Genomic DNA, 54,147 nt, shown 5'->3' with positions numbered 1-54,147 from the left:
GTCTGCAACGACCGGGCCTGGCCGCGCATTCCCACCCGTGGGGGCCGGGCGGTGGGCCGTGGTCCTGCGATCGTCAGGGTATGTAACGACCCCCGGCCGGCCACGATTCCGCCGCACCGGTGCGACCGGTCACAGCCCAGACACCGTTCTGACCGGATAAATCGCCCAGGAAACCCGCGCGGGTGAGCCGGGCCGGTCCCCCACTCGGCATGACCCACACGGCATCGCCGATATGGGGGTATCCGGGACGCCGGGATACCCCCATATCGGCGATGTGGTGTGGGTCATGAGTCGGTAACCACGCCCGATCCCCTTGAAACCGACAAAACGCCCGGTCGTGAGTCGGAGGCATTCGCCGCGGAGGCAACCAGGCCGGGTGGACAGCCGAAACCGGCACAGAGGCCGAGCCGTGACGCGCGACGCACCCAACCGGCGAGCGATGCCGTCCGCGAGCCCACGGGCGGCGGACCGCGAACGGCGGACCGGCGGGCAGCGGACCGCGGGCGGAGCCGGCAAGCCCGCGCAGGCGGGGCCGTCGGGGGGCCGGCGACAGTCCGGCGCAAACGTCCTGAGCGACACCTGGACTGCTGGGCGTTACCCTGACACCATGCAGGCCGTCTCCCCCACCGCGACCGGCGTGGCCTTCCTGGCCCGCCCGGGTCGCCCCGCCGTGGTGGCGCGGACGCTCGCCGAGCTGGCCGGTCCCACTCGGGGTGTGGTGGAGTTGCCGGTGCGGTTGATGTGGAACGCGGAACGCACCTTCGACCTCGCCGACCCCGACCAGCTGCTGTGGATGTACGAGAACGTGCTGCGGGAGACCACCCGCGCCGAGGACCTGCGCGTCCTGATCAACGGGCGGACGCTGCGGCGGGTGTGGCGGCTGCTCAACCTGCCCCGGGGCGTACGCCTGGCGTGGGAGAGCCGCCACCGGGGCCTGCGGGCGGCGTGATCGCGCCCCATCTGCACGAGTTCTACCGGGAGGTGGCCCGGGTGGCGTTGGCCGCCGCCGGCCCGTACCGCTTCGTGTTGGGCGGCGGGGTGGCGTGGGCCGCGCACGGCCTCGTCGCCCGCCCGACGGAGGACGTCGACCTCTTCGCCGACGTCGAAGGTGCCGCCGCCGCGGCCTCCGCCGGCGTGCGGGTGGCGTTGGAGCGCGCCGGGTTCACCGTCACGGACGCCGACCCGGACAGCGACCTCGCCGAGCTGTTCGACGGGTACGACCGGGACATGAAGGACTTCGTGGTGAGCCGTGACGGGCGGCAGATCCGGCTCAGCCTGGCCCGGCTGGACCGGCAGCAGAGCCCAGTGGTGATGGACCTCGGCCCGGTCATGGACGTCCGCGACCTGGTGGCCAACAAGATCGCGGCGCTGGTCAACCGTCGGGAGGTCCGCGACTTCATCGACGTGGCGGCGGCCCTGGAACACTACGACGTGACCGAGTTGCTGGTGCTGGCCCGGCAGGTCGACCCGGCGCTGGACCCGGACGACGTGCGGGCCGCCGGCCGTTACCTGGACCGGCTGTCCGAGCAGCGCTTCGGCCGGTACGGCCTGGGGGCCACCGACGTCGCCCGGGTCCGGGAGCGTTTCGCCACCTGGCCGCGCTGACCGTGCGACCGGGCGGGCGGCCCGGGGGCCGCCCGCCCGCCTGCGGGTTCACTTGGTCGGTCGACCGCCCGTGACGCCGAGGATCTCACCGGTGACGTAGCTGGACTCCTGCGAGGCGAAGAAGACGTACGCGGGAGCCACCTCCGCCGGCTGACCGGGGCGGCCCTGCGGGGTGTCGGTGCCGAACTGCTCCACCTTCTCCTTCGGCATGGTCGCCGGGATCAACGGCGTCCAGACCGGGCCGGGCGCCACCGCGTTGACCCGGATGCCCTGCTCGGCGAGGTCGGCGGCGAGGGCCTTGGTGAAGTTGGCGATCCCCGCCTTGGTGGTGGCGTAGTCGAGCAGCTGCGGCGACGGGTCGAACGCCTGGATCGACGCCGTGTTGATGATCGCCGAGCCCTCGGGCAGGTGGGGAATGGCGGCCTTGCACAGCCAGAACATCGCGTACAGGTTGGTCTTGAGCACCCGGTCGAACTGTTCGGTGCTGATCCCGAGGATCCCCTTGTCCTGCGACATCTGGTAGGCCGCGTTGTTGACAAGGATGTCAATGCCGCCCAGGTCACGCACCGTACGGTCGACGAGTTCCTGGCAGTGCGCCTCGTCGGTGATGTCGCCGCGCACCGCGACGCCCCGCCGGCCGGCGTCCTCGACCAGCCGGATGGTCTCCCGGGCGTCGGCGTCCTCCTCCTCGCTCAGATAGGAGATGACCACGTCGGCGCCCTCCCGGGCGTACGCGATCGCGACCGCCCGGCCGATCCCCGAGTCACCGCCGGTGATCAGCGCCCGTTTGCCGTCGAGCTTGCCGCTGCCCCGGTACGTGTCCTCCCCGTGGTCCGGCTTCGGCGTCATCTCCCCGGTCGAGCCGGGCGGCGACTGCTGCTGGCCGGGCTGGCCGGACTGCTGGCCGTACTGGCTGGTCGGGTCCTGCTGGGTGTGCTGGTCCTCACTCACCGACGTCTCCTCGCACCGCGCGGGTCAGCTCCCGCGACAACCGTTCTCCACCGCGCTACCCGACGGCGGGCTGCGGAAACCGGGGCTGACGTGGCAGGAGTGACAGACGGTGGTTATGGTGCGCGAGGCGCCCACGAGGTGCCTCCACCCCCATGGAAAGGCATGTCATGACCTCTCCCTCCGGCCCGTCGCGTCGCCAGGTGCTCGCCGTCGCGGCCGCGGCGGCGACCGCCCCGCTGATCGCCGCCGCGCCCGCGCAGGCGGCCGGCGCGGCCCGGCCGCGCACCTGGGACCTCACCCTCCTGGGCACGTCGGACACCCACGGCAACGTCTACAACTGGGACTACTACCGCGACGCCGAGTACGACGACAGCAAGCACAACGACATCGGCGTCGCGAAGCTCGCCACCCTGATCAAGCAGATCCGCGCCGAGCGGCGCGGCAGGGCGACGCTGGTGCTCGACGCCGGCGACACGATCCAGGGCACCCCGCTGGCCACGTTCTACGCCAAGCAGGAGCCGATCACCGCCACCGGCGAGAAGCACCCGATGGCCCGCGCCATGAACGTCATCGACTACGACGCGGTGACGCTGGGCAACCACGAGTTCAACTACGGCCTGCCGTTGCTGGACCTGTGGATCCGCCAGCTCGGCTTCCCGGCGCTCGCCGCCAACGCGGTGAACGCGAAGACCGGCAAGCCGGCCTTCCAGCCGTACGTCATCAAGAAGGTCTCCCTCGGCTTCGCCGCGCCGACCCTGCGGGTCGGCATCCTCGGCCTGACCAACCCCGGGGTGGCCATCTGGGACAAGGGCAACGTCGAGGGCAGGCTGCGGTTCGACGACATGGTCGCCACTGCGGCGAAGTACGTGCCGATCATGCGGGCGCGGGGCGCGGACCTCGTGCTGATCTCCGCGCACGGTGGTGACAGCGGCACCTCCAGCTACGGCCCGGACCTGCCGAACGAGAACCCGGTGGCGCTGATCGCGCAGCAGGTGCCGGGCATCGACGCGATCCTGTTCGGGCACGCACACAACGAGGTGGTCGAGCGGTTCGTCACCAACGAGCGCACCGGCGCGCAGGTGCTGCTCTCCGAGCCGTCGAAGTGGGGCCAGCGGCTCACCCGGATGGACTTCACCCTCGCCCGCGAGCGGGGGCGGTGGACGATCACCAAGAAGACCGCCACCATGCTGAACACCAACACGGTGGTCGAGGACCCGAAGGTGCTCGCCGCCGTACGGGCCCAGCACCAGAAGACCATCACGTACGTCAACCAGGTGGTCGCCCAGGCCACCGTGGGGATGTCCACCGTGGAGTCGCGGTTCAAGGACAGCCCCATCCTGGACTTCATCAACCACGTCCAGGCCGAGACCGTCACGAAGGCGCTGGCCGGCACGCAGTACGCCGACCTGCCGGTGCTGTCGCAGGCCTCGCCGTTCAGCCGCACCGCGGTCTTCCCCGCCGGCGACGTCAAGATCCGCGACGTGGCCGGGCTCTACGTGTTCGACAACACCCTCGAGGCGGTCGTGCTCAGCGGCGCCGAGGTGCGCGCGTACCTGGAGTACTCGGCGAAGTACTTCCGCACCGTCGCCCCAGGCGCCCCGGTTGACACGGAGCAGATCAGCGACCCGGCGGTGCCGGACTACAACTACGACGCGATCTCCGGCCTGGACTACGACATCGACATCTCCAAGCCGATCGGCCAGCGGATCACCCGCCTGGTGCTGCCCGGCACCGACACCCCGGTCGCGGACAACGCGCAGTTCGTGATGGCGGTGAACAACTACCGGCGCAGCGGCGGCGGCAACTTCCCCGGCATCGTCAAGACCCAGGTCTACAACGCGCAGCAGGAGATCCGCCAGCTGCTCATCGACTGGGCGCAGGCCAGGGGGACGATCGACCCGGCCGACTTCTTCCAGCCCAACTGGCGCCTCGTGCGCGAGGGCGTGCCGGTCTTCTGACCGGAGCGACACGTCGGGGCGGGCCGTGGGTGGTGATCACCCGCGGCCCGTCGCGTGTTCTCAGCCCTGCACGTTCCAGCGGATCGGGTCCTCGGCCCTGTCCGGCCCGTCACGCCCCGGGTCCGTCTCGGTCAACGCGACCCGGTCGTCCGGGCGGACGGCGGGCGGCAGCTCCCCGAACCGCACATGGCGCAGAAACGCGTACTCGTCATCGGTGAACGGTTGCTCGGCCATCGCCACCTCCCTGCTCCCCCGCCATTGTCCGGTGACCGGCGGGTCGGTGGAAGGTTCCGCTGTGCTGTCCGGCGCACACCCCGTAGACCGTCCTAGGATCCTGGGTGAATAGGGGACGGCCGCCGGCTGGGCAGCCGGTCCAGCATCGCGAGCGCCGCCCGGATCGGCCGGCGCCCCAGCATCTCGGCGAAGCTCGCCCGCCCCTGACAGAACTGGACGAACATCCGCCATCCCGGCGGGGTCGCCAACAGCGCGTGGAACACCCCCGGGCGGTGGATGAACACGTCGAGCAGCCGGAACCCCGCCCGCATCTCCGGCACCAGACGCTCGGCCACCGCCCGCTCGTACCCGGCCAGCTCGCCGGCGGCGACCGCCATGCCCGCCAACTCCCCGGACCGCAACGCGAAACTGATGCCCTCGCGGCTCCACGGCTCCAACAGCCCCGCCGCGTCCCCGGCCACCAACACCCGACCGGCACGCAACGGGGAACCCTCCTCGCGGCAGCGCGTCAGGTGACCGGAGTCGTGCTCCGCCGGCAGCCCGGTCAAGCCCAACCGGTCGACGAACCGCCGCAGATACTCCCGCGTCCCCTCCCCCGCGCCCCGGGCCGCGATCACCCCGACCGTCAAGCGCTCCCCCTTGGGAAAGACCCACGCGTAGGAGCCGGGCATCGCCCCCCAGTCCAGCAGCAGACGCCCCCGCCACCGCTCCTGCTCCGCCGGCGGCACCGGCACCTCCAGCTCCAGACCGAGATCCACCTGCCGGTACCGCACCCCCACGTGCCGGGCAGTCACCCCGGACGACCCGTCCGCGCCGATCACCGCCCGCGCCGTGAGCGTCGTACCGTCGGCCAGCCGCAGGCGTACCCGCTCAGGGTCCTGCTCGATCGCGCGGACCGCCACGTGCTCGCGGATCTGCGCGCCGGCGGCGACAGCCGCGGCGCGTAACCGGTCGTCGAACTCATCCCGGCGCACCATTGTCACCACCGGGCTGGCGTGCCGGCGGGTGAACTCCCGGCGGCCGTCCCGGGTGAACGTCACCCGATCCACCCGGTCGCGCGCCGGCACCTCGATCCGGTCCCGGACGGCGGCCAGTGAGGTACCGATCAGCCCTCCACCACACGTCTTGTACCTCGGGTGCGCGGCCCGCTCGACGACCAGGGTGCGAACGCCCGCCCGGGCGGCGGCGTGGGCCGCGGAGAGCCCGGCGGGACCGGCGCCGACGACGATGAGATCCCAGATGATCACCGTTGCAGCCTAGGGCACCGCCCGCCGCGCGGACCGGCCACGGCACGTCGCCTCGACCGCCCGATCGGGTGGGCATCTTCGCTGCCCCAGGGGGTACCCGACGCCGTGCGAACGTCCGCGCCGAGCGGACGGACAAAGGAGGAGATCATGCAGCAGGTGCAGCTGTCGGAGGTCGAACAACTGGTGTACCAGGCGGTCACCACCCTCGAACAGCGCGGGCACGTGCCGTACCCGGACCTCATCAGCGAGGAGGCCGGACTGACCGAGGAGCAGGTGCACGCCCCGCTGCACCTGCTCACCGAGAAGGGTCTGCTGCACCGCGAGGACTCCCCGATAGCCGGCCTCGACTTCGGCCCCCGGTTCTGCGCCCGCCAGATGGCGTGACCCGAGGGACCGCCCGCGGCGATTCGGCCCCCGATGACCGGGGTAGCGAGCAGGAATGGACGATCACCCGTCGGCGGGCGGCCCGATGAGCACGGCGCAGGCGCCGCAGCCACTCGACGCCGCCGAGAACCGCAGACGCTGGCAGGCCCTCGGCGTCGGGTTGGTCGCCGCGTTCATGACGCTGCTCGACGTGAGCATCGTCAACGTCGCGGTGCCGTCCATCGACCGGGCGTTGCACGCCTCACCGAGTGACCTCCAGTGGGTCCTGTCCGGGTACGCGCTCACCTTCGGCCTGGTCCTCGTGCCCGCCGGTCGCTTCGGCGACGCCCGTGGACGGCGCAACGCGTTCGTCTTCGGCATCTCCCTGTTCACGCTGACCAGCGCGCTCGCCGGCCTGGCCACCTCACCGACGTGGCTGGTCGCCGCCCGGCTGCTCCAGGGCGCCGCGGCCGGCGTGGTCAACCCGCAGGTGACCGGGCTGATCCAGCAACTGTTCCGCGGGTCGGAACGAGCCCGCCCGTTCGGGCTGCTCGGCGCCACCATCGGTATCTCCACAGCCGTCGGACCCCTTCTCGGCGGACTGCTCATCGCCGTCGGCGGCGAGGCGCACGGCTGGCGGTGGGTCTTCTTCGTCAACGTGCCCGTCGGCATCCTCGCGGTGATCCTCGGTTGGCGACTGCTGCCCACCCGCCCCGAGGGCACGCCGGAGCGGCGACGGCTCGACCCCGTCGGCGTGCTGCTGCTCGGCGTGGGCGTGGTCCTGCTCCTGCTGCCCCTGGTGCAGGACCAGCAGTGGGAGACCCCGTGGAAGTGGGCGCTCATCCCGGCCGGCCTCGCGGTGCTTGTCGTGTTCGGGCTCTGGGAGCGCTCGTACGCACGCCACCACGAGCCCCTGTTCGACCTGAAGCTGTTCACCTTCCAGTCGTACACGCTGGGGTCACTCATCGCGCTGATCTACTTCGGCGGCTTCACCGCGATCTTCTTCGTCTTCACCCTGTACCTGCAGAACGGCCTCGGCTACAGCGCCCTCGTCGCCGGCCTGGCCATCACGCCGTTCGCCCTCGGGTCGGCCGCCGCGTCCGCGCTGGGCGGACGCGTCGTCAACCGCTTCGGTCGACCGCTGGTCGGCATCGGACTGCTCGCCGTGGTCATCGGCCTGACCGCGACGGTCGTCGTGCTCCGCCTGGCGCCGGACGCCCCGGCGCCCTGGGTCACCGCCGCTCCCCTGCTCGTCGCCGGCATCGGCAGCGGACTGGTGATCGCACCCAACCAGACGCTCACCCTCGCCCAGGTCCCCGTGGATCAGGCGGGCAGCGGGGCGGGCATGCTCCAGACCGGTCAGCGGATCGGCGCCGCGGCGGGCATCGCCGCCGTCGGCTCGATGTTCTTCTCCACCCTGGCCGACAGCCGCGGCAACTGGACCACTGCCTTCGAGACGTCACTCGTGCTGGCCACCGGGATCATCGCGCTCGCGCTGGTCGCCGCGCTGATCGACATCCTCCGCAAGGGCTGACAAACCCTGGGGTACGCCGATGGCCGGCACCCCGGATCGGGGTGCCGGCCATGTGCGGGTCAGCTGTTCCAGTACTGTGCGACCAGGTCAGCGGCCTGCTGCTCCCACTGCGCGTACGCGTCCGGGTAGGCCGAGACCTGCACCGTCTGCGCGGCGTCGGTCAGCGGCATGTCCTGCCACCCGTCGACCTGCTTCAGACCCTTGAGGAACGCCGTCGTCGAGTACTCCGGGTCGGTGATCTGCTCCGGCGTGCCCCAACCACTGGACGGGCGCTGCTGGAACAGGCCCAACGAGTCGTGGTCGTTGCGGTCGCCGAGGTGGCCGAGGTTCTCCAGCTTCGACTCCTGCAGGCTCGTCGCGATCGAGATGACCGCCGCCCGCTCCGGCAGGCCGGCCTTCTTCGTCGCGGCGATGATCGCCTTGACGTTCGCGGTCTGCTCGTCGTTCAGGTCGATGTGCGACTGCTCGCCCTGGGTGCCGTGCGGGATCAGCGTACCGATGTCCGGCTTGTCGGCCTGGACGACCGCCACCGGTCGGGCATCGCTGACGGGGTTGTTGACGGCGTGGGCGACCGGACCGGCGAACACGCCACCGACGAACGCCATACCAGCAACGGACAGCACACCCTTGCGCATGATCGTGTTCATGGGGCTTAGCTCCTTCGGGGGTAGGAAACACCCGCACACCGATCGGGGGATGGTGACGCGGGTGTGAGCACCTCGTCCGGCGCTGCGCGTACACGGGGAAAGTCTTCGGTCGGCTGCCGCAAGCGGCGGCTCGTGGCGCCGGACCGGGTGTAACGACCGGCGGCCGGGGGTCATTCCCGGGGGCGGACCGTCGGGCCGGCGGCCCGTGGTCCTGCGATCGTCGGGGTGTGTAACGGCCCCCGGCCCGCGGCCATTCCGCCGCACGGGTGCGGCCGGTCACGGTCCAGACCGGGACAAAACACTCACACGTGCGGCGAGCCGGGTGATGCCGGACACCCCGGACGCAGGACGGGCTGGTGCCCGCCGGACAAATCCGGCGGGCACCAGCCTCAGGTGAGATCCGGGCACTGCCCGGTGGTGGTGCCGATCAGTGCGCAGCCCCGCCGAAGCGCTGACGACGACGCCAGGCCAGGGTCAGCAGCAACATGAGCGCGCCGGCGCCGACCAGGCCACCGCCGAGCTTCATGGGCGTACCGATGCTGTCACCGGTGACGGGCAGCGGCTGCTTCTTGTGCAACACCCGCAGCTCGGTGCTGGCGGTCCGGCCGGACTCCCGACCGGTGGCGGCGTGAGTCAGCAGACCCGTCACCGACGGCCGGTAGCTCTTGGTGAAGCGGCCCTGGGCGTCGGTGAACGCCGTGAAGTTCAGCGGCGCGCTCGCCTGGTACGCCACCGGCGCCATGGCGACGGTGGTGCCGTCGCTGCGACGCGCCGGCGCCTGACCGGCTGCCGGAGCGGCCAACGGGGTTACCGTCACCGAGATGTCGACGATCTCGTTCGGACCGAAGCCGGTGCCGGTCAGCACGACGGTCTCGCCCAGGAAGATCGTCGGCCGGTTGACGGTCAACGACGGGGGTGCGGGCACGTACGGTGGCGGCTGGGGCGGGTCTGTGGTCGCGCTGGGCGTCGGCTGCGGCTGTGCCGCCCCCGCTGCCGTCGGCACGGCCACCACGGCCAGGCCGACCGTGAGCGCCATGATGATGCGGGATAGCCGCATGATTGGTTCCCTCCTACTGGTCACAGCTTGGTGCGGAATGAACTTGGGTGGTCCAAGGGCTGGCGGTGGGGGTCAGCCACAGCTCGGCCTGTCCGACGCCGGTCTTGGCCGTCAGCACGGTGACCTCCAGCGCCCTCTCGGCGCCGGGGCCGACGTCGACGTTGGCCGTCGCCACCTGCCGGCGGCGTTCCGTGCCGCTGCCAAGTGCCGTCTCGACCCCGTCGAGCCGGGCCTCGAGCACCGCGCCGCCGGCCGGGCTGAAGATCGACACCAGGGTGCGTGCGGTGTACGGATCGCCGGCCAGGCCGAGGCCGAGGACGGACTCGCTGAGTCCGGACTTAGGTGCCGTCGAGCGCAGGGTCACCCGCAGCCGGAGCTCGCGACGACCGTCGGGGCGGCATTCGCCCACCGTCAGGTTCGCCGTCGGCCGCAGGTAGTAGCCGAGCTTCGCGCCGCTGCCGTCGTTGAGGAACACGCCGACTGTCGGCACGGTGTCCTGTTCCGGAAGCGTCCCGGCCATCCGGCTGTCGCCGAACGTCCGCTGTTCCTCAGGTCGGGCACTCCAGAACAATATCCGGCGTTCGGTGATAGCACGGTCGAATGCGGACAACAACACCCGTGGGTTGACATTCTTCTTTAAAAAGGCGTCGAACACCGCGGCGGCCGAGGCCGCGAAGAAGGTGTCCTGCTGCCGGACATCCAGCCGTTGGTAGCTGTCGTTGAGCAGGGTCTGCACGACCTTCTCGCTGGCCAGCGGAACGCCACCGGGCACCAGCACCGGACCGGTCGCCTTCAGCAGATAGGACAGCACCACCGGGTCGACGGCGAGCACGCCATCGACTGTCGTCCCGGTCTTGCGCCGAAACATCTCCCGGTACAGCGCCGCGGCGGTCGGGAAGTGCGGGCTCAGGTTGACGTCGGCGGGATAGATGCCGGGCAGGTCGGTCCAGAGCGCCCGGGTCTCGGCCGGCAGCTTCAACGCCGGCGTGAACCGGCCCAGGGACGCGCTGCTGCCCTGCAACCCCATCTTGACCTTGCCGTTGTCGGTCTCGATCATCGCGTACGCGCCGAACATGCCGCCGGTCGCGCGCAGCTCGGCGAGGTTCTGCGAGACCAGCAGGTACCGTCGCGAGCCGTTCGCGCCGAGCAGCGGCGGCAGCAGCCGGGCGCCCTGGTCGGCGGCGGTCGTGAGGCTGGCCAGGCGGTCGATCTCGCCGCGCAGGTCGGTCAGCGCCTGGCGGATCTGGTTGACCAGCCGGTCGGCGGGCACCACGGCCAGGTCGCGCCGGGTGCGCTGCACCGCCTCGTTCACCCCTGACAGCTCGGTCGAGACCGAGGTCAGCCGGGCCAGATCCAGCCGACCGCTGGTCGGTACCAGGCTGGTCAGGTCCGTCCGGAGCAGGGTCGGGAAAGCCTGCCGGGCCAACTCGTCGATGGCGACCGCGATCTGCCGCACGGCGTCGAGATCGTCGCCCGCGATCGGCGTACGCCGGCCGAGCGCCCAGCCCGGGTCGTCGGTCGCGGCTCGGGCCGCGCCGGCCTGCTCCTGGAGGGCGGCGAGTGTCCGCAGGGCGCGGTCGGTGTCCCCGCCGATCACCTGGGCGCTCAACTCCCGCGCCAGACCGGCGGCGTTGAGCAGGTGCGAGCGCGCCTGCCAACCACGAAAGCCGACCCAGCCTCCCGCCGTCAGCAGCAGCGACGCGACCACCAGGGCGCCGAGCACCGCCCGTCGCAGTCGCGCCCGTCGGCGACGCCGGGACCGGCTACGCCGCCGGCGCGGCCGTTCGCTCTCCGTCACACCACACTCCCCATTCCGGAACCGGACACAAAGTCCGATTTCCCCTGACGTTCTTAGCACGCATCGCGCATTCTCGTACCGTTATGGCTTGTCTCGCGGCTTATGCGAGGTTCATTCGCGGGGCTGGGAGCTCCTCGACGCGGCCGGCCGCCTCGTACAGCAGCCGCTCGATCCGGTCGACCCCGGCCGGCAACGACATCTCCCGCAGGTACGCCGCACGCCCCCGGCGACCCATCTCGACCCGCTCCGGACCGGGGATCGTCGCGGCCAGCCAGAACCGGTCGGCCAGCGCGGCCCAGTCCTCGGGCGGGCAGGACAACCCCGCCCGGGCCCGTTCGACCAGCTCGGCGGTATCGCCGCCGGCCGAGGCCACCACCGGCGCGGCGCAGGAGAGCGCGGCCTGCAGCTTGCCGGGCACCATGCCCCGCAGCTCCGGCAGATCCCGCAACATGACCAGCTGGTAGTCGGCGGCGGCGTACAACTGCGGCATGTCGACAGGCGAGCGCCGCTCCACGAAGCGGATGTTCTCCGCGCCCAGTTCGGCGGCGAGCCCCCGCACCCGCCGCTCCTCGCCACCCGAGCCCACCAGGACCAGATCCATCGTGCGGTCCAGCGCCGCCGCCGCCCGTACCGCCGTCTCCAGCCCCTGCCGGGCGCCGATCGTGCCGGCGTGCATCACCACGCACCGACCGTCGCGGCGGACCAGCTGACGGGCCGCGGCGTCCGGCGTCGCCGGGTGGAAGATCCGCTCGTCGGTCCAGTTCAGCACCACCTGGACCCGGGCCGGGTCGGCGCCGGCGGCGACCACCAGGTCCCGCATGGACGGCGCGGCGACCGCCACCCGCGCGGCCGACCGGTAGATCCTGGTCATCGCGGCGGACATCCGTGTCGCCCACCGTCCGTCACCCGCCTCGGCGACTCCGTCGCGTGCCCAGACGTCCTGGACGTGCAGCACCGTCGGCACCCGTCCGAGCAGCCGCAGCACCCCGGCCGCGGCGAACGTGGTGGCCGGCAGCTGGAAGACGTACAGCGCGTCGACATCGCCCAGGACCCGGCGCGCGGCCATCGTGGCGCTGCCGGCGAAGGACAGGTAGCTGGCCATCCGGGCGCCGGTGGACGCGCCCGCGCCGGTGTACCTCGGCACGCGCCGGACGGTCAGCCGTTCACTGTGTGTCTCGTGGTGCCAGCGCTGCCGCCAGCCCGGGTAGACGTGCCCCCCGGGGTAGTCCGGGAAGCCGGTGAGCACCCGTACCTCGTGCCCCCGCGCGGCCAGCGCCTCGGCGAGGCTCCCCGGGATGAACGCCGGTTCGGGCGGGAAGTGGTACGACAAGATGCCGATCTTCACCGGGGCACCGCCGTCCACAGCGGATCGGCGCCGGTCGGCGCGGCACCGCAGCCGAGCGGCACCCGGCCCGCGTACGATGCCGACAACCCCTCCCCGCGCGGCCACCGGCGTCGACGCACCGCGCTCGCGGTGCGGTCAGCCGGGTCCGCACCGACGGAAGGGACACCGATGGCCGACCGCGTGCTGTTCGTCTGCCACGCCAACCTGTGCCGATCACCGATGGCCGAGTACCTGGCCCGCCGACTGCTCGCCGACCAGCCGGTCACGGTGGCCAGCGCCGGCACCGACGCGATGGACGGGATGACAATGCATCCGTACGCCATGGAGGTCGCGGCCGAGAGCGGCGCGGCCCCGGCGGACTTCCGGAGCAGGACGCTGCGGGCCGAGTACCTGGCCGACGCGACGCTGGTGCTGACCGCGACCCGGCGCCAGCGCTCGGTCTGCACCTCGCTGGCGCCGGCGGCGCTGCACCGGACGTTCACGATGCTCCAGTTCGGCCGGTTGGCCGCGGCGGCCGAGCCGGCCACCGAGCCGGCCGACGACCCGCTGGGAGCCGCGATCGCCGCCGCCGCCCGCGCCCGGGGGCGGCTGCAACCCGCCGCCCCCGACGCGGATGACCTCCGGGACCCGATCGGCGGCACCGCCGCCGACTTCCGACGCTGCGCCGAGGAGATCGAACGGTCGCTGCGACCCCTCGCCGTGCTCATCGGGGCAGCCGGGTGAGCTCCTGGGTGCGGTCGCTGACGCCGTTGACCCCGTTGCTCTCGCTGTGCTTGGCCGCGGTGGCCCGGTCGGTCGGCACCGACGGCGTGGCCGTCGACGCGACCACCCGGTAGGCCTCGTACTGGTACGCCTCGGCCTTGGCCACCTTGGCCATGTTCAGCACACAGCCCAGCAGCCGCACCGAGACCGAGTGCAGCGAACGGGCCGCGGCGGCCACCTGGGTCCGCGAGGCGCGACCCTGCTGGCTCACCAGCAACGCGCCGTCGGCCTGCACGGCCACCACCACACCGTCGGTCACCGCGAGCAGCGGCGCGGTGTCGATGATCACGATGTCCGCCGACTCCCGCAGCGCCAGCAGCAGATCGGCCATCGCCTTGGAGCCGAGCAGCTCGCTCGGGTTCGGCGGGGCCGAGCCGCTGGGCAGCACCAGCAGGGACTTGTCGCCCCAGCGCTGCACCACGTCGCCGACCTGTACGTCGCCGACCAGCACGTCGGTCAGGCCGACGCCGGCGTCCAGGCCCAGGTATTCGTCGACCTTGGGTCGGCGCAGGTCGGCGTCGACGAGCAGCACCCGCCAGCCGGCCTCGGCGAGGGCGATGGCCAGGTTGCACGAGAGCGTGGTCTTGCCCTCGCCCTGCAGGGCGCTGGTGACGGCGATGACCCGGGCCGGCTCGTGCACGTCCACGAAGCGCAGGTTGGTCCGCAGCTTGCGGACCGCCTCGGCGCGCGCCGAGGTCGCGGCGTCGCCGACGATCAGCGGCGAGGTACGGGCGCTGCTCTCGAACGGGATCTCACCGAGCAGCGGACTGCCGGTGGCCCGTTGCAGGCCGGCGGCGTCGCGCAGCCGGATGTCGGCCACTCCGCGCAGGATCGCCAGACCGACGCCGAGCACCAGGCCGATCAGCCCCCCGAGGGTGAGGTTCCGTACCGGCTGGGGCGAGACGGGGCTGGCGCTGACCCGTGGACCGCTGACCACCTCGATCTTGATCGGGGCCTTGCCCTCGGGCGGCGTCTCCACCTTCTGGACGAGGTCGACGAACTTCGCGGCGAGGGTCTCGGTCACCCGCAGGGCGCGGGTCTGGTCGGTGTCGGTGATCGACGCCCGCAGCAGGACGGTGCCGGCCTCGGTGGTGGTGCTCACCCGGCGCTGCACCTCGTCCGCGGTGAGCCCGACCGGAGTCTCGGCCACCACGCTCTGCGCCAGCCGGTCGCTGGTGAGCAGGTCGGCGTACGACTTGACGCGCTGCTGCAGGAAGAGCCCGCCCTGGTAGGCGTCGGTGACGCCCTGGTTGGGGGTGGTGACGAAGAACGTCACCGAGGCGACGTACCGGGGCTGGGCCCGTACGGTCAGGAACGCCGAGAGACCCAGAGCGACCATGACCGTGACAAGTACGAGCCACCAGTGCCGACGTACGTGCCGCAATTGGCGGAGCAGGTCCATCAGGTGCGCCTCCGTGCTGGTCCGGTTACGCCAAAGAACTTCACGAAAACCCCCAAGGTCGTCTTAAACTCGTGAAACCATTAAAGCCGCTCATACGGCTTATGTCCGGAGTTATGTATTTTCGGCAACGAGATGTGCGCCCGCATGACCAACCCGACAGAAGGCCAATCGGCAGCGGCGACATCGGGGAAAAGTCGCCAACCGATCAGGCGGTGTCCGTTCGGCCCGCGGTCGCCGCGGCGCGCGCACCCGGATAGGGTCGACAGCGGTGTGCCGGGAAGTCTGGTCGGCGAAGGGATCCCTGCCGTCCCGACACCCGAGGTGAGCCCCGCACGTGGCCGACCGCACCCCGCCCGCCGACCGGTTCCGGCTGTTCTCCCGATCGTCCTGACCCGAGGCGCGGCACCTGGCCGACGTACTGCGCACCGAGACGGTCGGCGGCGCCCTGCTCCTGCTCGGCGCCATCATCGCGCTGATCTGGGCGAACTCCCCCTGGGCCGACTCGTACGTCCGGCTCGGCGACTGGGTGCCCTGGCCCGGCGGGGAACGCTGGCACCTCGACCTGGCCCTGGCCACCTGGGCCGCGGACGGCCTGCTCGCCATCTTCTTCTTCGTGGTGGGGCTCGAACTCAAGCGGGAATTCGTCGTCGGCGAACTACGCGACCCGCGACGGGCCGCCCTGCCGGTGGTGGCCTCCCTCGGCGGAATGCTGCTGCCCGCGCTGATCTACGTGTCGGCCGGAGGCGGAGAGGGACTAGGTGGCTGGGCCATCCCCACCGCCACCGACATCGCCTTCGCGCTGGCCGTGCTCGCGGTGGTCAACTCCCACCTGCCCCAGGGCCTGCGCGCCTTCCTGCTCACCCTCGCCGTGGTCGACGACCTGTTCGCGATCACCATCATCGCGGTCTTCCACACCGCCGACTTCCATCCCGTACCACTGCTCGCCGCGCTGGCGCCGATCGGGCTCTTCGCGCTGCTGGTACGTCGCGGGCGTACCTGGTGGTGGGCGCTGATCCCCCTCGCGGTGGCCGCCTGGGCGCTGGTGCACGCCTCCGGTGTGCACGCCACCGTGGCCGGCGTCCTGCGCGGCTTCACCGTGCCGGTCCTGGCCCGCCGCCCGGCCGGCGAGCCGTCGAAGGCCGCGCGCCCGGCGGACACCGGTGGCCTCGCCGCGCACCGACGGCCGGGTGAAGACCGCAGTGCTGGCCGGCTCGGTGATCTCCGCCGGGATGGCCGCCGTCGTGCTGCTGCGGCGCAACACCGCGTACCGCCGGGTGGCCGAACGGGAACGGTTGGACGCCGACGGCGACGGCGTGCCCGACGTCTACCAGCGCCCGGGCGGCCGATGACCGAGAGCGCGGACCGACCTCGACCCGCGCTCCCTGGACGTACCCGTCCGTGCCGGTCAGCGTCCCCGGTCGGCGGGGCGGTGCTCCTCGGTCTCCTCGGACAGCGCCTCGGCCGCCGGGCCGGTGAGGTCGTCACCGGGCACCGCCACCTCCTCGGCCACGTCCCGCTCGTCGGGCTTCCCGCCGGGCTGCGGCTCGGGAGCGGTGGCACCGCCGGCGAAGCCGTACTCGTTCGGTTCGTCGTGCCTGCTCATGTGGTTGTCCTCCCGCTTTCGCCGGTTCCGCCTCTCACCGCCAACGGTAGGTGGTGATCGTCCCCGCCGCAGGGCGGCCGGGATTGTCGACGCGGCCACGCCGGCGCGGTGCCCAGCGCCGCCCAGAGCAGCTGGCGAAGCGCGACGATCGCCGCGGCGCCGGCCAGTCCGTTCCAGTCGGGCTGGCCGACAAGCCGGAGCAGACCGGCCGCGACCAGCAGGTCCAGCAGCACCCGGATGGCGGTCCGGGGAGCCCCGGTGCTCAACACGACCACCACACCGGTGACGAGGGCCAGCGCGGTGACCGCCAGGGCCGGCGCGCCGGTCACGACCGGCGCCCGCCCTCGGCCACCTGCCGCTGCTCCTGACGGATCTCCCGGCCGAGGAAGTAGTTGAGCGCCGTCCGGATCGTGGCGATGGCGGCCAACTGGCCGATCTGGGTGAACGACGGAGACACCGCGGTCCGCAGCACGTCGGCCGCCAACTGGAACTCCAGACCCAGGGTCAGGAAGCGACCCAGGGTGAGCCGGATCGGAGTGAAGACGGCGGCGGTGCGGTGCCGCAGCCCCTCGACCACGAACCGCACCGCCGCCCAGACGGCACCCACGAAGATCACCACAGCTCCGGCGACCTCCACCACGGCGACCAGCACCTCGTCGCCGTGGCGCAGCAACTCCGCCGGCTCCACCCCGGGCCGTTACCCGCCCTCGGGGCGCCTAGTCGGCGCTCACGTCAGCTCCTTCACCGCCTCCAGGATCAGCCAGAGGCCGGAGATGGCGAAGAGGATCGCGGCGCCGTACCTGATGGTCTTCTCCGGGAGGCGACGGCCGAGCATCCGGCCGACCATGATCGCGAGGGCGTCCGCCGCCACCATGCCGATGGTGGAGCCCAGCCAGGTGCCGAACCAGCCGTATTTGGTGGCGAGGGTGATCGTGGCGAGCATCGTCTTGTCGCCCAACTCGGCCAGGAAGAACGCCACCGACACGGCCACCAGCGCCGTCTTGTTGGTCTTCTCCGCTTTGCTCTTCTCCTCCTCGGTGAGCTTGTCCCCCCGCAGGGTCCACGCGCCGAAGCCGAGGAACGCCACACCGGCCACCAGAGAGATCCAGTCGGTGGGCAGCACCGCCCCGAGACCCACACCGATGGCGACCGACGCCAGGTGCACCACCGCCGTCGCGACCGTGATACCGATCAACACCGGGATGGGCTTGAACCGCGTGGCGAAGGTCAGCGCCATCAACTGGGACTTGTCCCCCAGTTCGGCGACGAAGATGACGCCGAAGCTGACCACCAGCGCGGCGAGAAATCCCTCCATGACATCCTTCCCGTCTTCACACCGGGAGGAGGTACAGGGGCGCCCTCGACCCGGCTGCTACAGCCTGAGTCGAAGGTCTCGCCCGCCCCGGAAAACCGGGGCCGCGTGGCCGGATGCGGAACGCACCAGTATGTCGACCACGACATTGGGGGCTACTCCCCTTCGCGCGACCAGCCTATCGGATCACTCCCATGACCGGCCGGGCGGGTGGGCCGACTCACCGGGCCCGCGCCAGCGTCACCCCGAACAACCCGTCCGGGTCGGTCCAGAACTCCGTCGCGGTGAAGCCCGCCGTGTCCAGCTCCGCGGCGATCCCCGCCGGACGGAACTTCGCCGACACCTCGGTCCGCAACTCCTCCCCCGCCGCGAACTCGACAGTCAGGTCCAGCACCCGCACGGTCATCGGCCGCGTGGCGCGCAACCGCATCTCGATCCACTCGTGCTCGGAGTCCCAGCGAGCGACGTGCGCGAACGCCTCCGGGTCGAAGTCGGCCCCCAACTCCCGGTTGATCACGCGCAGCACGTTGCGGTTGAACTCGGCCGTCACCCCGGCCGCGTCGTCGTACGCGGGCACGACCACCGACGGATCCTTCACCAGGTCGGTGCCGAGCAGTAGCCAGTCCCCGACCTCCAGCGCGGCGCGCATGGCGGCCAGGAACTCGGCCCGCTCGGCCGGCAACAGGTTGCCGATCGTGCCGCCGAGGAACACCACCAAGCGACGGCCGCCGGTCGGCAACCGGTCGAGCTGCCGGGTGAAGTCCCCGACGATGCCCCGCACCCGCAGGCCCGGGTAGTCGGCCGCGATCCGCGCGGTGGACCCCAGCAGCGCGCTCACCGACACGTCGAGCGGGACGAACGTGCCCAGCCCGCCCCGGCGGGTGAACGCGTCCAACAACAGACGGGTCTTCTCCGACGAGCCGGAACCCAACTCGATAAGGGTCTTGGCGCCGGTCAACGCCGCGATGTCGGGGGCGTGTCGCGCCAGCACCGCCCGCTCGGCCCGGGTCGGGTAGTACTCGGGCAGACGGGTGATCTCCTCGAACAGCTCACTGCCCCGAGAGTCGTAGAACCACTTCGGCGGCAGCCACTTCGGCTCGGCGGTCAACCCGGTCCGGACGTCCTGACGCAGGCCACGCTCCACGTCCTGCTGCTCAAGGTAGATCTCCAACGGTTCCGCCGTCATCGGCCCTGCCTCTCTGTTCAGTCAACACTCGCGTGCCCGACCGGTATCACCTCACCGGATCGGCAGTGGGCGTACCCGCACCTCGTCCGCCGTGGCGGTGACCAGCTGCCCCTCGGGCACCGGTCGCCACCCCGGGGCGTCGTCGTGTGGCTCGGAGGCGAGCAGCACCGAGCCGCGCGCCGCGCGCACCGACAACGCGTGCCCGGCCACGCTGGCCACCACCGACCGCCCGTCGGTGAGCAGCAGGTTCAACCGGGACCCCGGCGCGGCCGCGGCCACGTCGGCCACCGTCTCGGCGACCGCCCGCGCCGCGTCCTCGCCGGCCCGCAGCCGATGCCGCACCAGCGCCCACAGCAGGGCCGAGTCGGTGGCGGCGTCCAGGGTCAGCAGGTCGCGTACGGGCAGCGTGGCGGCGAGCGGCACCACCGCGTCCGGCCAGCCACGGATCACACCGTTGTGGCTGAACAGCCACCGGCCCTCAGCGAACGGCGCGGCGGCTCCGTCGAGCACCGCCATCCCGACGGTGGCCGACCGCACCGCGGCGAGAACCGCGCCGGAGCGGGTCACCGCCGCGAGGTCCGCGATCGTCGGATCGCTCCAGATCGGCTGGGCCCGCCGGTAGCGCACCGGCTCGCCGTCACCCGGATACCAGCCCACACCGAAACCGTCGGCGTTGATCGTGCCGCCGCCGCGCATGTCACGTGGCGCCCAGGACTGGCGCACCAGCGAGTACGCGGGCTCGAACAGCAGCTCGGCCAGGGTGACCGGTGGCCCCAGATAGGCCAGGTGGCGGCACATCAGCGCCACCCGCCCGCCGCGCGTCGCGTCACCGGCGCGACTCGTCCGGGCCGGCGTCCCGGGCACACCGGAAACCGCTGAAGATCTGCCGGCGGATCGGATAGTCCCAGTTGCGGAAGGTGCCCCGGCAGGCCGACCGGTCCGTGCCGAACGAGCCGCCACGCAGCACCCGGTAGTCGTCGCCGAAGAAGACCTCCGAATACTCCCGGTAGGGGAAGGCGGTGAAGCCGGGATGCCCCCGAAAGGCCGTCGACGTCCACTCCCAGACGTCGCCGATCAGCTGGTGCACGCCCAGCGGCGAGGCGCCCGCCGGGTACGCGCCCACGGGAGCCGGCCGCAGGTGGCGTTGGTCGAGGTTGGCGTGCGCGGCGGTCGGGTCGTCGTCGCCCCACGGGTAGCGGCGGGACCGCCCCGTCGCCGGATCCCACCGGGCCGCCTTCTCCCACTCCGCCTCCGTCGGCAGTCGCTTGCCGGCCCACGCCGCGTACGCCTGCGCCTCGTAGAAGCACACGTGCACCACCGGCTCGTCCGCGCGGACCCGGTCCCACCGGCCGAACCGCCGGTACGACCAGCCGTCGCCGTCGCGCTGCCAGTGCATCGGCGCGTCGAGCCGCTCCCGGACCCGGTGCGCCCAGCCGGCCGGGCTCCACCAGCGCGGGTCGGTGTAGCCGCCGTCGGCGATGAACGCCTCGTACTGCCCGTTGGTGACCGGGGCCGCGTCGATGACGTACGCGGGCAGGTCGACGCGGTGCGCGGGACGTTCGTTGTCCAGGGCCCACGGGTCGGTGTCGGTGCCCATGGTGAACTCGCCGGCCGGCACCAGCACCTCCCCGCCGGCGGAGGCGGACGGCTCCGGTGGCGCCGGGGCGTGCAGCACCGCCGGCCCGACGCGCAGCTGGTGGGTGGCGAGCATCGTCTCGTCGTGCTGCTGCTCGTGCTGGACGATCATGCCGAAGGCGAACCCGTCGGCCACCAACGGACGCTCGGTGAACCGCACCGTGTCGAGCAGGTCATGCACCTTGTCCCGAACGGTGCCCAGATAGGCGCGGGCCTCCGCGGGCGGCAGCAGGGGCAGTGCGGGTCGGTCGCGGCGGGGCTGTTTGAACGCGTCGTACAACTCGTCGATGTCGCACCGGACCGGCTCGCGGCCCCCGACGTCCCGCACCAACCACAGCTCCTCCTGGTTGCCGACGTGCGCCAGGTCCCAGACCAGCGGCGACATCAGCGGCGAGTGCTGGCGCATCAGGTCGGCGTCGTCGACCACCTCGGTCAGCAGCGTGCTGCGGGATCGGGCCCGTGCCAGCTCCGCCGCGATCCGGTCGCGCAGCCGCTCCCCGTCGGTGTGTCCCGTCGTCGTGCTCGCGGTCACCGGTCTCCCCTCTCCGCGGCGGTCAGCCGCCGCCGAACGCCTCGTGCGATGTCGTCGTGGATGTCGGTAGGCAGGTCCAGCAGCGACAGCCTGGTCAGGGCCAGGTCGAGCAGCGCCGAGGCGGCGGCGGCCAGCGCCCCGTCGGCGAGCCCGTGCCGGGCGGCCGCTGACCAGCGGTGCGCCACCGGAGCGGCGATCGTGTACGCGTCACGCACCGTGCCCGGGTCGGCGAACAGGGCGGTCAGCACCGCCAGCGGAAGCCGCCAGTCCCGGCCCGGCTGGGCGTCCAGGTACCGCAATTCGAGGTAGCCGCGGGGACGCACCGGCGGGAACAGCGTGCTGACGTGGTAGTCGAGGTCGTCGGTGGTGGGTGGGTGGGGCAACGCCCCGTCGAGCCAGTCGGCGAAGGTCACGCCGGGCGGGGCGGCCCAGTCCGGGCCGTGCCGGCGCAGGCAGAGCAGCGGCGCCGCGAGCGCGTACCGCACCCAGGTGTCGGTCGGGTCCTCGTGGGCGTTCGCGGCCGTCCAGACCGGTCGGGTGCGCGACGGGTCGATGGCCAGCCACGCCGCCATCCGGGCCGAGGCCCACCCGGTGCGCCGTCCGGCGTGCCGGGTGGCGGACGCGAAGGCCGCGAGCAGCGGTGGGCCGACCGCGTGGGCCGCTGCCCACCGCGCGGCGACCTGGTCCGGTTCGCCGGCGTCGAGGCAGACCTGAAGACCGGCGGTGCTGTACATCATGGTCCGGCCGGCCGGACCACGCCTGTCGAAGGCGCCCCGCATGGCGCGGTAGCGGGGAGTTTCCAGCACCGGGCGGGGCCGTCGGTGCGGGTCGATGCCGCTGCGGCCGAGGATCAGACCAGCAGCGGCCAGCAGGTCGGTGACCTGGGCGATGTCGGCTTCGGTGGCCTCGATCAGCGCGGCGGTCGAGGAACGCGGCGGGGTGGAGATCTCCAGTTGGCCACCCGGCTCCAGCGTCACCGTGCCGCCGTGTCGCAGCGGCTCGGCCGAGCTGGTCGCGTCCAGGGTGACGGGGCTGTGCCGCCCGAGCGCCGCCCTCAGCCGCGTCGGAGCGACAGGTCTGGCGGGATCGGCGGCGTCATGCACGGTCCATTCCAGTTCGACGCCGGTGTGAGTGGGTGGGCCGGTCTTGAAGCAGATCCGGGCGAGATGCCGCACTGCGGCGGCGGACTCACGCAGAATCGCGCTGCGGTCCAGCTCGGGTGACGTCACCAACGGTAGTGCCCCCTCTCCGTGTGCCGACTTCGGGACACGGTGCCACCGTAAACCCGACCACCGACAGTGTCGGGGCGTCCGCGGCGTCACCAACCTCTGTCTAACAGACGAATTTCCGGCCGCAGGGCGGAACAACCGCGATCGTCAGTCCCGGACGGGGTGCTCCGTCGGTGGGTCCGACGGCCTGGCCTTCGCCGACTCTGACTGCTTCGACTTCGGCTTCGCCGGCGTCGGGGGCGGCACCGGCGTGGCGGTCGGGGTCGGCGTCGCCTCGGGCACCAGCTCCTGGCAGTACGGCCCGACCTGGGCCGCCCCACCGGCGGCGGTCACCAGCTCCTGGAAGCCGGGCGTGCGCAGCGCCTTCTCCCGCTGGTCGGGCTTCTTGGCCTGCCAGGCACGACACAGCCCGTGCAGTTGACCGGCGGGTACCGCCTCGGACGGGGTGGCGCCGGTGGTCGACGGTGTGCCGGAGGTTGCCCGACCGGGCTCGGCGCCGCGGTCGCCGGAAGGGCTCGCCCCGGCGTCGGTGGGGCTGGGCCGCGGGCTGCTCGGCGCCGGCGGCGACGGGTCGGGTGGCTGGTCGAGGGTGACGGCGGCGAAGGCGACGCCCGCCGTGGCCGTGGCCGCAAGCGCGCCGATCCAGGCCACCGCGCCGGTGGTCAGCCGGTGCCGCCGTGACCGGCGGGACACGGCGGGCTGCGGGTTGGCCCGTGCGGCCCGGAACGCGGCCAGTGCCTCCTGCTCACCGGCCAGCTCCCCGGGCCGGGCCGGGGCGGCAGCGGCGGCGAGGCGGCGGGCCAGCGGTTCGGGGGTGGCCGGGAGCGCGTGCTCCGGCGTCGGCGGCTCGGCGGGCGCGGCGGCGCGGGCCGCGTCGAGCAGCCGTTCGGTCTCGGCACGGTCGGCCCGCCGGTCCGGCCGGTTCGGGTTCATCCGGAATCCCCTCACGTCAGCCATCCGCCGACTCGGCGTGTGTCCGACCTGACAGACCGCGCGGACGGGGCGGCCGCGCGATCGTCCCGTCGTCGACCGCCGACACCGCGTCATCGACACCGGCGGGCGATCCGACACCGGCGACGGCCGGATCCGGGCGTTCCAGGAGGGCCGCGAGACGGCGCAGGCCCCGGTGGGCGGCGGTCCGCACGGCGCCGGCGCGGCGACCGAGCACCTGACCGGCGGATTCCGCGTCCAGGCCGATCACCGCCCGAAGCAGGACGGCCTCCGCCTCCCGGGGCGGCAGGGTGGCGATCAACGCCAACGCCGCCTCGGTGCCGATCGTCTCCCCGGCCCGCTCGGCGGTGTCCGCGTCGCTGGCCAGGTCGGCGAGCGCCTGCACGGGCACCGGCAGCGACGGTCGACGGCGCAGCTTGCGCAGGTGGTCCATCGCCCGGTTACGGGCGATCGTGACGGTCCAGGCCCGGAACTCGCCGCCGGTGAAGCTGGGCAGGTCACGGGAGATCTGCAACCAGGTCTCCGACGCGACGTCCTCGGCGTCCCCACCCACCAGGGCGGTCAGATAGCGCAGCAGCCCGGGCTGAAGGCTGCGGTAGAGGAAGCGGAACGCGTCCTCGTCTCCAGCCTGCGCCGCGGTCACCGCGTCGGTCAGTTCGGCGGTCATCGGTGGCCCGCGGATCGCCACGCCGCGGCCGGTGAGGCGCGACGTGCTGGCCCGACCAGCATCCGCACCCGTACCGCCCTTCACCGATTCTGGTCATGCCACGACCGAGGTCGTCTCGGCCGGGGTCTGGGGCCAGCGCGACGACGGTCGGCTCCCGACGGGTGACCCGCCGTGGCCGCCGGGCGGAGCCCGAGCCGCGCTAACGCTAGGAGCGGACCCACCGGGCGACAAGTCGGCACCGCGTCACGGAAGAGTGACAATTATCCAACCGCCGGATCGGCGCGTCGCCGTAACAGCCGGCGGCCGGCGGACGCTCCCCGTGCGCGCGGTCGAGCATGAGCATTCCTCGACAAGAGACCAGCGGACATCCGTCGACCTTCGTGACGCCGGGCGACCGGCCCCTCACGGAGCGGCGATTGCCCCGCAGGTCACACCAGCGGAACCGGCGGGACGGGCCGTCCGGCCAGACGCCCACAGCGCGCCGTTCCGCGCCACTCTAGGTACGGTAATGCTGTGTTGTCATCGGAGGTCGTGCTCAGCGGGCGATACCGCCTGGACGAACGTGTCGCCACCGGCGGCATGGGCGACGTCTGGCGCGCCTCGGACCTGGTCCTGGGCCGGCAGGTCGCGGTCAAGGTCCTGCTGCCGGCGCTGGTCTCCGACCCCGACTTCATCGCCCGCTTCCGGGCCGAGGCGCGGATCATGGCGGCGCTGCGGCACCCGGGCATCGTGCAGGTGTACGACTGCGGCGAGGACGACCTGCCCGACGGCGGTCGGGCCGACTACCTGGTCATGGAGTTCGTCGACGGCGAGCCGCTGTCCAAGCGGATCGAGGCGGCCGGCCGGCTCGACGTCTCCGAGACGATGTCGATCGTGGCGCAGGCGGCCCACGCGCTGAACGCGGCGCACCGCGGCGGCATCGTGCACCGCGACGTCAAGCCGAGCAACCTGCTGGTGCAGGAGGACGGCACTGTCGTCCTGGTCGACTTCGGCGTGGCCCGTTCCACAAATGTCACGAGCATCACCAGCACCAACGCGGTGCCCGGCACGGCCCTCTACATGGCGCCGGAGCAGGCCGCCGGCCGACCGGTCAGCGGCGCCACCGACATCTACGCCCTGGGCGCCGTCGCCTACTGCTGCCTCACCGGCGGTCCACCGTTCACCGGCGACAACCCGCTCCAGGTCGCCGTACGCCACCTGGACGACGAGCCGCCGGAGCTGCCGCACGAGATCCCGGAGGCGGTCCGCGCCCTGGTCTCGCGGGCGCTGGCCAAGGATCCCCTCGACCGTTTCAGCAGTGGCGCGGCGATGGCCGAGGCGGCCCGTACCGCGGTGACCGGCGGCGAACCGCCCACCGCTATGGCGTCGTCCGTTCCGTTGCGGGACGCCGGGCCGGGCACCCGCACCGACGTGCCGGTCGGCGCGGCCGTGGCCCCGGCGGGTCGTCGACGCGGCCGGCGGGGCGCGTTGGTCGGCGCGGCGGCGACAGTGCTCGTGGCGGTCACCGCGCTGGTGGCCGCGCTGGGCGCGACGAAGAACGCGGACGCCCCGGCGGTCAAGTTGCCCACCACCTCCCCGACCGTGGCACCGACCGGTCAGGTGGACGTGCCGGCCGGGAACGAGCAGGTCACCGAGGACTCGGCCCGCCCGAACCGGCCGAACGCCCCCTCGACCAGTCCGTCGGCCTCGGGCAGCGCGACGCCGAGCATCCAGCCGAGCCAGACGACCACCGCGCCGACACCGACGGCGACGGCCACCACCTCGGCTCCGACCGGCGGTCCGACGACCGCCACCCCGAGCGACCCGACGACTGGCCCGTCGACCCCGACCACACCGCCGGTGACCGACCCGGAGGGCCCGACGAACGGCTGAACGGGCGATCCGAACGGCCCCACCAGCACCGATATCACCAAAACGGACTTACGTCGCCGAAGCCCACTCTAGGCTCGCAGCAGGTCATTTCCACCATCTGCCACGGGAGCCCGGGTGAGCGCTGAGAAGCTGGTCGTGATCGGCCAGGGGTACGTCGGACTGCCGCTGGCCATGCGCGCCGTCGAGGCAGGTCTGGACGTGATCGGCCTCGACGTCGACACCGACCGGGTCAAGCGGCTCGCCTCGGGCGAGTCGTTCGTCGAGGACATCCCCACCGACCGGCTGGGCCGGGCGTTGGGCAGCGGCCGGTACCGTCCCAGCTCCGACTACGCCGACGCCGAGGGCTTCGACGTTTGCGTCATCACCGTTCCGACGCCGCTGCGCGACGGCACCCCAGACCTGAGCTTCGTCGAGCAGGCAGGCGTGGGCATCGGCCCGTACGTGCGGCCGGGCTGCACGGTGATCCTGGAGTCCACCACCTACCCGGGCACCACCGAGGAGCTGCTGCGTCCGCTGCTGGAGTCGGCCAGCGGGCTGCACAGCCCCGGCGACTTCCACCTCGGCTACAGCCCGGAGCGGATCGACCCGGGCAACCCGACCTGGCGGCTGGAGAACACGCCGAAGGTGGTGTCCGGCGTGGACCCGACGTCGCTGGCCCGGGTGGACGGCTTCTACAGGCGTCTGGTGGAGCGCACCGTGCCGGTGGATTCCACCCAGGTCGCCGAGCTGACCAAGCTGATCGAGAACACCTTCCGACAGGTCAACATCGCGCTGATCAACGAGCTGACGATGCTCTCGCACCCGTTGGACATCGACGTCTGGCAGGCGATCGAGGCCGCCGAGACGAAGCCGTTCGGTTTCCTGCCGTTCAAGCCCGGCCCGGGCGTCGGCGGGCACTGCCTGCCGATCGACCCGTGCTACCTGTCCTGGCAGGTCAAGCGCCGCCTCGGCCGGCAGTTCCGGTTCATCGAGCTGGCCAACGACGTCAACCACGAGATGCCCGAGCACGTCACCCAACGGATCATGGCCGGGCTGAACCGGACCGGACGCGCCGTCAGTGGCGCCCGACTGCTGCTGCTCGGTCTGGCGTACAAGAAGAACACAGGTGACATGCGGGACTCCCCCGCGGTCGACGTGGCCCGCCGGCTCCAGGACCTCGGCGCCGAGGTCCACGCCGTCGAGCCGTACGCCGAGGCGCACCACATTCCCGCCGGGGTCACCGTGGTCGGCTTGACCGAGCGGGAGGTGCGGGCCGCCGACGCGGTGGTGGTCGTCACCGACCACGACAGTTTCGACTACGACCTGGTGGTCGAGCACGCCCGCTACGTCTTCGACACCCGCAACCGGTGCTCCGGCCCGGTGGTCGAGCGCCTGTAGACCCGGCACCGCTGGCCGGTCCCGCCGCCGGGGAAGACGGCGGGGCCGGCCGGCGGATGTCCGCCCTCCCGGTGGGACGCGGCGCGCCGGCGCGACGCAGGGGGCCCGGTCCCCGACGCGGCACGCCTGCCGGCTCACTGGTCGGCGAGCGCCTCGACGACGGGCCGGGACAGGGCCCGACGGGCCGGCAGCACCGAGGCGAGCAGGGCGGCCAGCACCGACACGCCGAGGATCAGCCCGAGCTGGCCGAACGGCAGCACCACGTGGAAGTCCCCGCCGAGCCGGTCCAGCAGGGCCATCGCGGCGGCGCTGACCCCGGTGCCCAGCCCGACCCCGAGCACCGCGCCGACAAGCGCCATCAGCACGGCCTCCGCCGCGAGCATGGCCCGCATCCGCGCCCGGGTCATGCCGACCGCCCGCAGCACCGCGTTCTCCCGGGTCCGTTCGACCACCGACAGGCTCAGCGTGTTCGCCACGCCCACCAGGGCGATCACCACGGCCAGGCCGAGCAGCGCGGTGACGAACGCCAGCAGCATGTCGACAGTGCCGGTGAGCATCTTCTTGTACGCGCCCTGGTCCATCAGGTTGACCGTCGGGTAGCCGGCCAGCACCTGTGCGATCGCGTCCCGCGCCCGGTCGGCGTCGACGCCGGCGGCGGGGTCGATCTCGGCCAGGAAGCCACGCCGGTCGGGGAAGAGCGCGACGAAGTCCGCGTCGGCCATGTCGATGACGTGCCCGGCCGGCGCGTCGCTGGCGACCATGGTCGGTCTGTCGTCGGTCACCACGGCGGCCACCTGGAACCCCCGCCCCTTGACCGTGACCGGTGAGCCGACCGTCCAGCCGTTGGCCCGCGCCAACTCCCGGTGTACCAGCACCCGCCCCGGTCCGAGCCGGGTCGCGTCGCCGGAGAGCACGCCGGTGATGCTCCGGCCGACAAGCGCCGGGTGGGCGGCGCGGACCTCGATGCCGGCGGTGACCGCGCTGCGCTGTTCGTGCACCACACCCAACTCGGGGCGGGCGGCCAGCTCGCCGGTGAGCGCGGCGGGGAGATCCTGTCCGATCCCGGTGACCACGAAGTCGGTGCCGATCTCGGCGTCCACGCTGCGTTCGATGCCGTCCTTGGTGCTGCGGGCGCCCACCACGAACGCCGACACCAGTCCGATTCCGATCACCAGGGCGGTGGCCGTCGCGGCGATCCGGCGCGGGTTGCGGACCGCGTTGGCCACCGCGAGGGTGGCGGTCGTCCCGACCAGCCGCCGCAGCGGCCAGCCGAACACCCGGACCATCGCCGGGACGAGCACCGGTCCGAACAGGACGATCCCGAAGAAGGCCAGTACTCCGCCGGCGGCCACCAGCACCAGTTGGCCGGCGCTGGCGGCACCGGCCAGCGCGGCGACGCCGGCGCCCAGCACGACCGCGCCGAGCGCCAGCCGGAGCCGACCCGCTCCCTGGCCGGGCTGCACGGCGGCGTCGGTCAACGCGGCCACCGGCGGGACCCGCGTCCCCCGCCACGCCGGGAGCAGGGCGGCGCCCACGGTGAGGACGGTGCCCAGCAGCAGAGCGGTCACCACTGTCGACCCGGTCACCCGCAGCCCACCGGAGACCGGCACGTCCAGGCGGATCAGCAGCAGTCGCATCCCGCCGGCGAGGGCCACCCCGAACAGCACCCCGAGCACCGAGGCGACCACCCCGAGCACCGCCGACTCCAGCAGCGCCGACCGGAAGACCTGGCCGCGGGTGGCACCGACCAGACGCAGCAGGGCGGTCCGTCGGGTGCGCTGCGCCAGCACGATGGCGAAGGTGTTGGCGATCACGAAACCGGCCACCACCACGGCGACCGCCACGAAGATCATCAGCAGCATGGTGAACTGGGTCAGGTCACGGACCGCCTCGTCGACGGCGTCGTCGAGGATCTGCTGGCGATCCTTCACCGTGGTGTCGACGCCGGCCACGGCACGGACCCGTTCGGCGAGCGCGCCCGCCGGGACACCCGGTCGCGCCGCCACCATGATCCGTCCGTAGCCGGACTCCCCGGTCACGGCGAGGGCCTCCGGCCCGACCAGACCGATGAACGGCCCGCCGATGTCGCGCGCCGTGCCGGCCACGTCGACGGTGCCGACCAGGGTGTACGGGCGGGCCGGACCACCGGTGCCGCCGACCCGCACCGGAGCGCCGAGGGTGAAACCCTCCTCGGCCACCGTGTCGGCGTCCAGCACCACCTCGCCGGCGCGGTCGGGCAGCCGTCCGGAAACCACGTCGTACGAGCGCAGCGCGGCCTCGGTCGGGATGGCGGCGAGCACGGCGTAGCCGAGCACCGGCCGGCCGTCGGCGCCCACGACACCGCCGGTGCCGGTCAGCTCACCCGCGGCGGCCGCCACCCCGTCGACCCCCCGGACCCGGTCCAGCGAAGCGGTGGGCAGCGGCCGTGTGCCAGTGGCGTACACGGCCAGGTCGGTGTGCCTGTCGAAGGCGCCGGCCCGCTCGTACGCCCCCGCGCGCATCCCGTCCACGAGGATCAGGGTGCCCGCGATGAACGCGACACCGAGCACGACGGCCAGCGCGGAGAGCAACATGCGCAGCGCCTCGGCACGCAGCGAGCGCAGGGTCAGGCGGATCATGCGGGGCTCCCGGGAGGCGGTGCGGATCGGACCCCTCCGACGCTATGGCCGGCACCGGTCAGTCGATCTCCACCTGCGCGCTCTACCTCTGTGCGTCCCGGGTCGCGGTACGCGCGCCGACCGGTACGACCCAGGTCGTACGCGGGCTCATCCGCCGGGGGTGACCAGCCCGCTCTCGTACGCCAGCACCACCGCCTGGACCCGGTCGCGCAGCTGGAGCTTGGCCAGGATGCGGCCGACGTGGGTCTTCACGGTCGCCTCGGCCACGTGCACCCGGGCGGCGATCTCGGCGTTGGACAGCCCCTGCGCGACGAGCAGCAGCACCTCGCGTTCCCGCTCGGTGAGCTGCGCCAGCCGGGGGTCGACGGTCGGGCCGGCGCCGAGCTGCCCGGCGAACCGGTCCAGCAGCGCCCGGGTGATCGACGGCGCCACCACCGAGTCGCCCTGGGCGACGACCCGGATCGCGGCCAGCAGCTCCTCCGGTGGGACGTTCTTGAGCAGGAAACCGCTCGCCCCGGCCTGGAGGGCGGCGAACGCGTCCGCCTCGGTGTCGAAGGTGGTGAGCACCAGCACCCGGGGCGGACCGGCGGGCCGGTCGGCGCAGAGCCGTCGGGTGGCCTCCACCCCGTCCATGGTCGGCATCCGGATGTCCATCACCACCACGTCGGCCTCGGTACGGGCCAGCACCCGCAGGGCGTCCGCGCCGTCGATGGCCTCCCCGACCACCTCCAGGTCGGCCTGCGAGTCCAGCACCATCCGGAACCCGGCGCGCACCAGCGCCTGGTCGTCCACGATCACCACGCGGATCGTCATGCCGCGATCACCTCCGTTGCGGGACCCGACGGTAGCGGTAGCCGTGCCTCGAGTTGCCAGCCCCCGCCCGTCCGGGGGCCGGCGGTGAGGCTGCCGTCGTACACCGTCACCCGCTCGCGCATGCCGAGCAGACCGTGACCGCCGGACGGTGCCGGGCTGACCACGGGGCGGCCGCGGCCGTCGTCGGCGGCCCGGACCACGACGGCGTCGGCGGTGTACGCGAGGGCCAGGTCGACGTGGGCGCCGACGCCGGCGTGCTTGAGCGCGTTGGTCAGCGCCTCCTGCACCACCCGGTAGACGGTCAGCTCCAGCCCCGGCGGCAGAGCCGGCGCGTCGCCGGTGACGGTGTGCCGGATGCTCAGCCCGGCGTCGCGGAACCGGGCCAGCAGGTCGGCCAGGTCGACCAGGGTCAGCCTGCGGTGCTCCGGCTCGGCGGGTACCGCCGAGTCCCCGGCGCCGGTCGGGCCCGCGTCGCGCAGGACACCGACCAGCCGGCGCATCTCCTCCAGGGCCTGCCGGCCGGTGTCGGCGACCACCTTCACCGCCGTGCGGGCCTGCTCCGGGTCGCGGTCCAGCATGAACCGCGCCCCGTCAGCCTGCACGATCATCACGGCCATGCTGTGCGCCACCACGTCGTGCAGCTCCCGGGCGATGCGGGTGCGTTCCTCGGCGACCGCGGCGCGGGACTCGGCCTCCCGCTCGCGTTCCAGGGTGGTGGCCCGCTCCTCCAGGCTGAGCACGTAGAGCCGACGGGTGCGCACGTTCAGCGCGACCAACCAGACCGCGCCGGTGACCAGCCCGTACCACAGCGCGGTCACCCACCACTGGACGACGCCGGGGGTCTGTGCGGCGGCGAGCAGCACGCCCACGGCGGCGACGCCACCGGCGAGCACGCCGTCGCGCAGCCGCCGACCGTACTTCACCACGCTGTAGAGGGTGATCAGGACGGCGACGTCGTAGACGAGCGGACCCCACCGGGCGACCACCTGGACCAGGGCCAGCGCCGCGACGGCCACTGTCACCGCGCCCGGGTGGGTACGCCGGAACAGCAGCGCCACCGCCATCGCCACACCGACCAGCGTGGCCGCCCAGCCGCCCGGCTGGTTCACCGCCGCGGTCAGGCTGACGAGCGCCACCAGGGCGGAGACGGCCACGTCGAAGGCGACGCCGCGCAGCGGGCGACCGAACATGGTGCGTCTCACGATCAGCCAGCGTACGTGCCGGGCGGCCCGTGGCCCGGCGTGCCCGGTCCGGTCGGGTGGCTTCGCGCCGGCGGCGGGTTCGACGCGGCGCGCCGGTGGGGCCGGTCACCCGCGCGGGGGCGGCGACACCGACCACCGCGAGGCTGTGCCAACGTGGGCAGACGTGAAGACCGCTGCCCCGCCCGAGCCCACCGTGCGCTGGCGTCCGCACCCGCTCGACCTGGTGGCGGTCGCCCTCGCGGTGGTCGGGGCCGCCTGTGCGCTGAGCGGGCTGCTGCCCCGCGCGGAGACCACCGCCACCCTGCACCGGATCCTGCCGCTGCTGCTCTTCCTCGGCACCGTGATCGTGCTCGCCGAGCTGACCGCCGCGGCCGGTGTCTTCGACGTGCTCGCCAGCCGGCTGGCCATCGCGTCGCGGGGCAGCTGGGTGGCGCTGTTCCTGCTGTGCGGCGGGCTGGCCACGGTGACCACCCTCGTGCTCAACCTCGACACCACCGCCGTGCTGCTCACCCCGGTGCTGCTCGCACTGGCCCGCACCCTGCGCGTCCCGGCGGCCCCCCTGGCGGTCACCACGGTCTGGCTGGCCAACACCGCCAGCCTGCTGCTGCCGGTGTCCAACCTGACCAACCTGCTCGCCGCGGACCGGGTCGGCCTGGCGCCCCTGGCGTACGCGCAGCGGATGGCGCTGCCGCAGCTCGCCGCCGTGGTGGTCACCATGGCGTTGCTCTGGTACGGCTGGTGGCGGCGCGACCGGCCGGCCGGGGGTCGTTTCGTCCCGCCGGCCCGGCATGTCCCGGCCGACCCGGTGCTGCACCGCACCGCGCTCTGCGGCTGCCTGCTCTTCGTCGCCGGCATCCTCGCCGGGGTGGAGATCGGGCTGGCCTCCAGCGTGGCGCTCGCGGTGGTGCTGCTCGGCTTCGTGGTCCGCTCCCCTGGCACGCTGCGTCCCGGCTTGGTGCCGGTACGGCTGCTGCTCTTCGTCGTCGGCCTGTTCCTGGTGGTGCAGACCCTCGGCCGGCACGGGCTGGACGACCTGGTGGGTGGCCTGCTCGGCGCCGACGGTGGAGCGTTGGGCGCGTTGCGGGCCGGCGGCACCGGCGCGCTGCTCGCGAACGCGGTGAACAACCTGCCCGCCTACCTGGCCGGCGAGTCGGTGCTGCCGGTGGCCGACCACACCCGCCTGCTGGCCCTGCTGATCGGCACCAACGTCGGCCCGCTGGCCGCCCCCTGGGCGTCGCTGGCCACCCTGCTGTGGTTCGAGCGGTGCCGGGCGGGCGGGGTAACGGTGCCGGTGACCCGGTTCGTGCTGACCAGCACGCTGCTCGCGGTCACCGGCGCGCTGGCGGCGGTCGGGGCGCTGCTGCTGGTGAGCTGAGCGCCGACCTCAGTCGGCGGGTCGGCGCACGACGAACATGAAGCACCCGTACACCACGTTGCGGCTGTGCAGCTGACACACCGCCGGGTCGGCGAACAGCTCGGCGATCACCGACTCCGGGTCCGTGCCGTCGTGCAGCCGTCCGCCGCAGATCCGGCCCTGCCGGTCGTACGCCCGCAGGACCTGGGGGCGCCCCCGCCACGCCGGTGGGTGGCCGTACGCCGCGTCGGGACCCGCGCAGGTGGCGGCGTGCGCGAACACCGGGCCGATCTCCCGGTACGGGCCGGCGGCGCCCGGCGGCGCGTACCCGAAGAGCAGCAGCTCCTCGCCCTGCTCGGCGTCGCGCAGGCAGCAGCGCAGGGGCTCTCCACCACCGGCCGGCAGCGCCTCGACCCGCTGGCCGGCGTCGTCGCGGCCGGTCCGTCGAATGGTGTCCAGCGCCGCGGCCGGCAGGGTGTGGACGCGGAACGTCGTGCTGTTCGTCATCCGCCCAGCCTGGCCCGGTGACGGCGCGGACGCTGGCGGCGATCGGACCTGGCGGTGGCCGGCCCGGCGTCAGCGACGCGCGGGGCGCGGGCCGACCAGCCGGCGGACCATCGGCGCGGCGTTCCACTTCGCGGCCCCGACCAGGTCGCGGGCGTGCTCCAGGACGGTGTAGTCGGGGCGGCTCAACCCGTCGGCGATGGCCCGGTCCAGGTCGTTGCCGCACCGGCTGAGCACGGTGTCGAAGTCGCGGCGCACCGGTTCCAGCAGGTCGTAGCCGAACGCGCGGTGCAGCCGGGCGAAGAGCGGCTTGTACAGCCGCACCCGCTCGTGCAGCCCCGACGAGTACGACATGGGGTGTTTCGGCCGCCGCAGGATGTAGTCCGGCAGCACGTCGGCGAACGCCCGCCGGACGATCCACTTCTCCTGACCGTGGCGCAGTTTCAGCCCCAGCGGCAGCCGCATCGCCAGCTCCACGACGCTGAGGTCGAGGAACGGCACCCGCGCCTCCACCCTGTGACCCATGGCGGCCCGGTCGACCCGCTGCAGCTCGGTGCGGCACAGGTTGCGGATCCGGTGCAGGAACAACCGCCGGGCTTCGGTCGGGCCGACCTGGTGGTACATCGGGTACCCGCCGAACAGCTCGTCGGAGCCGTCGCCGGTGAGCACCACCTTGATGCCCAGCTGCCCCAACCGCCGGAAGATCGGCACCGAGACCACCGCGTTGATGATGTCGCCGTACTCGGTCAGCTCCGAGATGCGGATGGCCTCGCGCACGTCGGCGAGCCGGATGTCGCGCGGCCGCAACTCGACCACCACATGCGGCACGTCGAGGTCGGCGGCGAGCCGCCTCGCGTACGCCACGTCGGGGCTGTCCGGCACACCGATGGTCACCGCCACGCAGTCCGGGTGGAGGTCCCGTACCTGGCGCAGGGTCAGCGAGCTGTCCAGCCCACCGGAGAGGACCACACCGACGGTGAGGTCGGTGTCCACCCGCATGCGGATGGCGTCGCTCAGCGCGGCACGGACGAGCAGGGCGGCCTCGTCCGGGTCGTCGATGACCGGCAGGCCCTCGCCGATGGTGAGCAGGTCGACGTACGGCCGCAGCCGCACGTGTCCGTCGGTCTCCGCCCACCCGTGGTGCCCGGGCGGCACCTCGCTGATCGGGGCGCGGTGCCCGACGAGCGCCTTGACCTCGGAGGCAAGGTGCAGGCAGCCGGGCCGGCGGGACCAGTACAGCGGCTTCACCCCGAGCGGATCGCGCGCCAGGTAGACCCGGCCGGTGGCGCGTTCGACGACGGCGAAGGCGTACTCGCCGCGCAGTCGCGTGACCGCCGCCTCACCCCACTGCTGGAAGGCGGCGAGTAGCACCTCGGTGTCGCTCTCGGTGCGGAAGACCTGCCCGAGCCGGGTGAGCTGCGTCCGCAGCTCCCGGTGGTTGAAGATCTCGCCGTTGAAGCAGAGCAGCAAGCGCTCGTCGGTGGAGGTCCACGGCTGCACCGCCCGGTCCCGGTCGACGACCCGCAGCCGGCGGGTGCCGGCGAGCAGACCGTTCTCGGCCCGGGTCTCGGTGACCTCGCCACGGGGTGCGAGGGCGGCGAGCATCCGCCGGAACGTCGCCGGGTCGGCCTCGGGGCCGATGCTCAACGCGATGCCGCACATCGGCTCAGACTCCCATCTCGGCCTCGTACGCCCGGCGTAGCCGGCGCCGGGCGGTGGGCGCGAGACACAGGTGCCAGGCCTGCCCCTCGTCGATCACGTTGATCTCGCCGGTCTCCTGCCGGGCCAGCAGCAGCTCCGCGAGGGCGTCCCGCGCGCCGAACCGCTCGAACCAGGCCAGCTCGACGTCGACCGAGTAGCCGAGGCAGTGCCCGCTGGGCAGCATCGCGGCGTAGCCCAGGCGCCGCAGCCGGTACTGGTGCTCGGTGCTGCGGACCAGGCTGGTCACCCACAGCGGCGGGGTGGCCGGCGGCGCGGCCGCGGCGAACTCGCGTCCGATGTCGTTGAGCAGGGCCACCACCTCGCGGCGGGCGCGGCGGAACAGCAGCCCGGCGGTGCGGGGGGTGGCGTCGGGCCGCAGCCGGCGGCGCACACCCCGTACGGCGCGACCCAGCGCCGTGGCCGGCTGCTCCTGGTACCGGAAGCGCAGCAGGTCCCGGCGGCGCAACCACTCCAGGTCGACCAGGTCGGCGCTGCCGTTGACCTGCTCGTCGGTGACGAACGTCGGGGCGTCCTGCCACCAGAACACGTCGATGCGCGAGAGCAGGTAGATCCGGACCAGCGCGGTGAGGTCCCGCGCGGACGTGCGCTCGTTCGGCTGGTAGCGGGCCATCTCCAGCAGCAGCGTCTCGCGGGCGCCGATCAGCCCCTGCGGGGTGGCGTCCAGGACCGCGGCGAGTGCCGGTTCGCGCAGCCGCTCATCGATGAGCACCTGCCGGGCCCGGGTGCTCGCCACGTCGGCCAGGGCACCCACCTCCACCAGCAACTCGGCGACGGCAGCCCGGTAGGCGGCCAGGTCGGGCGCGGCGGAGGAGAGTCGGCGCGGGGCCCTGCCGGAGGGCCGTCGACGGGCCGGCGCGGTGGGTGACACGGGCGAACCGGGCTGCTGTCCCGGACTACGGCTGGGCACTCGCATGACGGTCCCTTTCTCCGGTCACGACACTTGTGGTTCGCCCTGAAACACACCGTAATCATCGGGAACGGAATGGACCGAACAATCCTCCTATCTACCCTCGAACGGACCGATGTCGCACTCACCGATCCGCCTGCGACGGGGGTACGCGACGGTGGGCTGGCCGCGCAGCTCACCCACCGCCGGGCGCCGGCCGGGACCGTCAGTCACCGTCCGCGGCCACCAGCGCCTGCACCTCGGCGTACGACGGCAGCCCCTGCGGCACGGCCAGGGTGCCGTCGCGTACCCCGTCGACGGCGGCGAGCGCGGCGCCCAGCGCGGCGCGGAACAGCAGGGAGCCGGTGCTGACCCGGGCCACCCCGGCGGCACCCAGTTCGTCCAGGCCCGGCCCGGCCGGCTGGTACAACGCGTTCACCGGCGCGTCGATCCGTTCGGTCAGCAGCCGCAGCGCCGCCAGGTCGATGGCGCCGGGCACGAAGATCCCGTCGGCGCCGGCGGCCCGGTAGGCACGCGCCCGGGCCAGGGTCTGCGCCAGCGGGTCGTCCACCCCGAGCCACCAGGTGTCGGTGCGGGCGTTGACGAACAGGCCCGGCGCCGCCGCTGTGATCGCCGCGACCTTGTCGGCGACGCACTCCGGCTCGGCCAGGGTGCCGTCGGCACGCCCGTCCTCGAGGTTGATGCCCACCACGCCGAGCCCGGCCAGCTCGGCCACGTATCCGGCGACCGCCGCCGGGTCGTCGCTGAATCCGGCTTCGATGTCGACGGTGAGCAGCACCGGCAGGGTGGCGAGGCGGCGGGCCAGGGTCAGGGTCTCGGCGGCGGTGGCCGCGGTGCCGTCGGGTCGGCCGGCGGCGGCGGCGACCCCGAGGCTGGTGGTGCCGATCGCCGGGTGGCCACGCGCGGCGAGCGCCGCCGCCGACGCGTGGTCCCAGGCGTTCGGCAGCAGCAGGGGTCGAGCGGCGTGGTGCAGGGCGCGGAAAGCCGCGACACGGTCGGTCATCGAACGCTCACCTCCAGGTTCGTCGGGACACGCAGGGTCGGGTGCGGCTCGTGGCGCAGGTCGGTCGGGGCGCGCCGGCAGCGTTCCCGCAGCACGTCGAACACCCCGACCGCGAGGGACAGGGCGTGCCGGTCGCCGGGGCAGCCGCGCTCCCCCGCGCCGAAGGTGAGCGGCCCGGCGCCGGACCGGCCGGGCCGGAACGAGCCGGGCTCGGCGAACACCTCCGGGTCACGGTTCGCGGCGTCGAACCGCAGCAGCACCGGGCTGCCCGGCGGCAGGTCCCGGCCGCCCAGCCGTACCGCGGCGGTGGTGACCCGTCGGGTGGCCCGCACCGGCGGGTCGAGCCGCAGCACCTCGGCCAGCAGGTCGGCGCTGCCCACCCGCGCCGTCGCCCGCAGGGCCGGCGGGGTGAGCAGGTGGTGTGCGGCGGCGCCGATCAGGCCGGCGGTCGCGTCGCAGGCCTGGACCAGGAGGCCGATCAGGTTCGCCCGCACCTGCGCCGGGCTCGGCGGCGAGAGCGCCAGCAACGCCGCCACCGCACCGTCCGCGCGCCGCAGCAACGCCGGGTCGACCCCCGGGTGGTACGCGGCGGCGACGACCGCGACCGCCGTACCGGCGGCGACCGGATCGGCGAGACCGAGCCGGGTGGCCAGCACCCGCAGCGGTACCGGACGGGCCAGTTCGGCCATCACGTCGACACGACCGTCGGCCCGGTCGAGCGCCGCGGCTGTCAGCCCGGCCGCCTCGTGCAGCAGCTCGTCCGGATCCACGGTGGCCAGCGCCGACACGCCGATCGCCCGGCGCTCGGCGTGCCGGTGCGGCGGACTGAACCGGCTCACGGTGGCACGCAGCCAGGCGAGCGTGCCCGGCGGACCAGCGTCGACGGCCGGCACCACGAAGGCCGGACCGGTCAGGACAGCTCGGACGTCGGCGTACCGGGTCACCCGCCAACCGATGTCCGGGGCGAACGTGGGCGGCTCACACGCGGGCGTTCCGGCGGCGGGCGGTACGACGGGCCAGGCATCGGTCATCGTCCGACCGTAGGTGTGTGACCGTTCGCTCCCCGCCGAACAGTCCGCGCCTCGCGGCCATGGTCCGGGGCGTTCGTCCTCGGCTCCCGCTGACCCGGCGCGACGCAGGAGTCAGGCGCGGCCGCCGGTGGGCTGCGGCGCCGGGGTGGGGGCGAGGGTGTGCTCGGCGACGGCCAGGGTCTCGGCCAGGGCGGACCGACCGGCAGGGGTGACGCGGACGACGCGACCGGTCCCCCGGGTGATCCAGCCCAGCTCGGTGAAGCGACGGCAGAGCGCCGCCCCGAGTCCTCCGGCCAGGTGCGCTCGACGCTCGGTCCAGTCCAGGCAGTCGCGGACCACCGGGCGCCGGCCGCTGCGCAGCACCTGCACGGGTACGCCCAGCCCGGCCGCCCACGCCCACCCGTCGGGCGTCAGCGTCAACCCGCTGGCCCGGTCCAGCCGACCGTCGGCAAGCAGCGCGTCGTACATGAGCACGCCCAGCCGTCCGGCGAGGTGGTCGTAACAGGTCCGGGCGTACGCCAGGGCGGCGCCGGCGGTGGTGGCGCGCAGCGACCCGGTCGGCGCGGGTGGGGCCGGGGCGTGCCCGGCCAGGCTCTCGATCAGCTGGGCCACCGTCGGCCCGGCCAGCCGCAGGTAGCGGTGCCGGCCCTGGCGTTCCTCGACCAGTAGCCCACCCCGGACGAGGCGGGTGAGGTGGTCGCTGGCGGTCGACGGCGCGACTCCGGCCCGCCGGGCCAGCTCCCCGGCTGTCCAGGCGCGGCCGTCGAGCAGCGCGAGGCAGATGGCGGCCCGGGTGCCGTCGGCCAGCAGGGCGGCCAGCTCGGCCAGGCCCCGACCCTCGGTGACTGCGCTCATCGTCCCATCATCGTCCCGGCCCGCCGCGCCTGCGGAGCCGGGTCGTGCCGCGCCGACGGGACCGGCGCGAGTCGGTGGCCAGCCCTTTACAACGTTGTATCCATCGTTGTAGAAACGGTGGCACACACCGACCCTTGTCGACACCCGCCCACTCTCCCGAGGCAGGTCCCCATGCGACACCTCCGCCGCGGCGGCGCGCTCGCCGCCGCGCTCGGTCTGATTCTGGCCGCGACCGCACCCGTCCACACGGCCAGCGCCGACAGCCCGTCGCGCTACAGCAATCCGATCTCCACCGCCGTCGGCGACACCTTCGCCGACCCGGTCATCGTCCGTGGCGACGACGGCTTCTGGTACGCCTACGGCACCACCGACCCGCTGCGGGAGGGCGAGCGCGAGTTCCACCGGGTACCCACCGCCCGCTCGGCCGACCTGGTCGACTGGACGTACGTCGGCGACGCGTTCGGCCCCGACCAGCGCCCGCCGTACGCGGCGCCGGGCGCGGCGTTCTGGGCGCCGGACGTGCGCCGGATCGGCGACCGGTGGGTCATGTACGTGACGGTCACCGACACCACCGTCTCGGCCGAGGGCAGCGACTACGCCATCGGCGCCGCCACCGCGCCCTCGCCGACCGGCCCGTGGACCTTAGCCCCCGAGCCGGTCGTCGCGCCGCGCCCCGGCGGTGGCGGCGGTTACCTGTGGACCATCGACCCCAGCCAGTTCACCGACGTCGACGGACGCGGCTACCTCTACTACGGCAGCTACTACGGCGGCATCTCGGTCACCGAGCTCAGCCCGGACGGTTTGACCGCCGTGGGCACGCCGACCCTGGTGGCGATCGACAACAAGTTCGAGGGCAGCTACGTCCTGCGCCACGACGAGTGGTACTACCTGTTCGCGTCCACCGCGAACTGCTGCGCCGGCCCGGCCACCGGCTACTCCGTCCAGGTCGGCCGGGCGCGCACCCCGCGTGGCCCGTTCACCGACCGCGACGGGATCGCGCTCACCGCCTCCGGGCCGGCGGCACGCCGGTGCTCACCCAGAACGGCAACCGCTGGATCGGCACCGGGCACAACGGGTTCCTCACCGACCTGTCCGGTCAGGACTGGATCGTCTACCACGCGATCGACCGCGCCGACCCGTACCTCGACGAGCCGTTCGGCATCAACGAACGCCCGATGCTGCTGGACCGTCTGGACTGGATCGACGGTTGGCCGACGGTGAACGCCGGCGCCGGCCCCTCCGAGGGCAACCGGCCCGCGCCGGTCACGACCGGTCGGATCGACGAGAGGTTCGACACCGCCGGGCTCGCCGGCTGGCGACGCGACGCGGGCCGATGGCGGGTCACCGACGGCCGGCTCACCGGCAGCGGCGCGCTCACCAGCCGTACCACGGTCGGCGGTGACGTGCGGGCGGAGGCCGACCTGCGGCTGACCGGCGCGGCCAGCGCCGGGATCACCCTCGGCGACCGGGTCGAGGTCCGCGTGGACGCTGCCGCCGGCCGGCTCGTCGCCAGCGACGGCCGCCGTCAGACCACCGCACCGCTGCCCGCCGGGCTCGACCTGGCCGACCGGCACAACCTGGCCATCGAGGTACGCGGACAGCACCTCGTCGCCGAACTGAGCCCCGCCCGCCTCGGCGACCAGCTCGCCGTGGTGTCGCTGCGGCTGGACCGCCCGGTCGTCGGCCGGACCGGGCTGAGCGCCACCGGCGGCACCGCCGAGTTCGACAACGTCAGCGTCGCGCGCCTGTACCAGCCGGTCAGACGAGCAGTGCCCGAGCCGCGGGTCGGGGCGCTCCTGCGGGCGTACTCCGACGAGTTCGGGGACGGCCTCGACGACGGCTGGCAGTGGGTCCGCGAGGACCCGGCGGCAGGCGTCGCCGGCGGTGCGCTGCGCTGGCCGGTGCAGGCCGCCGACCTGACCGGCACCGGCAACACGGCGGGCGTGCTGCTGCGCGACGCCCCGCGCGGCGACTACGTCGCGGAGACGAAGGTGACGCTGGAACTGGGCGAGGAGACGGTCCGCAACTACCAGCAGGCCGGCCTCGTCGCGTACGTGGACGACGACCGTTTCGCCCGGCTGACGCAGGTGGCGATCTGGAACACCCGGCAGGTCGAGTACGGCTACGAGCTGCCGTTCGCCGGCCAGCCGGTGTACGGCGGCAGCATCGTCGGCACCCCGGCCACCACGACCTGGCTGCGGCTGGCGCACCACGTCGATCCGGTCACCGGTGAGCACGAGTACCGGGCGGGTTCCAGCCGCGACGGGCGTACCTGGACGTGGGGTGCGGTGTGGACCTTCCCGGCCGACACCACGCCGCGGATCGGGCTGGTCGCCCATGGCGGCGCCGAGCCGGCGGTCACCGCGCACTTCGACTACCTGCGCTTCTACCGCTAGGGCACGCGCCCGGGGCCCTCCGTCACGTGGACGGAGGCCCCCGGGCCGGTGGCGCTGAGGGTCAGGCCGGTGGCGCCGGCATCAGGTGCGCGTTGAAGCCGCCAGGGGACCGCCGCCGGTCCGGCGCTGTAGGCCAACCCGGCACCGCCGTGCCGCGCTTGCCTCCTGCCCTACCCTGAAGGGGCCACGGCGCCACCACGGCAAGTCGTGGCCCTAGCGCCCGTACCCTGGGCGGATAGAAGTAGCCGCATGAACTGGACGACGTTCAGAAGCGACCGCACCCCTCGCCGACTCCGCGCCGTTTCCGACCTGGAGTTTCCTGCCAGCGGCCGACAGCATCTACGAAATCGGTATCCCCATCTCAGCGACGACGACATCGTCCTGGTCGAAACCGCGACCCGGCAATGGTTCCGGCTCATCGTCCGCCATCCGAGCACGAAGCTGTCGATGCCGTCGGTGGTCGTGGACGATCTGTGGCAGCAGCTGACCCTGCACACTCGGGACTACGCCGCCTTCTGCGAGGCCGCGTTCGGGCGCCACCTGCACCACGAGCCGAGGCCGACGACGAGTGGTGACACCACGAATGCCACCCGCGGCTCCCAGCTGCTCGCCACGCTGAGCCACGGCCGCCGGGACGAGGGTTGTGGCCCCAGCGACCTTCCCCTGCTGTTCCGGCTGGACCAGGAGCTCCACGTCCACGACGGCAACCGCTACCTGGTCGACTGCGGAGGCCGTGGCGAGTGCTTCCCGGTCGCCAACCGGATCTGCCTGCAACACCTGGCAGGGCCGGGCAGGCCACCCAGGCCGCGCGGCATTCGCGGCGATCTGCCCTTCAACGACGGTCGCCACGGCTACGCCGGTGGCGCGGGAGGCGTTGGTGGCAGCAACTGAGGCCCTCGCGGACGCGCGACCCTAGCGGAGCCGCGCGAGCGGGGTCACCGTCCGGTCCGTGCCGTCGTAGCTGCGGGCGGCGGCGAACGCGCCAGTCGGGCGCTGCCCACCGGTGACCGCACGGGCCATCCGCAGGTCCGCGTTGCGGAACCGCAGGGCCAGGCTCAGGTGCGGCACCCACGCCCCCGGGGCGTGCCACGGACGCTGCCCGTCGGCCTCGGCGAGAACGTCCCAGACGGCGGCGTGCAGCGCGCTCAGCGCCGGCGTCGGCCGTACCAGCCAGACCAGCGGCGCGCTCCCGTCGAGGACGACGACCCGGTCGAGCGTGACCGGCACCGGTAGCCCGGCGTCGAACAGCTCGGCCAGTCGCTGCCCGGCGCCGTGCGGGAACTCGTCGACGGCGGCGAGGGTCAGGTGCGGCCGGTTGGTCGGATGGATGTTGCGGGCCAGGCTGGGCAGCCCGGCGGCCGCCAACCGGGTCCAGACCGCGCGGACCGCGGCGTCCAACCCGGGCGAGCAGACCAGTTCCACCGTACGCACATGCCCACCGTAGCCGGATGGGTCAGAGCCAGCCGTTGTCCTGGGCGGTACGCACCGCCTCGGCCCGGTCGACCGCGCCGAGCTTCTGCACGGCGGCCGAGAGGTGGTTGCGGACGGTGCCCGTGGACAGGTGCACCCGGCGGGCGATCACCGCGACCGGGGCGCCGAACTCGGCCAGCCGCAGTGTCTCCAACTCCCGGGGCGTCAGCGGGCAGGCGGGCAGGGTCAGCGCGTCGGCGGCCAGCGACGGGTCGACGTACCGGCCGCCGGCGTGCACCCGCCGGATCACGTCGGCCAGCGCACCGCCCGGCGAGCCCTTGGGCACGAAACCGCGCGCGCCGGCGGTCAGGGCCTGCCGCAGGTGCCCCGGACGGCCGTGCCCGGTGAGCACGACCACCGCGCACTCAGGACGGACGCGGGCCAGTTCGGCGGCCACCGCGATGCCGTCCAGGCCGGGCATCTCCAGGTCCACCACGGCCACGTCCGGGCGGTGGGCCAGCGTCGCGGTGACCGCCGAGGGTCCGTCGGCGGCCTGGGCCACCACGTCGAGGTCCGGTTCCAGGCCGAGCAGGGCGGCGACCGCGACCCGGATCAGGTCCTCGTCGTCGGCGAGCAGGACGCGGATCACGACGACACCGGCACGGTGACCTCGAGGGTGAACACCGCGTCCTGGCGGCGTACCCGCAGCTCTCCCCCGACCGCGGCGAGCCGGTCGGCGAGGCCGCGCAGGCCGTGGCTGTGGTCGTCCGGGCCCCGGTCGTCGGCGCCGTCGTTGACGACAGTCATCGTGGCCACCTTCTCCTCCCGGTCGATGCGGATCCGGCACCAGTCGGCCCGGCTGTGCCGCAACACGTTGGTGCCCGCCTCGCGCAGCACCGCCGCCAGTTCGCCGGCCGCCGGCGGACGAGCCTGCCCCTCGCGCCGGAACGCCGGCAGGGTCAACGGCATGGAGAAGACACGGATGTACGCCGACACCGCCGTTCCCGTACCGCCGCCCGGGCCGTTGCCGACCGACCAGCCGGCACGCTCCGACGCGGCGCCGGCCGGCGGCACATGGCGCCTGCTGTGGCATCTCGGCGAGATGGCGCTCGCGATGATCGCCGGAATGGTGCTGCTCGGGCCGCTGTGGGAGACGGCCGGCGCCCCGCTGGGGCTCAGCGGGGCGCTGGGCCGCGCGGACGTGGCCGCGCTGGTGATGGCCACCAACATGACCGTCGGGATGACGGTGTGGATGCGCTGCCGGGCGCACCACTGGCGGGGGATCGTCGAGATGGCCGCCGCGATGTACGTGCCGTTCCTGCTGCTGCTCGTCCCGTTCTGGGCCGGTGTGCTGGACGGCGACGCGCTGCTGGTCGGCGGGCACCTGCTGATGGTGCCGGCGATGGTGCTGGTGGCGGTGCGGCACCGGCACGAGCCGCCGGCGGTGATTCGGCGGCGTCCGGCCGTGGTGGCGCTCGCCCGTCGCTGGCCGACCGGGCTGGCGCTGCTGGTGACCGTGGACATGTGGGTGGATCCCTTCGTGCTCAGCCCGTGGACGATGCTGGTGCTGCCCGGCGGTTACCTGCTGATCGGCGTGGTCCGCCGCTCGCTGGGCGGGCCGGGCGTGCTCGCCACGCAGCTCGTGGGTCTGGCCGCCTGGGTGACCCTGACGCTTGTCGCGGTCGCCGTCGGCGGGCGGACGGCCTCCTGGCTGGTGGCGTTCGGGTGGCTGGCGCACGCCGGCTGGGACCTGGCGCACCACCGCACCGGCCGGGTGGTGCCGCGCGGCTACGCCGAGTGGTGCGGAGTGCTCGACGCGGCACTCGCTGGCACGATGATCCTCGCGATCCTGACCACCGGCGACTGACCCGGGTGCGCTCTTGTGCCGGTCGCCGCAGCGGGCCGGACGGCGTGATGAAAGGCTTGGCACATGAGTTCCGCACCTGCACAGCACGACGCACCGACCGACACCACCCCCGACGGCACCGACGAGGCGAACGCCTTCACGGAGCTCGGGCTGCGCGCCGAACTGCTGGGCGCCCTGGCCGCCCTCGGTTACGAGGAGCCGACCCCCATCCAGCGGGAGGCGATCCCACCGCTGCTCGACGGCCGGGACCTGCTCGGTCAGGCCGCCACCGGCACCGGCAAGACGGCGGCGTTCGCGCTGCCGCTGCTGCACCGGATGGTGGCGCACCGCGACGGCGGGGACCCGGTGGCGCTGGTGCTGGTGCCGACGCGGGAGCTGGCGGTGCAGGTGTCCGAGGCGTTCCACCGCTACGGCAAGGACCTGGGCGCGCGGGTGCTGCCGATCTACGGCGGGCAGCCGATCGGGCGGCAGCTGCGGGCGTTGGACAGCGGGGTGGACGTGGTGGTGGCCACCCCGGGCCGGGCCCTGGACCACATCGCCCGGGGCACCCTGCGCCTGGGCGGCCTCGCCACGGTGGTGCTCGACGAGGCCGACGAGATGCTCGACATGGGTTTCGCCGAGGACATCGAGGCGATCCTGGAGCACGCGCCGGCGCAGCGCCAGACGGTGCTCTTCTCGGCCACCATGCCGTCCCGGATCGACGGGATGGCCCGCCAGCACCTGCGCGAGCCGGTCCGGATCGAGATCGGCCGGGAGCAGACGGTCGCCGGTGAGGCGCCCCGGGTGCGGCAGAGCGCGTACATCGTGACGCGGGCGCACAAGCCGGCCGCGCTGGGCCGGGTACTCGACGTGGAGTCGCCGACCGCCGCGATCGTCTTCTGCCGCAGCCGGGAGGAGGTGGACCGGCTGACCGAGACGATGAACGGCCGGGGCTACCGCTCCGAGGCGCTGCACGGCGGGATGAGCCAGGAACAGCGCGACCGGGTGATGGGCCGGCTGCGGGCGGGCACCGCCGACCTGCTGGTCGCCACCGACGTGGCGGCCCGTGGCTTGGACGTCGAGCAGCTCACCCACGTCGTGAACTACGACGTGCCGTCGGCGCCGGAGTCGTACGTGCACCGGATCGGCCGGGTGGGCCGGGCCGGCCGGGAGGGTGTGGCGATCACCCTGGCCGAGCCGCGCGAGCACCGGATGCTCAAGACCATCGAGCGGGTGACCGGCCAGCGGATCACCATCGACAAGATCCCCACGGTGGCGGACATGCGGACCCGCCGGCTGGAGCTGACCCAGGCGGCCCTGCGGGAGAGCCTGCTGGAGGACGACCTGGACCCGTTCCGGGTGATCGTGGAGACGCTTACCGACGAGTTCGACCTGATGGAGGTCGCCCTCGCCGCGGTGAAGCTGGCGCACGAGGTGACGTCCCCGGGCTCCGACGACGAGGAGGAGATCCCGCAGGTGCCGGTGCGCGGCCCGCGCGAGGGCCGGCCGGAGGCCGGTGGCCGGGGCGGGGACCGGCGCGGCGGGGGCCGGCCGCGTCCCGGCGGCAACACCGTGCAGGTCTTCGTCGGCCTGGGCAGGCGCGCCGGGGTGCGCCCGCAGGATCTGGTCGGCGCCATCACCGGGGAGACAGGTATCCGCGGCCGGGACATCGGCTCGATCGAGATCGCCGACCGGTTCTCGCTGGTGGAGGTGCCGCAGGGAGTGGCCGACGAGGTGATCTCCGGATTACGCTCCAGCACCATCAAGGGCCGCAAGGCCACGGTCCGCCGGGACCGCGGCGGCGAGGGGCGCTGAGCACGCCGCCGGCGACCCCCGGGGTACGACGGTCGCCGGCGAACGGCTCAGAAGGAGTACGGCCCGAAGCGGCCCCAGGCGACCACGGCGGCGAGGACGAGCAGCACCGTGCAGGTGATCGCGCCCTGGATCTCCGTCCGACGCTCGGCCGTCGTGTCGCGCTTCTTCCGGTCCCGCAGGTGCACCAGGATGCCGCCGACCATGACGATGACCAGCCCGACGGCGGCCAGCGGGGTGAGCACGGTGGCGATGCCGGTGAGGGCGGGCAGCACCAGCCCGACGGCGGCCAGCACCTCGACCGCGCCGAGGGCCTTCACCTGGGTCGGCGGGACCGGGTCCACCCACCGCATCACGTCGCGCAGCTTCTCCTTGGGCTGGGTCAGCTTGGCCAGGCCGGCGCCGGCGAAGACGACGGCGAGCAGGATCTGGATTATCCAGAGCACCAGGTTCACGGGGGTTACCTCCGGGGGCACCGCCTCGCGGCGGAGAGGTGATTGAGGGTTGCAGGCGAGACAGTAGCCCTCGCTGCGCGGACAGCCATGACCCCCGCCGTCCGTGAGGACGACGGGGGTCATCGATGCGGGCAGGGGTCAGGCCGCGAAGAGCGCCGGACCGTCCAGCGCCTGGACGTCGGCCGGGCGCAGCGCCAGGGCGAGCACGTCGGCCACGTCGGCCAGGGTGTGCACGGTCAGCGCCTCGCGCACCTCGGTCGGCAGGTCGTCCAGGTCGGGCTCGTTACGCGCCGGGATGATCACCTCGGTGAGGCCGGCCCGGTGCGCGGCGAGCAGCTTCTGCTTCACCCCGCCGATCGGCAGCACCCGCCCGGAGAGCGTCACCTCGCCGGTCATCCCGAACTCCGGGCGGACCGGGCGGCCGGTGACCAGCGAGGCCAGGGCCGTCACCATGGTGATGCCGGCGCTCGGGCCGTCCTTGGGCACCGCGCCCGCCGGGAAGTGGACGTGGATCCGGCGCCCGGCCAGGACGTTCGGGTCGATGCCGAACCGTCGCCCGTTGGAGCGCAGGTACGACAGCGCGATGTGCGCCGACTCCTTCATCACGTCACCGAGTTGGCCGGTCAGGGTCAGCCCCGGCTCGCCCTCCATGCTTGTCGCCTCGATGAAGAGCACGTCCCCACCGGCGCCGGTGACGGCGAGGCCGGTGGCCACACCGGGCACCGCGGTGCGCTCGGCCGACTCCGGGGTGAACTTCGGCCGACCCAGGTAGCCGGTGAGGTTGTCGGTGTCGACGCGTACCGGCGACGGGTCGGTCGCCAGCGTCACCGCCACCTTGCGCAGGATCTTGGCGAGGCCACGTTCGAGCTGCCGGACACCGGCCTCCCGGGTGTACTCCCCCGCGATCAGCGCGAGGGCCTCGTCGGCGATCTCCACTTCGTCGGCGGTCAGCCCGGCCCGCTCCCGCTGCCGGGGCAGCAGGTGGTCCCGGGCGATGGCGACCTTCTCGTCCTCGGTGTACCCGTCCAGGGTGACGAGCTCCATCCGGTCCAGCAGCGGGCCGGGGATGGACTCCACCACGTTTGCGGTGGCCAGGAAGAGCACGTCGGACAGGTCCAGGTCGACCTCCAGGTAGTGGTCCCGGAAGGTGTGGTTCTGCGCCGGGTCGAGGACCTCCAGCAGAGCGGCGGCCGGGTCACCGGCGTAACCGGCGGCCAGCTTGTCCACCTCGTCGAGGAGCACGACCGGGTTCATCGAGCCGGCCTCGCGCAGCGCGCGGACGATCCGACCGGGCAGCGCGCCGACGTAGGTGCGCCGGTGCCCGCGGATCTCCGCCTCGTCGCGGACACCACCGAGCGACACCCGGACGAAGTTGCGTCCGAGCGCCCGGGCCACCGACTCGCCGAGGCTGGTCTTGCCGACCCCGGGAGGACCGGCGAGGGCGAGCACCGCGCCGGAGCCGCGACCGCCGACCACGCCGAGGTTGCGCTCGGCCCGCCGGTTGCGCACCGCCAGGTACTCCAGGATGCGGTCCTTCACGTCGGCCAGGCCGGCGTGGTCGGCGTCGAGCACCGCCCGAGCCGCGGCCAGGTCGGTGTTGTCCTGGGTACGCGTGCCCCACGGCATCTCGAGCACGGTGTCGAGCCAGGTACGGATCCAGCCCGCCTCCGGGGAGGCGTCACTGGCCCGCTCCAACTTGCCGACCTCGCGCAGGGCCGCCTCGCGGACCTTCTCCGGCAGCTCGGCGCTCTCCACCCGGCTGCGATAGTCGGCCGAGCCGTCCGGCTCGTCCTCGCCCAGCTCCTTGCGGATGGCGGCGAGCTGCTGGCGCAGCAGGAACTCCCGCTGTGACTTCTCCAGCCCCTCGCGGACGTCGCTGTTGATCTGCTCGGTGACCTCCTGCTCGGCCAGGTAGTCCTTCACCCAGCCGACCAGCAGCTCCAGCCGGGCGGTGACGTCCGGCGCGGCGAGCAGCTCGGTCTTCTGCTCCAGGGTGAGCCAGGGCGCGTAGCCGGCCGAGTCGGCCAGCTCGGACAGGTCGGTCATCCGCTCCACGGCGTCGATGACCTGCCAGGCGCCACGCTGCTGGAGCACGGAGGTCACCAGGGCGCGGTACTCGCGGGCGAGTTCCCGGGCGCGGCCGGCAGGAGCGGGTTCGTCGAGTTCGGTCGCCTCGACCCAGAGTGCCGCGCCGGGGCCGGGCACGCCGGAGCCGATCCGGGCCCGGGACAGGCCACGGACCACGGCGGCGGGCTCGCCGTCGGGCAGCCGGCCGACCTTCTCGATGGTGGCGACCACGCCGACGGGGCCGTACTCGCCGTCGATGCGCGGCACGGCCAGCAGCCTGCGGTCGTCGGTCGTCCGTGCGGCGTCGATCGCGGCCTGGGTGGTCGGGTCGAGGGTCACCGGGATCACCATGCCGGGCAGCAGCACGGCGTCGGTCAGGGGAAGTACCGGAAGAGTTGCCATCGAACACCTGCTATCGCGTTGGGTTGAGCGTGTCTCACTCAAGTAACAAAGCGTTCCCCTTGTTCCGCGATGTGACCCAGACCACTCCTGCGGCCGTCCCTCGGGTCACCGGAACTCGCCCTTGCCGCCGGTCAGCGGACCGGATGCGCGGCGACAACGGGCTTGGCACGCCCTAGCGTTCGCAGATCCACCCGGCGCACCTCGTTCGGTGCCGGGCGGCATGATCGGTACCCAACGGGGAACGGCCCGGACATGCCGGGCAGCTCCACCCTTCGTATCGCGGTGGTGGACGATCACCCCCTTCTCGTCCGAGGCCTCGAGCTGCTGCTGTCGGTGACCAGCGACGGTCGCGCCGAGGTCGTCGGCTCGACCGGCGACGCGGCGACCGCCGCGGGTCTGGTCAGTCGCTGCCTCCCGGACCTCGTCCTGGTCGACCTGCACGTCCCACCGCCCGGTGGCGTCCGGGCCGTGGCGGCGATCCGGCGGACCACTCCCCAGACACGGGTGGTCGCGATGTCCGGTTCCACCGACCCGGCACCGGTGCTGGAGGCGCTGCGCGCCGGCGCCGAGGGGTATCTGCCCAAGAACAGCGGGCCGGAGGAACTGCTACCCCTGCTGCTGGCCGTCCTCGACGGCTGGGCGGTTCTGCCGGCGGAACTGCTCCGCGTCCTGCTGCGACCATCGCGCTTCACACCTGTCGACCTGGACGGTGCGGAACGCCGCCTGCTGTGCGCCATAGCCGCCGGCCGCCACACCGTCGATATCGCCGAGGAACTGCACGTCTCGGAGCGGACGGTGAAACGGATGACCGCCGCGCTTCTGCGCAAGCTGCGAGTGGCCAACCGGGCGGAGGCGGCCGCCGTGGCCGGTCAGGCCGGCCTGCTCGAATGAGGCCGGACCGCGATTCGGTGCCGATTCGCGGTTTCCCGTCACCGAATCGCGACGCGCCGAAATGAATGCGGCGCATATTGTTGCGGATTCCCCGGGTAGTAGGTCAGACTTTGGACACATCCCGCCACACACAGGGAGTAATCGGCAATGGCGAGAAAAGTAATCACGGTCCTGACCGACGACCTCGACGGCGGGAAGGCTGACCGGACGGTCGAGTTCAGTCTCGACGGCGTGGCCTACACGATCGACGTCTCGGACGAGAATGCCGGCGTCCTGCGCAAGGCGCTGGATCCGTACATCAATGCGGGCCGGCGCATCGGGCGAGGCGCCGTGGAGAACACCCGGACCGTTCGGCGTCCGGGTCGACCCAGCGGCGCGGGAATGGATCGGGAGCAGAACCGGGCCATCCGGGAATGGGCCGTCAAGAACGGCTACAAGATTTCCGAGCGAGGCCGGATCCCGGTCGAGGTCGTCGAGGCGTACAAGAACCGCTGACCGGACGACACGCAGACGGGGTCGCGCCGAAAACGGCGCGGCCCCGTCATATTGTCGGCACTCCTCGTGACGGCGGCGGCCGGTCACCCCGGGCTGTCCCGCCCCGGGTGACCGGCCGCCACCGGTCGTACGGCGACTCAGTTGACCGTGACACGCACCGAGTCGAACGCCGGCGTCTGGTTGGCGCGCTCCATCATCGGCAGACGGTGCGAACCGTCACCGGCCCAGACCGAACACTGCGCGGTTCCCGACTCCGGCAGACCCGGGATCTGGATGGTCACCTCGTCCGGCTCGGTGCCACCGCGGCCGTCCTCGGTGGCCACGAAGAACGCCGGCACCTCCTGCGGCTCCGGCGGGGTGGTCAGGCTGTCCAGCATCCGGCACGCCGTGTGGAAGTGCCCCCGAACCAGGCCCTGGGCGTTGAGCAGAGAGCTCTCCACGTAGTACCCGCCCTGACCGGCGGCCAGGAAGCGGTCCCGGACCAGGTTGCGGGTGCTGACCCGGAGCGTGAACGGCTGGTTGCGGCCCACCTGCTGGGGGAACTGGGTGATCAGCAGGGAGGGGTTGTTGGCGGCGGCGCCGACCTCGCCGAACGCGGTGCTGACGCAGCGGTTGCCGTTCTGGAAGCCGTCGTGCGCCTGGAGCTGGCTCTCGTCGCAGTTGTTGGCCAGTACGCCGAGCCCCGCGCCGGGAGCGTTGCCGCCGTTGTTCCCACCGCCGTTGTTGTTCCCACCGCCGTTGTTGCCACCGTTGCCGGTGCCACCGCCCGTGTTTCCACCGCCCGTGTTTCCACCACCGGTGCTGCCACCGTTGTTGCCACCGCCGCTGCTGCCGCCGGTCGGCTGCACCTGACACTCGGCGAGCTGCGCCAGACCCTGCGGGCGCGGCCCGACCCGGTCGATGGCGGTCGTGATGCGGTCCAGCACCGCGCGGCGCTTGCCCGCCAGCGGCTGGAGGATCGCGGTGCGGATGAAGGCCTCACCCTTGTTGCCCTCGGCCGCCAGGCGGCGGTCGGCCTCCGCGATCTGGGTCGTCAACTGGGCGAGGTTGCGGTCCACCTCGGCCCGGGCCCGCTCCGGCACCTGCGGCAGCTTCGACGCCACATCCGGACAGGCCACAGCCGAGCCGGTGCCCACCGTGCCGTCCTTGCCGTCCTCACACTCCGGGACCGACTGCTGCCCGTCACCCCAGTGGTTACGCACCCACCGGCCGTTCTGCCAGGTCCGGGTGGTCGAACCATTTCCGCTCGGCGCGGTCGCGCCCGGGCTGGGTTCCACGCACTGCCCCGCGGCCGGGCGGGGTTTGTTGGTCCGCCGATCCTGGGCCGACGAAATCTGGGTCACGGCGACAACTCCGCCGAAGACCACGAGCGTGCCGACAACGGCCAGCAGACGCTTGCTCCGCGCGTTGCCGGATGGCCGGCGCGCCCGAGTGGACCTGCGCATCGAATTGCTCTCCTTCTCGATCCGGTACTGGATTCCTGCCCTCGGCGGACCGACGGATTTGAGATGGCACGCGTCAACGGCGGCCACCACGACCTACCGGGTGATGTGTCGACGGCCGACGATGCCCTTTCCGCACCGTCCCCGCGTCGGGTCGACGCGGATGGGGAGATCCTCTTCATTCGCGCAGGAGTACGGGACGGCGCGCGGGAAGGTTCAACCGGAGCGCAGAAAATTGTCGCGAGCCGACCCGGAGCGAGGTCAGCTGGGGAACCGGGCGCTGGTCAGTCGGCGCACAGGTGGTCGAAGGCGAACCCGCCGACCAGCTCGTCGCGGCGACGGCTCAGCGCGGCGATCTGCGCCGTCAGCTCAGCGCGGGGCAGAAGCCCCGCGTCGTCGGTCCCGGCGGCGCGCAGCCGCTCCCCGACGGCCACCGTGGCGAGGTCCTCGGCCAACCGGGCCGCGTCGACGCCGCAGGAGAACCGGTGCTCGGTCACCGAGACCCGCTCCACGAGGCAGGCGTCGGGGCGCACCTGCACCCAGCTCCACCCCTGCGCCGGGCCGTCCGCCCAGCGCACGTGCAGTCCACGCACGATCGGGTCGGCGAGCCGCCCGGCCACGTACGCGTCGACCGCCGCGGCGCGGGTCAACGCGCCGAGGTCGTTCACCGGGCCGGTACGGCCGTCCGGCAGCCGGCCGAGGATGTCCCGGAAGCCCACCGGGGCCGGCTCGTCGTCCCCGCCCGCGCCCAGCCCGGCGCCCGCCGCGTACGCCCTGGCGTCGATCACGTACTCCATCAGGCGTCGGCCCTGCTCGGCGGCCCGCAGCGTCGGCGAGCCGATCCGCAGCACGGGCAGCCCCACCGCGGCGCTCACCGCGTCCGTCAGGCGTTCGGCGCGCTGCTCGGCCGAACCGGCCGGTGGCACCGGGCCGATCTCCACGGCGACGACCGGCCGTCCGGTGTCGGCGGCGCAGAGGACGAAGTCGAACGCGGCCCGGCTCGCCGAACTCCACTGGCTGCCGGTGACACCCGGTGGGCGTCCCTGGACGAGGTCGCTGAGCCGACGCGCCGCGTACACCCGGTGGCCGGCACGACTGAGCAGCGCGCCCCCGCCGTCGGCGGGCGCCGCCCGCAGCCAGCCGCGCTCGTCGGTGCCGGTGCTCGTCATCTGCCTGATCCATCCGCCGGTCGGTCGGGCCGGGCCGAGTCTAGGTGGTCGATCATGGCGCGCGCCTCGCCGGTGCGGCCGACACTCCGCCCCGGCCGGTCGGTCCACCGATCGGCGGTGGCTACTCGGCGGCGCCCATCACAGCCCCTCGATGGTTGCTTCTGCCGGATCGGTTCCAGCCGGTCCACCACCGGGCAGATTACAACGTTGTAGAAGCGTGTCAAGGGTCAGTGGACCGCGCCAGACCTGCGGGCGAGGCTGTGAGCCGGATCACAGCTCAGTCGTGTTCCAGAGGTCCCCGCTCGGTGTAAGCAGCGGGGTCGCCGGTAGCGGGCCGGCCGGGAGGTCAGCATGTCGCGACAGCAGGTCGGCGGCCTCGCCGACAGCGCTCCGGGCGCTCGCCCACGCCCCACCGACAGTCCTCGACCTGCTCGCCGGCCTCGCCGGGCCGGCGATCCGACCATTCTGCGGCGGCCGCGTGCCGAC

50 protein-coding genes and 1 pseudogene are annotated in these 54,147 nt (G+C 73.2%); 17 read left to right on the top strand and 34 right to left on the bottom strand.

Annotated elements, in window-relative coordinates; genetic code table 11:
- Positions 1 to 607: 607 nt before the first annotated feature.
- Positions 608 to 949 carry a hypothetical protein gene (locus tag FHG89_RS23510; RefSeq protein WP_139586580.1) on the top strand — a complete coding sequence of 114 codons (342 nt, stop codon included), beginning with the start codon at positions 608 to 610 and terminating at the stop codon, positions 947 to 949.
- Positions 946 to 1,605: a nucleotidyl transferase AbiEii/AbiGii toxin family protein gene (locus FHG89_RS23505; protein ID WP_139586579.1), complete on the top strand. Its 660-nt coding sequence runs from the start codon at positions 946 to 948 to the stop codon at positions 1,603 to 1,605. Before FHG89_RS23510 ends, FHG89_RS23505 begins: the two co-directional genes overlap by 4 nt.
- Before the next feature lie 48 nt (positions 1,606 to 1,653).
- Here FHG89_RS23505 and FHG89_RS23500 read toward each other — a convergent pair whose 3' ends face one another.
- The gene (locus FHG89_RS23500) at positions 1,654 to 2,556 is read right to left on the bottom strand and encodes an SDR family oxidoreductase (protein ID WP_139586578.1); all 903 of its coding nucleotides are present in this window, start codon (positions 2,554 to 2,556) and stop codon (positions 1,654 to 1,656) included.
- Between the two features lie 167 nt (positions 2,557 to 2,723).
- Between FHG89_RS23500 and FHG89_RS23495 the strand changes: the two genes are divergently transcribed.
- The gene (locus FHG89_RS23495) at positions 2,724 to 4,514 is read left to right on the top strand and encodes a bifunctional metallophosphatase/5'-nucleotidase (protein ID WP_139586577.1); all 1,791 of its coding nucleotides are present in this window, start codon (positions 2,724 to 2,726) and stop codon (positions 4,512 to 4,514) included.
- Positions 4,515 to 4,574: 60 nt separating this feature from the next.
- Here FHG89_RS23495 and FHG89_RS33095 read toward each other — a convergent pair whose 3' ends face one another.
- The gene (locus FHG89_RS33095) at positions 4,575 to 4,748 is read right to left on the bottom strand and encodes a hypothetical protein (RefSeq protein WP_167517505.1); all 174 of its coding nucleotides are present in this window, start codon (positions 4,746 to 4,748) and stop codon (positions 4,575 to 4,577) included.
- A gap of 92 nt (positions 4,749 to 4,840) precedes the next feature.
- Positions 4,841 to 5,995, bottom strand: coding sequence for a geranylgeranyl reductase family protein (locus FHG89_RS23490; RefSeq protein WP_139586576.1), 1,155 nt, complete (start codon positions 5,993 to 5,995; stop codon positions 4,841 to 4,843).
- 147 nt (positions 5,996 to 6,142) lie between these two features.
- On the opposite strand from FHG89_RS23490, the gene FHG89_RS23485 reads away from it, so the two are divergent.
- Positions 6,143 to 6,379, top strand: a complete 237-nt coding sequence (locus FHG89_RS23485) for a hypothetical protein (protein WP_139586575.1) — start codon at positions 6,143 to 6,145, stop codon at positions 6,377 to 6,379.
- Between the two features lie 55 nt (positions 6,380 to 6,434).
- The gene (locus FHG89_RS23480; RefSeq protein ID WP_425280209.1) at positions 6,435 to 7,892 is read left to right on the top strand and encodes an MFS transporter; all 1,458 of its coding nucleotides are present in this window, start codon (positions 6,435 to 6,437) and stop codon (positions 7,890 to 7,892) included.
- 59 nt (positions 7,893 to 7,951) lie between these two features.
- On the opposite strand, the gene FHG89_RS23475 is transcribed toward FHG89_RS23480, so the two are convergent.
- From FHG89_RS23475 to FHG89_RS23460, 4 genes are all read right to left on the bottom strand, one after another.
- Positions 7,952 to 8,539 carry a hypothetical protein gene (locus tag FHG89_RS23475; protein WP_139586574.1) on the bottom strand — a complete coding sequence of 196 codons (588 nt, stop codon included), beginning with the start codon at positions 8,537 to 8,539 and terminating at the stop codon, positions 7,952 to 7,954.
- A gap of 427 nt (positions 8,540 to 8,966) precedes the next feature.
- Positions 8,967 to 9,596 carry a hypothetical protein gene (locus tag FHG89_RS23470; protein WP_139586573.1) on the bottom strand — a complete coding sequence of 210 codons (630 nt, stop codon included), beginning with the start codon at positions 9,594 to 9,596 and terminating at the stop codon, positions 8,967 to 8,969.
- A gap of 13 nt (positions 9,597 to 9,609) precedes the next feature.
- On the bottom strand, positions 9,610 to 11,394 hold the full coding sequence (locus tag FHG89_RS23465) for a DUF4012 domain-containing protein (protein ID WP_139586572.1): 1,785 nt from the start codon (positions 11,392 to 11,394) through the stop codon (positions 9,610 to 9,612).
- Between the two features lie 100 nt (positions 11,395 to 11,494).
- Positions 11,495 to 12,739, bottom strand: a complete 1,245-nt coding sequence (locus FHG89_RS23460) for a glycosyltransferase family 4 protein (RefSeq protein WP_139586571.1) — start codon at positions 12,737 to 12,739, stop codon at positions 11,495 to 11,497.
- 168 nt (positions 12,740 to 12,907) lie between these two features.
- Here FHG89_RS23460 and FHG89_RS23455 point away from each other — a divergent pair, with 168 nt between their 5' ends.
- On the top strand, positions 12,908 to 13,462 hold the full coding sequence (locus FHG89_RS23455) for an arsenate reductase/protein-tyrosine-phosphatase family protein (protein ID WP_139586570.1): 555 nt from the start codon (positions 12,908 to 12,910) through the stop codon (positions 13,460 to 13,462).
- On the opposite strand, the gene FHG89_RS23450 is transcribed toward FHG89_RS23455, so the two are convergent.
- Positions 13,443 to 14,903 (bottom strand): tyrosine-protein kinase domain-containing protein, encoded by a 1,461-nt coding sequence (locus FHG89_RS23450; RefSeq protein WP_139586569.1) that lies wholly within the window; start codon positions 14,901 to 14,903, stop codon positions 13,443 to 13,445. The genes FHG89_RS23455 and FHG89_RS23450 overlap by 20 nt on opposite strands.
- Positions 14,904 to 15,237: 334 nt before the next feature.
- On the opposite strand from FHG89_RS23450, the pseudogene FHG89_RS23445 reads away from it, so the two are divergent.
- Positions 15,238 to 16,252, top strand: a pseudogene (locus FHG89_RS23445) (Na+/H+ antiporter NhaA).
- Positions 16,253 to 16,308: 56 nt separating this feature from the next.
- Here FHG89_RS23445 and FHG89_RS23440 read toward each other — a convergent pair.
- The 10 genes from FHG89_RS23440 to FHG89_RS23395 all read right to left on the bottom strand — a co-directional run bounded on the left by FHG89_RS23440 (position 16,309) and on the right by FHG89_RS23395 (position 24,018).
- Positions 16,309 to 16,506, bottom strand: a complete 198-nt coding sequence (locus FHG89_RS23440; RefSeq protein ID WP_139586568.1) for a hypothetical protein — start codon at positions 16,504 to 16,506, stop codon at positions 16,309 to 16,311.
- The gene (locus FHG89_RS23435; RefSeq protein ID WP_139586567.1) at positions 16,503 to 16,835 is read right to left on the bottom strand and encodes a hypothetical protein; all 333 of its coding nucleotides are present in this window, start codon (positions 16,833 to 16,835) and stop codon (positions 16,503 to 16,505) included. Before FHG89_RS23435 ends, FHG89_RS23440 begins: the two co-directional genes overlap by 4 nt.
- A complete protein-coding gene (locus FHG89_RS23430; RefSeq protein ID WP_139586566.1) occupies positions 16,832 to 17,194 on the bottom strand; it encodes a DUF1622 domain-containing protein in 363 nt (120 codons plus the stop codon). Before FHG89_RS23430 ends, FHG89_RS23435 begins: the two co-directional genes overlap by 4 nt.
- Before the next feature lie 39 nt (positions 17,195 to 17,233).
- Positions 17,234 to 17,821 (bottom strand): TMEM165/GDT1 family protein, encoded by a 588-nt coding sequence (locus FHG89_RS23425; protein ID WP_139586565.1) that lies wholly within the window; start codon positions 17,819 to 17,821, stop codon positions 17,234 to 17,236.
- 217 nt (positions 17,822 to 18,038) lie between these two features.
- On the bottom strand, positions 18,039 to 19,004 hold the full coding sequence (egtD, locus tag FHG89_RS23420; protein ID WP_139586564.1) for an L-histidine N(alpha)-methyltransferase: 966 nt from the start codon (positions 19,002 to 19,004) through the stop codon (positions 18,039 to 18,041).
- Between the two features lie 51 nt (positions 19,005 to 19,055).
- A complete protein-coding gene (gene egtC, locus FHG89_RS23415; protein WP_139586563.1) occupies positions 19,056 to 19,802 on the bottom strand; it encodes an ergothioneine biosynthesis protein EgtC in 747 nt (248 codons plus the stop codon).
- A gap of 28 nt (positions 19,803 to 19,830) precedes the next feature.
- On the bottom strand, positions 19,831 to 21,171 hold the full coding sequence (gene egtB / locus FHG89_RS23410; RefSeq protein ID WP_139586562.1) for an ergothioneine biosynthesis protein EgtB: 1,341 nt from the start codon (positions 21,169 to 21,171) through the stop codon (positions 19,831 to 19,833).
- Positions 21,168 to 22,403, bottom strand: coding sequence for an ergothioneine biosynthesis glutamate--cysteine ligase EgtA (egtA, locus tag FHG89_RS23405; RefSeq protein ID WP_139586561.1), 1,236 nt, complete (start codon positions 22,401 to 22,403; stop codon positions 21,168 to 21,170). Before egtA ends, egtB begins: the two co-directional genes overlap by 4 nt.
- A 144-nt stretch (positions 22,404 to 22,547) precedes the next feature.
- Positions 22,548 to 23,333 (bottom strand): hypothetical protein, encoded by a 786-nt coding sequence (locus FHG89_RS23400; protein WP_139586560.1) that lies wholly within the window; start codon positions 23,331 to 23,333, stop codon positions 22,548 to 22,550.
- Positions 23,334 to 23,349: 16 nt separating this feature from the next.
- The gene (locus tag FHG89_RS23395; protein ID WP_139586559.1) at positions 23,350 to 24,018 is read right to left on the bottom strand and encodes an RNA polymerase sigma factor; all 669 of its coding nucleotides are present in this window, start codon (positions 24,016 to 24,018) and stop codon (positions 23,350 to 23,352) included.
- Between the two features lie 513 nt (positions 24,019 to 24,531).
- Here FHG89_RS23395 and FHG89_RS23390 point away from each other — a divergent pair.
- Positions 24,532 to 25,890 (top strand): serine/threonine-protein kinase, encoded by a 1,359-nt coding sequence (locus FHG89_RS23390; protein WP_139586558.1) that lies wholly within the window; start codon positions 24,532 to 24,534, stop codon positions 25,888 to 25,890.
- A 114-nt stretch (positions 25,891 to 26,004) separates the two neighbouring features.
- Positions 26,005 to 27,267 carry a nucleotide sugar dehydrogenase gene (locus FHG89_RS23385; protein ID WP_139586557.1) on the top strand — a complete coding sequence of 421 codons (1,263 nt, stop codon included), beginning with the start codon at positions 26,005 to 26,007 and terminating at the stop codon, positions 27,265 to 27,267.
- Positions 27,268 to 27,401: 134 nt separating this feature from the next.
- On the opposite strand, the gene FHG89_RS23380 is transcribed toward FHG89_RS23385, so the two are convergent.
- The 3 genes from FHG89_RS23380 to FHG89_RS23370 form a co-directional block, all read right to left on the bottom strand.
- The gene (locus FHG89_RS23380) at positions 27,402 to 29,885 is read right to left on the bottom strand and encodes an ABC transporter permease (protein WP_139586556.1); all 2,484 of its coding nucleotides are present in this window, start codon (positions 29,883 to 29,885) and stop codon (positions 27,402 to 27,404) included.
- Between the two features lie 147 nt (positions 29,886 to 30,032).
- Positions 30,033 to 30,698: a response regulator gene (locus FHG89_RS23375; RefSeq protein WP_139586555.1), complete on the bottom strand. Its 666-nt coding sequence runs from the start codon at positions 30,696 to 30,698 to the stop codon at positions 30,033 to 30,035.
- Positions 30,695 to 31,906 (bottom strand): sensor histidine kinase, encoded by a 1,212-nt coding sequence (locus FHG89_RS23370; RefSeq protein WP_139586554.1) that lies wholly within the window; start codon positions 31,904 to 31,906, stop codon positions 30,695 to 30,697. The genes FHG89_RS23375 and FHG89_RS23370 overlap by 4 nt, the downstream gene beginning before the upstream one ends.
- Before the next feature lie 157 nt (positions 31,907 to 32,063).
- Between FHG89_RS23370 and FHG89_RS23365 the strand changes: the two genes are divergently transcribed.
- A complete protein-coding gene (locus FHG89_RS23365) occupies positions 32,064 to 33,275 on the top strand; it encodes an ArsB/NhaD family transporter (RefSeq protein ID WP_139586553.1) in 1,212 nt (403 codons plus the stop codon).
- Positions 33,276 to 33,284: 9 nt separating this feature from the next.
- Here FHG89_RS23365 and FHG89_RS23360 read toward each other — a convergent pair whose 3' ends face one another.
- The 6 genes from FHG89_RS23360 to FHG89_RS23335 form a co-directional block, all read right to left on the bottom strand.
- Entirely contained in the window at positions 33,285 to 33,761 is a 477-nt protein-coding gene (locus FHG89_RS23360; protein WP_139586552.1) for a DUF1203 domain-containing protein, read from the bottom strand.
- 69 nt (positions 33,762 to 33,830) lie between these two features.
- A complete protein-coding gene (locus FHG89_RS23355) occupies positions 33,831 to 35,420 on the bottom strand; it encodes an asparagine synthetase B family protein (protein WP_139586551.1) in 1,590 nt (529 codons plus the stop codon).
- A gap of 4 nt (positions 35,421 to 35,424) precedes the next feature.
- Positions 35,425 to 36,393: a DUF5715 family protein gene (locus tag FHG89_RS23350; RefSeq protein ID WP_139586550.1), complete on the bottom strand. Its 969-nt coding sequence runs from the start codon at positions 36,391 to 36,393 to the stop codon at positions 35,425 to 35,427.
- 199 nt (positions 36,394 to 36,592) lie between these two features.
- A complete protein-coding gene (locus tag FHG89_RS23345; protein ID WP_139586549.1) occupies positions 36,593 to 37,390 on the bottom strand; it encodes an isocitrate lyase/PEP mutase family protein in 798 nt (265 codons plus the stop codon).
- Positions 37,387 to 38,421, bottom strand: a complete 1,035-nt coding sequence (locus tag FHG89_RS23340) for a cytochrome P450 (RefSeq protein WP_139586548.1) — start codon at positions 38,419 to 38,421, stop codon at positions 37,387 to 37,389. The genes FHG89_RS23345 and FHG89_RS23340 overlap by 4 nt, the downstream gene beginning before the upstream one ends.
- A gap of 111 nt (positions 38,422 to 38,532) precedes the next feature.
- On the bottom strand, positions 38,533 to 39,276 hold the full coding sequence (locus FHG89_RS23335; RefSeq protein WP_139586547.1) for an ArsR/SmtB family transcription factor: 744 nt from the start codon (positions 39,274 to 39,276) through the stop codon (positions 38,533 to 38,535).
- Between the two features lie 171 nt (positions 39,277 to 39,447).
- Here FHG89_RS23335 and FHG89_RS33925 point away from each other — a divergent pair, with 171 nt between their 5' ends.
- The 3 genes from FHG89_RS33925 (at position 39,448) to FHG89_RS23325 (ending at position 42,563) form a co-directional block, all read left to right on the top strand.
- Positions 39,448 to 40,497, top strand: a complete 1,050-nt coding sequence (locus tag FHG89_RS33925) for a family 43 glycosylhydrolase (RefSeq protein WP_244295744.1) — start codon at positions 39,448 to 39,450, stop codon at positions 40,495 to 40,497.
- Positions 40,452 to 41,672: a DUF1349 domain-containing protein gene (locus FHG89_RS33920; protein ID WP_244295742.1), complete on the top strand. Its 1,221-nt coding sequence runs from the start codon at positions 40,452 to 40,454 to the stop codon at positions 41,670 to 41,672. The genes FHG89_RS33925 and FHG89_RS33920 overlap by 46 nt, the downstream gene beginning before the upstream one ends.
- Before the next feature lie 447 nt (positions 41,673 to 42,119).
- A complete protein-coding gene (locus FHG89_RS23325) occupies positions 42,120 to 42,563 on the top strand; it encodes a glycine-rich domain-containing protein (protein WP_139586546.1) in 444 nt (147 codons plus the stop codon).
- Between the two features lie 21 nt (positions 42,564 to 42,584).
- Here the strand turns inward: FHG89_RS23325 and FHG89_RS23320 are convergent, their stop codons facing one another.
- Genes FHG89_RS23320 through FHG89_RS23310 form a run of 3 tightly spaced genes read right to left on the bottom strand, consistent with a single transcriptional unit; the run spans position 42,585 to position 44,078 of the window.
- Positions 42,585 to 43,103, bottom strand: coding sequence for a 2'-5' RNA ligase family protein (locus FHG89_RS23320; protein ID WP_139586545.1), 519 nt, complete (start codon positions 43,101 to 43,103; stop codon positions 42,585 to 42,587).
- A 22-nt stretch (positions 43,104 to 43,125) separates the two neighbouring features.
- Positions 43,126 to 43,731 (bottom strand): response regulator transcription factor, encoded by a 606-nt coding sequence (locus FHG89_RS23315; protein ID WP_139586544.1) that lies wholly within the window; start codon positions 43,729 to 43,731, stop codon positions 43,126 to 43,128.
- Entirely contained in the window at positions 43,728 to 44,078 is a 351-nt protein-coding gene (locus FHG89_RS23310; protein WP_208761073.1) for an ATP-binding protein, read from the bottom strand. The genes FHG89_RS23315 and FHG89_RS23310 overlap by 4 nt, the downstream gene beginning before the upstream one ends.
- On the opposite strand from FHG89_RS23310, the gene FHG89_RS23305 reads away from it, so the two are divergent.
- Both FHG89_RS23305 and FHG89_RS23300 read left to right on the top strand, forming a co-directional pair.
- Positions 44,050 to 44,949 (top strand): hypothetical protein, encoded by a 900-nt coding sequence (locus tag FHG89_RS23305; protein WP_208761072.1) that lies wholly within the window; start codon positions 44,050 to 44,052, stop codon positions 44,947 to 44,949. The two genes, FHG89_RS23310 and FHG89_RS23305, sit on opposite strands and share 29 nt — an antisense overlap.
- A gap of 63 nt (positions 44,950 to 45,012) precedes the next feature.
- Complete coding sequence (locus FHG89_RS23300; RefSeq protein WP_139586543.1) at positions 45,013 to 46,743, top strand: DEAD/DEAH box helicase; 1,731 nt, start codon at positions 45,013 to 45,015, stop codon at positions 46,741 to 46,743.
- A gap of 47 nt (positions 46,744 to 46,790) precedes the next feature.
- Here FHG89_RS23300 and FHG89_RS23295 read toward each other — a convergent pair whose 3' ends face one another.
- Positions 46,791 to 47,195, bottom strand: a complete 405-nt coding sequence (locus tag FHG89_RS23295; RefSeq protein ID WP_139586542.1) for a DoxX family protein — start codon at positions 47,193 to 47,195, stop codon at positions 46,791 to 46,793.
- A 138-nt stretch (positions 47,196 to 47,333) separates the two neighbouring features.
- Positions 47,334 to 49,664, bottom strand: a complete 2,331-nt coding sequence (gene lon, locus FHG89_RS23290) for an endopeptidase La (protein WP_139586541.1) — start codon at positions 49,662 to 49,664, stop codon at positions 47,334 to 47,336.
- A 285-nt stretch (positions 49,665 to 49,949) separates the two neighbouring features.
- On the opposite strand from lon, the gene FHG89_RS23285 reads away from it, so the two are divergent.
- Together FHG89_RS23285 and FHG89_RS23280 are read left to right on the top strand one after the other, a co-directional pair.
- A complete protein-coding gene (locus FHG89_RS23285; RefSeq protein WP_244295740.1) occupies positions 49,950 to 50,555 on the top strand; it encodes a response regulator transcription factor in 606 nt (201 codons plus the stop codon).
- 147 nt (positions 50,556 to 50,702) lie between these two features.
- Positions 50,703 to 51,050: a histone-like nucleoid-structuring protein Lsr2 gene (locus FHG89_RS23280; protein WP_139586539.1), complete on the top strand. Its 348-nt coding sequence runs from the start codon at positions 50,703 to 50,705 to the stop codon at positions 51,048 to 51,050.
- Positions 51,051 to 51,187: 137 nt separating this feature from the next.
- On the opposite strand, the gene FHG89_RS33090 is transcribed toward FHG89_RS23280, so the two are convergent.
- The gene (locus FHG89_RS33090; RefSeq protein ID WP_167517504.1) at positions 51,188 to 52,495 is read right to left on the bottom strand and encodes a hypothetical protein; all 1,308 of its coding nucleotides are present in this window, start codon (positions 52,493 to 52,495) and stop codon (positions 51,188 to 51,190) included.
- A gap of 281 nt (positions 52,496 to 52,776) precedes the next feature.
- Positions 52,777 to 53,661, bottom strand: a complete 885-nt coding sequence (locus FHG89_RS23270; protein ID WP_139586538.1) for a DUF2726 domain-containing protein — start codon at positions 53,659 to 53,661, stop codon at positions 52,777 to 52,779.
- Positions 53,662 to 54,147: the final 486 nt, after the last annotated feature.

Source organism: Micromonospora orduensis (assembly GCF_006228125.1).
In the GTDB taxonomy this organism is placed as follows: domain Bacteria; phylum Actinomycetota; class Actinomycetes; order Mycobacteriales; family Micromonosporaceae; genus Micromonospora; species Micromonospora orduensis.
This window is presented reverse-complemented; position numbering and strand designations above follow the sequence as displayed.

Excerpts from the sequence above, each read along its gene's own strand:
- FHG89_RS23510 (WP_139586580.1), top strand. The coding sequence starts at position 608 with ATGCAGGCCGTCTCCCCCACCGCGACCGGCGTGGCCTTCCTGGCCCGC.
- FHG89_RS23495 (WP_139586577.1), top strand. The coding sequence starts at position 2,724 with ATGACCTCTCCCTCCGGCCCGTCGCGTCGCCAGGTGCTCGCCGTCGCG.
- FHG89_RS33095 (WP_167517505.1), bottom strand. The coding sequence starts at position 4,748 with ATGGCCGAGCAACCGTTCACCGATGACGAGTACGCGTTTCTGCGCCAT.
- FHG89_RS23485 (WP_139586575.1), top strand. The coding sequence starts at position 6,143 with ATGCAGCAGGTGCAGCTGTCGGAGGTCGAACAACTGGTGTACCAGGCG.
- FHG89_RS23480 (WP_425280209.1), top strand. The coding sequence starts at position 6,435 with ATGGACGATCACCCGTCGGCGGGCGGCCCGATGAGCACGGCGCAGGCG.
- FHG89_RS23475 (WP_139586574.1), bottom strand. The coding sequence starts at position 8,539 with ATGAACACGATCATGCGCAAGGGTGTGCTGTCCGTTGCTGGTATGGCG.
- FHG89_RS23470 (WP_139586573.1), bottom strand. The coding sequence starts at position 9,596 with ATGCGGCTATCCCGCATCATCATGGCGCTCACGGTCGGCCTGGCCGTG.
- FHG89_RS23455 (WP_139586570.1), top strand. The coding sequence starts at position 12,908 with ATGGCCGACCGCGTGCTGTTCGTCTGCCACGCCAACCTGTGCCGATCA.
- FHG89_RS23450 (WP_139586569.1), bottom strand. The coding sequence starts at position 14,903 with ATGGACCTGCTCCGCCAATTGCGGCACGTACGTCGGCACTGGTGGCTC.
- FHG89_RS23440 (WP_139586568.1), bottom strand. The coding sequence starts at position 16,506 with ATGAGCAGGCACGACGAACCGAACGAGTACGGCTTCGCCGGCGGTGCC.
- FHG89_RS23425 (WP_139586565.1), bottom strand. The coding sequence starts at position 17,821 with ATGGAGGGATTTCTCGCCGCGCTGGTGGTCAGCTTCGGCGTCATCTTC.
- egtD (WP_139586564.1), bottom strand. The coding sequence starts at position 19,004 with ATGACGGCGGAACCGTTGGAGATCTACCTTGAGCAGCAGGACGTGGAG.
- egtC (WP_139586563.1), bottom strand. The coding sequence starts at position 19,802 with ATGTGCCGCCACCTGGCCTATCTGGGGCCACCGGTCACCCTGGCCGAG.
- FHG89_RS23400 (WP_139586560.1), bottom strand. The coding sequence starts at position 23,333 with ATGAACCCGAACCGGCCGGACCGGCGGGCCGACCGTGCCGAGACCGAA.
- FHG89_RS23395 (WP_139586559.1), bottom strand. The coding sequence starts at position 24,018 with ATGACCGCCGAACTGACCGACGCGGTGACCGCGGCGCAGGCTGGAGAC.
- FHG89_RS23380 (WP_139586556.1), bottom strand. The coding sequence starts at position 29,885 with ATGATCCGCCTGACCCTGCGCTCGCTGCGTGCCGAGGCGCTGCGCATG.
- FHG89_RS23375 (WP_139586555.1), bottom strand. The coding sequence starts at position 30,698 with ATGACGATCCGCGTGGTGATCGTGGACGACCAGGCGCTGGTGCGCGCC.
- FHG89_RS23360 (WP_139586552.1), bottom strand. The coding sequence starts at position 33,761 with ATGACGAACAGCACGACGTTCCGCGTCCACACCCTGCCGGCCGCGGCG.
- FHG89_RS23355 (WP_139586551.1), bottom strand. The coding sequence starts at position 35,420 with ATGTGCGGCATCGCGTTGAGCATCGGCCCCGAGGCCGACCCGGCGACG.
- FHG89_RS23350 (WP_139586550.1), bottom strand. The coding sequence starts at position 36,393 with ATGCGAGTGCCCAGCCGTAGTCCGGGACAGCAGCCCGGTTCGCCCGTG.
- FHG89_RS23345 (WP_139586549.1), bottom strand. The coding sequence starts at position 37,390 with ATGACCGACCGTGTCGCGGCTTTCCGCGCCCTGCACCACGCCGCTCGA.
- FHG89_RS23340 (WP_139586548.1), bottom strand. The coding sequence starts at position 38,421 with ATGACCGATGCCTGGCCCGTCGTACCGCCCGCCGCCGGAACGCCCGCG.
- FHG89_RS23335 (WP_139586547.1), bottom strand. The coding sequence starts at position 39,276 with ATGAGCGCAGTCACCGAGGGTCGGGGCCTGGCCGAGCTGGCCGCCCTG.
- FHG89_RS33925 (WP_244295744.1), top strand. The coding sequence starts at position 39,448 with ATGCGACACCTCCGCCGCGGCGGCGCGCTCGCCGCCGCGCTCGGTCTG.
- FHG89_RS33920 (WP_244295742.1), top strand. The coding sequence starts at position 40,452 with ATGCTGCTGGACCGTCTGGACTGGATCGACGGTTGGCCGACGGTGAAC.
- FHG89_RS23325 (WP_139586546.1), top strand. The coding sequence starts at position 42,120 with ATGCCGTCGGTGGTCGTGGACGATCTGTGGCAGCAGCTGACCCTGCAC.
- FHG89_RS23305 (WP_208761072.1), top strand. The coding sequence starts at position 44,050 with ATGGAGAAGACACGGATGTACGCCGACACCGCCGTTCCCGTACCGCCG.
- FHG89_RS23300 (WP_139586543.1), top strand. The coding sequence starts at position 45,013 with ATGAGTTCCGCACCTGCACAGCACGACGCACCGACCGACACCACCCCC.
- lon (WP_139586541.1), bottom strand. The coding sequence starts at position 49,664 with ATGGCAACTCTTCCGGTACTTCCCCTGACCGACGCCGTGCTGCTGCCC.
- FHG89_RS23280 (WP_139586539.1), top strand. The coding sequence starts at position 50,703 with ATGGCGAGAAAAGTAATCACGGTCCTGACCGACGACCTCGACGGCGGG.
- FHG89_RS33090 (WP_167517504.1), bottom strand. The coding sequence starts at position 52,495 with ATGCGCAGGTCCACTCGGGCGCGCCGGCCATCCGGCAACGCGCGGAGC.
- FHG89_RS23270 (WP_139586538.1), bottom strand. The coding sequence starts at position 53,661 with ATGACGAGCACCGGCACCGACGAGCGCGGCTGGCTGCGGGCGGCGCCC.